This window comes from Neobacillus niacini (assembly GCF_031456445.1).
Taxonomy (GTDB): domain Bacteria; phylum Bacillota; class Bacilli; order Bacillales; family Cytobacillaceae; genus Neobacillus; species Neobacillus niacini_I.
Map to the genome: position 1 here is coordinate 1 of NZ_JAVDUQ010000005.1, position 57,671 is coordinate 57,671.

A 57,671-nucleotide genomic window follows, 5' to 3' on the forward strand; every position below is an offset into this window, starting at 1 on the left:
AGCAGAATATTTACTTCTCTTTGACATAAAAAATCCCCCTAAAGTAACGACAGATTTTTGTTTTTTCATCTGTCCACTTTAGAGGGAGCATATCACATTATGCTTCGGTTTTTTCCTTTTGATCCAGCTGCTGAACCTGAAATAATTTATAATAATTCCCTTGTTTCGCCATTAATTCTTCATGGCTCCCTATTTCGACGATTTCGCCATGTTCGATAAGAACAATCCGACTCGCATGAGTAATCGTTGATAATCGGTGAGCAACAATAAAGGTAGTCCGGTCCCTTGCAAGCTCCTCAAGGGATTCTTGAATTAAATGTTCACTCTCTAAATCAAGAGCTGATGTTGCTTCATCCAAAATTAAGATAGGCGGATTTTTTAAAAACACACGGGCAATGGCAATTCGTTGTTTCTGCCCACCGGAAAGCTTCACGCCTCTTTCCCCTACCCTTGTGTTATAGCCTTCTGCAAGATTTAAAATAAATTCATGAGCATTAGCCGCTTTTGCCGCTTGGGTTACTTCTTCATCGGAAGCATCCGGTTTCCCTAATAAAATATTTTCTTTAACCGATTCACTAAAGAGAATATTATCCTGAAAAACCACTCCAATTTTGTCTCTTAAGGATTGAACGTTAAAGTGGCGGATATCAACCCCATCCAGTGTGATTCTTCCTTCTGTTACATCATAAAATCTCGGAATTAAGCTTACGAATGTTGATTTTCCACCGCCGCTCATTCCAACTAAGGCGATCGTTTCTCCCTTTTTTACTTCTAAGGAAACATTTTTCAATACCTTCTCTTCTGTTTCTCCATAAGAAAAATTAACCTTTTCGAATGAAATATCGCCATTGACAGTTGTACACTGGGTGGCATTCGGTGCATCCACAATATCATATTGTTCATCCATAAATTCAAACACACGGTCCATAGATGCGAAGGATTGAGTGATGGTCGTAGAGGAGTTAACCATTCTTCTTAAGGGATTATAGAGCTTATCAATATAAGCGAAAAAGGCAACCATCTTTCCTAAAGAAAGATCGTGCTGAATAACCAAATACGCAGAGTACCCAATAACAATTAATGGTGCAATGTCTGTAATGGTATTGACTGCTGCGAATGCTTTCGCGTTCCAGCTTGTATGCTGCAGTGCTTTTTCCAGAAAGTTTTTATTCTGCTTATCAAATTGAGTTTGTTCATATTCCTCAATCGCAAAACTCTTTATGACTGGCATTCCTTGCACCCGTTCGTGTAAATAACTTTGGACCTCCGCTAGCGCCTGTGAACGGATTCTAGTAAACCTTCGTAAATTTCCAAAAAAGTACCTTACAGAAATAGCGTAAAGAGGAAATAGCAGGATGGATACAATGGTCAGTTTAACATTCATCGAAAACATAATAATAATCGCAATGATAATGGTTGCAACATCCAGCCACAGATTCATTAATCCGGAAATGACAAAGGTCTTCGTTTGCTCCACGTCGTTAATCACACGGGAAATAATTTCGCCGGCACGTGTATTCGCGTAATATCGAAAGCTCAATTTCTGAATATGTGTATAAAGCTTATCGCGGATATCATAAAGGATTTTACTAGAAGTCCATTGGGCAAAGTATTGACGATAATATTCGACTGGCGGTCTAAGGATGACAAATATAACAATCATTACTCCCATCATGATCATTAATTTCTGGATTTTTGCTTCATTAGGCAACGAGTGATTGGTAATAATATCATCGATCACATATTGAATCAGCATTGGAATGATTAACGGGATTCCAAACTTTATAACCCCGATTATAATGGTTCCAATAATTTGCACCCTGTATGGCTTAACAAACTGTAGATACCTGCGTATACTGTTCAAATAATTCTCCCCTTTTGAACAAATTAAAAAACCTGTTGAGAAGTGCATCAACAGGCCTTAATGCCGTTTTTTCTAGCGTCGATAGGTTAAATAACGTTCATACCAGATATCAATAAAGTCTGGAGCAAAAGGACCCTTCCGCTGGCGAATCCAGCGAATGAGCTTATCCACATTTTTCTTAAGAATTTGGTCAATCACTTCAGGATATTTCATCTCTCGGCGATGACGCTCATATTCATCTTCATCCAATAAATTGAAGGTCATATCAGGATAAACTTTTATATCCAAATCATAATCAATATATTTCAAAGCTTCCCCGTCAAAAATAAACGGTGAGCTAAGGTTACAATAGTAATATATCCCGTCTTCCCGAATCATTCCAATCACATTGAACCAGCATTGGGAATGAAAGTAACAAATAGCCGGCTCCCTTGTAATCCATGTTCTTCCATCTGATTCTGTTACAATCGTCCGATCGTTTCCGCCAATCACCAAATTTTGCGAACCTTTTAAAACGGTTGTTTCTTCCCAAACCCGATGGATGTGCCCATTGTGTTTATAGCTATGTATTTGTATTGGTTCTCCTTCGATGGGTACGCCCATATTCTCCCCTACCTTCATTCCTGAACGCTTTGCAACCTATTCTAAAATATTTTAAAAACACAAAAGGCAACAAAGTACAATTCCTCTTTTATATTATTATAACGGTTAAACAAGGATTTTAAAACAAAAGAGCCATTGAATTCAATGACTCTTAAGGAAAAATTTACGTATTTTTTAATGTTTAGCCATTATTTTATTATCTTGAATGGGTTAAATTTGATACTTGGTAGGACTGAATAACCTCTTCTGTTTGTTTCTCAAAAATCATTTGAATCTCTTTCAATTCATTTTTCATTTGTTGAATATCGGACTGGATACTCTCAAGCTCCGTTTCATTTTGCAGCTTATGCAATTCTGCTTCAATCTCAAGACAGCGCTCCAGTTCGGCTTGAAGGTATAATAATTTTTCCATTGTGATCATTTGTTCGGAAACTAAACGGTTAAATTGATCCATTTCCCTCACCGCCTTATATTTTGTACCTTATAAGTATTCTTGAACAAATGCTATTCTCCTTTGACTTTTTATGTAAACTTTAGAGAACTTTTGTCGAATTAGAGAAATGGAAGTTTTAGAAAAGAAATCAGGATGGAAAAAAAATAAAAAGAAGGCACTCTTCCGATTGAGAGCGCCTTCTATCCTTTTTAACTTATCTTAGCTTTGACCAAATTGACCAGCATTTTGGTTTTTACGAGCTTCTGCAGATTGGTTTTGTTTTCTAACCTCTGCTGCATTTGTTTCACTCGCAAATTCAGTACCAAATGCTCCTGCTGCACCTGCACCAGCATTGGCACGAGCCGCTTTAGCATTTTGTTGTCTTACTTCTTGAGCATTTGTTTCACTCGCGAATTCAGTACCGAATGCTCCTGCTGCACCTGCACCTTGAGATTGAGCGTTTTGTTGTCTTACTTCCTGGATGTTTGTTCCAGCTGAAGTTTTGTTGGCTTGTTGGTTGAATTTTGCCACCTGTAATCACCTCCACGAAAATTAATTTACCCTCGTGGTGTGAAGAATATCCATTTTTTTTATAAATTTTTAAACCAGCAAGGAAATCCCGCCATCAACGATAATCGTTTGCCCTCTAATCATGCTTGATGCATCTGATAATAAGAACATAACCGTATTAACCATATCATCAATTTCGACCATTCTTCCTGCAGGCGTTTTATCTTTCGCTTCCTGAAGGAGTTCTTCACGGTTTGGAAAATGCTTCAGCGCCTCAGTATCAACAGCACCGCCGGAAACAGCATTCACGACAATATTTTTTGAAGCAAGCTCAACAGCTAAATACCTTGTTAAAGCTTCAAGCGCCGCTTTAGACACACCAACTACCGTGTAATTTTTTAGATAGCGAATGGAACCTAGTGAACTTATGCTGACAATTTTTCCGCCGCCGTTCTTCTCCATCAGTTTCGCTGCTTCCTGAGCGCAAAATAAGAGGGCTTTGCTGTTAATATTTAACGTCCAATCCCAATGCGATTCCTCCAGCTCCATTAACGGACGCTGTACACCTGAGGCAGCATTGTTAACAAAAATATCTAAGCGTCCAAACTCTTGCTCAATTTGGGCAAACATATCTTTTATTTTATTTACATCACCGACATTGGCTTTCACAACCAGTACTTTTCTGCCAAGAGCTTCGATTTGTTCAGCAGTCTCAAGCGCTCCACTTTTACTTCTGGCATAATTAATAACAATATCGTATCCATCTTTGGCTAATCTAAGAGCCGTTGCTTTCCCAATTCCCCTGCTGCTTCCTGTAATTAATGCTACTTTTTGTGTCATATGTATAGATCCCTTCTTATTTTATGGTTTCATATTATTTTAGCTAATCCATGAATAGAAGACAATTCATAACAAAACACTAAATTGAATAACGTGGTTGAAAGGAAGAGGTAAAATGTATAACGGGCGGGATATGACAGAACTTTCAATGATGTCGATTAAAGAGTGGGAGACCCAAGAATTAGCCTTTTTTCATCATTCATTGCAACAAATGGTCCCATACTTAAATAGTGAAGGGCAGACGATTCATCGAGAAATTGTCGAAGAAATTATAAGTCGCGGTGGTTTGAAATAATAAAAAAGAATGAACGCCGAAGGTTCAGCGTTCATTCTTTTTCATATTCCTGATAAAGCTTTAGAATTTTTTGAGTAAAAACGGGAAAGGCATAATCCTCGATATTTTCTAGTGAAACAAATTTCCACTCTTGATTCTCTTTAAAATCAGCGGAAATACTTCCAGTATAAACTTTTATTTTCCAGATCAAATGGGAAAAAACATGTTCGACTTGACCGATCATCTTATCAAAATGAATATTTAGATTTAAATCTTGTTCAAAAAGGCGAGAAATTTCATCACGGTTATTTTGAATGGGATGGTTAATTTCTAAATTTGGAAATTCCCATAGGCTTGCAAGTAAACCTGTTTCGGGTCGTTTATGAATAAGTTGGTTTCCCTTTTCATTTGTAAGAACCACAGCCGCGAGTTGCACCTCCCGCTGTTTATTTTTCTGAGATTTGATTGGAAGTTCTGATTGCACACCTTCATGAAAGGCTTGGCAATGTTCACGAACAGGACATAGCAAACAGGATGGCGAGGTTGGCGTACAGATTAGAGCACCTAATTCCATTAATGCCTGATTAAATTCTGATGGTTCCTCATGCGAAATTAGCTCCCTAACGGCTTGTTCAAAAACCTTACGGGAAGAAGGCTTGGCGATATCTTCCCAAATGGAAAGAATCCTTGATAAAACTCTCATCACATTGCCATCAACAGCCGGTTCGGGAATTCCATAAGCAATGCTTAAAATTGCTCCCGCCGTATAAGGGCCAACCCCTTTCAGATTGGATATTTCCTTTGTTGTATTGGGTACAACTCCATTATATTTTTCTTTGACTTCCTTAACCGCAGAATGTAAATTTCTGACTCTTGAATAATATCCCAGTCCTTCCCAAGCCTTAAGAACCTTATCTTCATTTGCCTCAGCAAGGGTCTCAATACTTGGAAACCAATCAATAAAACGGTTAAAATAAGGTATAACCGTATCTACTCTCGTTTGCTGCAGCATGATCTCTGAAACCCAAACTTTATACGGGTCTTGGTCCTTTCGCCATGGCAAATCACGCTGTTCATTTTTAAACCATGTGATTAGATCAACTTGAAAATCTTGTATATTTACTTTCATTAAATTATTTAGAACATTTTTCATTACATTTAGGCCTCCAACTTGTTAAACACTACAAAATGAGGGAATATAATAGTATGCATTGTATTACGATAATCCATATTGAGTGTTTTGACAAGAATGGATTAATTTAAAGGAGGAACTTCCTTTTGGATACAGGAACTCATGTTGTTATGGGGATTGCTCTTGGAGGTCTGGCAACACTTGACCCCGTCGTTGCCAGCAGTCATGCTGCAACATCCAGTGTTTTAATTGCCACTATCGCGGGGTCACAAATACCCGATATTGATACAGTATTAAAACTAAGAAATAATGCGATTTACATTCGCAACCATCGGGGTGTTACCCATTCCATCCCGGCAGTGATTCTTTGGCCGCTTGTCCTTTTAGCTGTGATTTACCCATTTTTCCCAACCGTCAATTTACTGCATTTGTGGGCATGGACATTTTTTGCTGTATTTCTTCACGTATTTGTTGATATCTTTAACGCTTACGGAACTCAAGCCCTTCGGCCATTTTCAAATAAATGGGTCGCTTTAGGTGTCATTAATACATTTGATCCATATATTTTTGGGATTCATGTTGTCGGTATTTTTATTTGGATTTTTGGAGCAAATCCCGGATATACCTTTTTGATGATGTATTTTGTTATTATTGGTTACTACTTATTAAGGTTCCGGGTCCGACATAAGGTTTTATCGGAGATCAGAAGAATCGTTCCAGATGCAACGGAAATTATCATTGCACCCACCATGAAGTTCCACCAATGGCGGATTGCTGCAATGAATGAAAAACAATTTTTCGTTGGGAAAGCTGTAAAGGATAGGGTTGAGATTTTAGATTTATTTAATCGGATTCCCGTACCTGAAACATCGGTCATTCAGGCAGCTAAAAAAGATAAAAACCTTTCTGCGTTTTTATCCTTCTCTCCTGTTTATCGCTGGGAAGTAGATGAATACGATGATTTTTATGAAGTAAGGTTTATTGATCTCAGATATCGAAGCAACGGTCATTACCCTTTTGTCGCAGTTGTCCAATTAGATTGTGACCTAAACCGAATCAGCTCCTATACCGGATGGGTCTTCAGCGAGAAGAAATTGCGGAAAAAGCTAAGTATTATACCAAGTTAAAAAAGCGGTGACTATAGTCACCGTTTTTTTTTTGCCATTTTCTTATAACATAACCGATTCTATATAAGCTAATAATATAGATACGTGGTTAGCATTGATCTTTTGGATGCTTTGCTTTTCACGATTTCTCATTCCTTTATATGGAGGTATAGCATGAGAAACAAAGCGAAAGATTTCCCAAACCAAAATAATAACAAGTTCGAGGGAGAACCAAGAGCAAAAGCAGAGTATGCTTCAAAAAGAGCAGATGGGACCACTAATACGCATCCACAAGAGCGTATGCGGGCTTCTGGTCAGCGCGAAAATGATACACCTGAATTTTAACTAGGGAGGTTTTATAATGGGAAACCAGAAATTTTTCCAAAATAAGCCATTTTCAACACCATGGGCTAGTGCAAAACACCAACATTCTCAGATAAATGGCGAAAGCAAACTTACCCAAGACCTCATCATTTTAAAGCGCCAAACCAGAAAGCAGTCTTAGAAAACAACCAAACCAGAGAATTGCTCTCTGGTTTGCGTTTTTGTCCAGCTTCAGGGCCTAGCCCCTCGAGGGAAAAAATGAACTGCCTTTTTCCTAGGTTGCTTCCACTTTTCTTATTTTAACCACTTTAACATAGAAATCGGCAATGCCTCTTCTTTTCCATCGCCCTTTAGCCGATATCCCCAGGCAAAAACTCCATTTATATAATCAATTTTAAAATATTGCCCCGGATCCCCTTCAAGCTCATAAATTTCACCCGGCGCAAAGGAATCGGGACTAATTAAATAGGCACGAGCCATCAGTACTTTCCTTTCAAGGACAGCAAACTCATTCACTCTTCCTAATTGCTCTGCTTTCCGTGCTTGCTCTTGAAGAGTCGCTATTTCTTGGCGTAATTCATATTCGCTCAATTCACTATATCGTTTCTCCTGGTGCATGTAATCCACTCCCAAAGTTTCGTTATCCACCAACATCAAGTATAATTATTTTTGTAAAATTAATAAAGTGAAACTTCAATCAGTGGGGGTTTTTTCCATCCCCCACTGATTATTAGTTGAACCAATCGGGCTTTTACGGGCAGTTGTTCCCACTTATTCTATTCTTTCACTCAAGGTCTTGAAGAAGGGGTCTTACTGCCCGTTAATGCGGGATAAAGGAGTTTGGCAAATGAAAACAATTATTGTAACCGGTGCTGGTTCAGGGTTAGGGAAAGAATTAGCCTTATTATTTTCTGGGCAAAATTATCATCTGCTTTTAACGGGGCGGAACAAAGAAAAATTAATGGAGACGAAAACGGAAATTGAAGCGATTGGCGGAAGTGCAGATTTTCTCCAATTAGATATCCGAAACAATCAAGAGGTACTAGAAAAAATCGCCGATATTAGTAAGTCAAATGAAATCTATGGACTAATCAACAACGCAGGAGTGGGACACTTCGGACCCTTTCTAGAGATGAAGCAGCAGGAAATAACGAAGATGCTCGACACAAATGTTCTTGGAACCATCATTATGACAAAATCCGTTTTACCCTACTTGATTCAACAAGGCGAAGGAAAAATTATCAATATTATCTCAACAGCCGGACTCCGCGGTAAGGTTAATGAAGCAGTTTATGCAGCAAGTAAATTTGCCATACGCGGCTTTACAGAAAGCCTTCAAAAAGAATATGAGGGCAGCAATATCCATTTTACTGCCGTTTATATGGGCGGCATGGATACTCCTTTCTGGAATGAAAGCAACCACGTGAAAGACCCATCCCGTTTTCGTTCCCCAAAAGAAGTAGCAGAAATAATTGTCAAACAAATCCATCAAGATTCTATTATTATTGAAAGTAAAAAATCATGACGTCCTGTCATGATTCTTCTTTTTCAGCTAAAAATTTTTCAATCAAATCCATTGCGAAGCCCTTTCGATACAAGGCTTGTTTCATCTTTTGTTTATACTCATAACCATGAAGATGACTATATTTCCGATAAATCTTTTCCCCTTGATACCTGATTGCATCCATTTCCGCATTTGAATCCTTGTCAAGTTCACTCACATTAACAGCCATTTGGATGATCTCAAAAGGATACCCTTTTCGAAGCAATAATCCTTCAAGCTTTTGTTTTACAATCCGCTCAGAATCCTTTGTATTCTTTTCAAAAAACTTTTTGGCAAGTATGGAGGCTTTTTCAACCTGCAGGTCATAAGAAAAGCCTTGAAGAGCTTGTCTTGCAAGTTCCTCTTTTATTCCCCTATCTTTTAATTCTAACCAAATTAAATCAGGCCCTTTATCTGTTGTATTTACTTGGGTTCTAACAAATGCATGAGCATATTCTTCGTCATCAATATATTTTTGGGCTGCTAATTTATGGAGAACCTCGTTAATGATGGGCTCATCATTTTCTTTTTTGGTTAAATAATCCCTTATTTCTTTTTCGGACCGCATTCTTTTGGCTAAATATTGGATAGCTTGATGATAGGCTTTGCGAATATCGTCCTGAAACTGGATTTCCAGAAAGGAAAAATCATCAAGATCCATCCCTTTTTTTAATTGAAATTTTATTAAGACATCACTATCAACACTGAAAGCAAATTCTTCACCTTTACCATAATCCATAAAAACATTATAACGATCCTGATTTTTCTGCTGCGTGGTGATTTTCGTAATTATAGCCATTTCCCTCACCTCAACACTACTCTACCATGTTTTTCATGAAATATCGCAAAGAAATGAAAATTAACAGTATCATTCCTTTCTTAAAAGGTAAAAATGGAAATAAGTACATATCGTGCTTAATCATATCCACTACGCTTAATGACGAGCAGCAAATTATGTTGAAAGGAATGAGCAAAATGGCGGAAAAAAAGAAAAAAGATAAGGATCGGGGAAAATATTCCTTAACCAGTATGCAGGAGGTCAGTTATCAAAGAGAATTTAAAATGGCAGATCGTGCTGGAGGATTTTCAGACAGAAAAACAAAGCTATAAGCCTTTGAAGCATTTTCCATTCATGGACCTTTTCTAATTGTTAAAACTAATAAAGGAGCCAAGTTGGTTCTGATCGTTAACAATGAAAGGGGTTTTAGTAATGGGTCGTTCGCGTGGTCATGGGTCTCGTGATAAAAATAAAGCATCACTTCCACAGGTGCCGAAAAATCTTAAATCAGATGGAATCGATGAAGAGTATTCTGCTGAATTAGCCGATCAGGCAGATTTAGAGGCACAAGCACGAGCAAACGCAGCTAACCAGCGTGTAAATACGAAAAGAAATAGATAACCTCTTATAATTTGAAAAAGAAGCAGGTGCCCTGCTTCTTTTTCAATCTATTTTGTGGATAATGTGAATAATGTGGATTCTTTGCCAAAACCTTTTAAAATATAGCTTAAAAGCTTTTCATATTTTGTTAACAATTTTTGTGGGTAACCCTGTGGATAGTGTGTATAAGTTTGTGGAATACTTAATATAATAGGACCTTTGATGTGGATATTCTGGTGTATAATTGAATTTTCATTCACTTTTCACAATTTAAAATAAACAGGCAACCCAAATAACTTATTTTCTCTACTATCAAATTTTAATTTGAGACAATAGGATAAAAATCATTGGTATAGGCTACGATGTCCCCCCACCCCATAAAATCTTCATCCGATACCTTCCACGTATGTTTCTCTGTATCATGACGTACTACGGCAAAATGAAACCGATTCGTTGAATAAACATTGAAGCCGGCTTTTTTACATTGATCAATAAAAAAGTAATCCTCCGCACGATTTACTTTTTCAAATTGAACTTTTTCAAAAACCGCCTTTCGAAACATTAATGTGGCTCCGGCAACCGTGTCAGAGAATGAATTTTCTTCACCAGGCACTAAGACCAAGGCTTTTTTATTTTTAAAATAAATGAAGTATGAACCTTTACCGAGAATCGAAACCTGTTCGTCTTTAAATGCCCCCATCGAACTGGTAATATATTCAGGACCATAATAGTCATCATCATCAAATTTAGCAATAATATCATGGTTAGCCTTTAGAACGCCAAAATTTAAGCAATCCCCCAATGCTGCTTTCTCATGAAGCTGAAAAACACGTACGTTAGGGTAATTCTTCGCTTTCTCCATCCATTTGTCTATACTCATAGAATCTTTATTAAGGATAATAATTAACTCTTTATCCTTCCATGTTTGCTGTTGATAATTGTTAAAAACATTATTGATAAATTCATCTCTAATGGTGCAAGTGATAATGGAAACCATTTTTCCGCTCCTTTCGCTCCATTCGTTTTATGAAGCAATAACTTTTTCAATAAAATTGGCCAGGTTTTTATATTTTCCTAGTTTATTTAGTCTCCGCAGGTCTGACTTCAGCTCGTTTATTTGCTCTATTCCAAAACCGGCGGCACCTAAAATATTAAAATGGCGAATATCCACTTTCAATAAGAGGGCCATGGTGTCAAGGATTGAGATGAATCTATTTTGAAAATCTTTTGTTTTTTTGCCGTATTTTTCAACCAAATTCTTATATTCTTGTAGGATATCGTTCATGGTTGTTAAATCCATCATCCTTGATAGTTCTAAACTAAGAATAAGGACATCCACTTCATGATGCTTTTTAATAAATAAATGATAATTCCCTATTGCCTCTTTCCACTTGCTTTCTTCGACAGGATGTTCTTGATGATAGGAAACCAAATCCTTCGCATTAAGATATTTTGCCCCTGCTTTATATAAACGGTATCCTAACTCCCAGTCTTCATATCCGTATTTCACAAAGTCCTCATCAAATATCCCGGCTTTGCTTAATAGCTCTTTTCTCAAAGAAACATTGCCTGTCAGAAGGGCCATCCACGGAAATTCAAAACCTTCTAGGCCCGCTCCATATTTGCTGGTAATTTTTCGAAACCAGGAGTTCGCATTCTTAATTAAATCGCCATATGTCTGATTCGTAATATCACTTTTGTTAATGAGGGGATAAGGCTTTGAAGCTGTTTTTTCATATTTACTGAATTTACTGTTAAGGTTTTGATTATCTTTTACAATCTCCGCAATTTGGGCAAGTTTCTCGCGATCATATTTAGGAAAAATACAGGAAATAATATTTTGGGAATACATGACTCCTGACATAATAAGATTGCTTTTTGCTTGGTGATATTTAACATGATTGGTTACAAAATTAGGGTCAACAAGCATTTCAGCATCTAAAAATATCAGGATACTTCCGCTCGATGCTTGAATTCCGATATTGCGCACCTTTGCCCTTCCAAGATTTTCATTGTTTCGGATATATTTAAATTGGTAGGGCGGATGATAGTTTTGAAGGGTTTCTTCCGTTTGATCCGTAGAGCCATCATCAATGATGATGACCTCCATTTTTTCCAAATTGAATGTTTGATTTTCAAGAGAATAAAGGGTAAATAGATTGAGTGGATATTTATTGTAGGATGGAATAATAATACTTACCTCTATTTTTTGATTTTGATTATTAGTCAAATCTCTATACTTTTCCATATTTTTTTCATCATTAAAGCTCTGATTCATTTGCTTGTTATTAGCCAGTAATGGTTGCCTGTTGATTTTTCCAGTAGTTTTTTCGGGCCAAATTGCATATAAGCCGTTCCGCTGTGCTTTCAATCTGGCATTCATATTTACTTTAAGCTGATTTGCAGTTCTGCTATGATCCCAGATTCTAATTTCTTTAATATCCCCGATAAAGAACACACCCGGCGGATAACATACAGAACCTGATGGTGAGACATACTTTTTTGAACTTTTTTCGCCTTCCTTTACGAAAGTACCATTTATGAAAAGAAAGGGTCTTTTCTCCTTATAAACCACTGCCACATGTACCCACTCATGAATGGATGTCTCATAAACTAAAGTGGCGTAGATATTATTATTTGTATATTCATAAACAGATACTCCATTCATTCCAATGGAAACGCAGATTCCGGAGCCATTTTGGTCTACTCCTCTCGCAGGGCCAATGATATAATTTTTCCCATTGCTGTTTACTGGAATTTCCCTTGACTGCTTATCAATTTGATGAATATTTTCAGGCTTAACCATAAACTCATAGGTAAACGAATTTTTTATATTGCCGATCAATCGGTCAGTTATGTTTCCTTCCATGGTGCACCCCTTTTTCCTTCTTATTGCTAAACCTCGTCCGTTTTAGTAGAGCTTTTACACAATATGTACAAGGGGTGAAATTGGACTAGACTAACTCCCATTTGTGTGATGGGTTTTTAAATTATTTTTGATTCAAAAAAAAGACAGCAATCAGAGGGATTGTTGTCTAGAACAAAATTTATATGGACACGGTTATGCACTCTTTCTTATTTTGAAAGGTTTGGGTTCCATCTAAGATTGGATAATAACTTAACGATGAATACTCTTTAGCCTTCCGTAAAATCTCTTCCTTAGTTGTCTCAACAATAAATGTTTGATCAGACAATTGTTCCACAAGGGGGATGGATGGACTTAATTCCGTTTTACTTAACCCGCTAATTAGCCAGAAATCATTGAAAGAACCGTTAGAAGAAGGGATAGCTTCTGTTACAGAGTAAGCCTCCAGCTTTTTATCGTGATTACTTTGGCTTACATAAACTAAATCCTCAATGACTGCACTTGCCGTAGGAAACATTCCGGCACCAGGACCTTGTAAGGTTATTCTTCCCACGATGTCAGAATATACATTTAGCGCATTTTCTACCCCTTCCACATGGTAGAATGGATGGGACTTCCTGATGAGCACCGGCCTTACACTACCAATAAGCTTATCCCCTTCCTTTTGAATACTCACAACATGCTTGAACCTAAAACCAAACTGGTCTGCCGCTTCAATCAATTCACTTGTAATAGAAGTGATCCCGACTCGTTCAACATCCTTCCAATCAGGCTCATTCCCAAAAGCCACCCTGCTTAAAACCATTAATTTATAAAAAGCATCAAAGCCTTCTACATCATTGGTTGGGTCAGCTTCCGCAAATCCCCTTTCCTGCGCTAATTTTAAAGCATCTGCGAATGACTGCTTTTTCTCACGCATTTCTGTCAAAATGAAATTAGATGTTCCATTTACAATTCCTTGAATTTGCCCTACACGGTTAACCTTTAGCAATTGTCTTAGGGTTTGAATGATGGGAATTCCACCCGCAACTGTTGCCTCAAATCCAACCGATACTTGGTGTTCCCCGGCAAGAGCCAGTAGCTCTTTTCCGTGGTGTGCAAACATTTCTTTGTTTGCGGTAATAATATGGCAGCCTCTTTCAATCGCTTGTTTTAAATAGTTAAAGGCGGGGTCTTTGCCCACAATCGCATCTACCACAATATCAAGCTGTGAAAGATTGATTAGTTCGTTGAAATCTGTTGTGATGAGAACTTCCTTTGCGATGTTTCTTTCTTTTTGCTTGTTTTGGATTAGAACGGCTGCAACCTCTACTTTCTTTCCCAAAAGAGCCTCGAGTTCTCTTTCATGGGATTGAATCGTTCGATAAACTCCCTCGCCAACTGTTCCAAATCCTAATATGGCTACTTTTACTGTCATCATGGATCCCCCCGCTATTAAAAATGGAAATAAGAAAACCCTCTTCATAAGAAGAGGGCTGATATCCTCCTCTTATCTTTCAGGTTAAAAATAACCTGCAGGAATTAGCACCTTTTCAAGGATTACCTTGAAGGTTGCCGGGCTTCATCGGGCCTAGTCCCTCCGCCGCTCTGGATAAGAGTATTTATGAAATTGTTACTTTAATTTTCCATGGTATGAATGAAATTGTAGTTGATTCCTGCAAAGCTGTCAATGTTTTTTGAAAATTCTTTTTGAAAGAAAAATCTTAATAATGGCACCCTTCATTTTTATTTTTCCCAATCCGTATATATATCTGTTCTCCGGTCACGCCATGTGGTGACCGAACCGCGATCTCTGACTTCATAAACTTCATAAACTTCATAAAACACTACACTACATTTAAGTGCATTAACGCACAATCTCCAACACCAAAATCCTTGCTTTTTTATATCTTACCTCGCCCATGCAGAAATGGTCGTTATGTTCTCCGGTTTTGTCCTGCAGCAGCCACCAATCAATCGGGCACCGCATTCATACCAGTGATGGGTACTGTCGCCGTAAGTTTCTTCAGATGATGCCCCATTCCAAGTTTTAGTGACTGCATCGTACTGCTCGCTTAAATTTGGATATACGATGATAGGTTTAACTGTGTGACTGTGCACTTTATTTATCAGCGAAGAAATGTACTGGGGCCGCGTGCAGTTTATGCCGACGGCAGCAACTTGATCATATTTATCCAGCCATTCTGCACACTCAGCAACCAGGGTTCCATCACTAATATGAAGCCCGTCTTTTGCACTGAAGCTAATCCATGCATAGGTTTTGGGAAACTCTTCTAATAACCTGACGATAGCTCTAGCCTCCATCAGACATGGAATAGTTTCGCAGGCCAGGATATCGGCACCAGCTTCAATCAGGGCTTTCATACGGGGCCTATGGAAATTCATAAGTTCTTCTTCGGTCAACGTATATTCTCCTCGATATTCAGATCCATCAGCAAGGAATGCGCCATATGGCCCTACTGAACCGGCTACTAAAGGCTTTGGCCGGTTTGACTGGTTCTCGGGTATTCCCCAGAATTCATCGCGTGCTTTTAAGGCTATCTGGACGGATTTCTGGATAAGAATGAGCGCTTCAGCCTCGCTTAAACCGCGTCGGGAGAATCCTTCGACAGTTGCCTGGTAACTGGCGGTGATAGCACAGTCAGCGCCCGCTTTAAAATAATCCGTATGTACCTGTTTGATAAGCTCAGGATTTTCGATAAGTATGGTTGCCGACCAAAGACTGTCGTTCAAATCACAGCCATGACGTTCAAGTTCAGTTGCCATTGCACCGTCTAGTATAACTAACGGGAATTTCTCTAATATGTTTTCAATAGGATTCATTATAGTTCCTCCGCTACAGTTAATTTTCTGTGATCCCGTAGAAATGATGAAAAGACGAGGACTTTCTATTTCTTATTTCATCAGTGTTCATTGAGTTCATCAATATAGACCAAAGTTGGAAAAATGTCTTAGCCGTACTTAAGTTAAACAGATTTTAGGTAGAGTCGAGGCGATGAATTTGGTTAAAGAGGACAGATCCTCCTGCGAAAGAGGTCTGTCCAAAGGCAGGTGAAATTTATTCAGCAATGGATTGGATTAATAGAATAACAGTCTGACAACCGCAAGATATATGCAGTATTTTTATTGATAGTTTTTTACAACATTACCAATAGTATCAGTAGTATATTCCAGTTTAATAAATCTCTTATACCAAGCCCTCTCTACTTAATATTATCTATATACTGATTGTGTTCATCATGAGAATCATATAGATTCTTTTTTCCGCGATGTTTAATATAGTAGAAAAAATAGCAAAAAGCAATGAAGGGTACTCCGCTATATAGAGCAATTCGTTGGCTTTGATCGAAAGCAAGTCCTACACAAGAAGCAAAACATAAAACAAAAGCAGTGATGGGCACAAAGGGATACAGAGGTGTACGAAATTTCAAATGTGTAATATCCCCTCCCTCTTTAATAAAACGCTTTCGAAACATATACTGCGATAACACAATTCCCATCCACACAGTAACCACGGCAAATCCCGAAATAGCTACAAGCACTAAATAAACTGTATCTGGTGCAACTACACTAGAGAATAACGACAAACAGGCTACTGCCATACTTAAAATTAACGCATTAAGCGGCACTCCTTTTGAGGTTACCTTTCCTAAGAGGGGGCTTATTGTTTTTTGGTTGGAAAGAGACCATAACATACGAGTAGATGCATAGAGACCGGAATTTGCTACGGATAATAAAGCTGTAAGAATAACGAAGTTCATAATATCAGCTGCATAAGGAATTCCTATATTATCAAAGACCATAACGAACGGACTTTCAATGACTCCGGCTTCTTTCCAAGAGATTAATCCAGATAATACAAATATAGCACCGATAAAGAAAAAAACGGTTCTCCAAATTACATTTCTGACGGACCGGGGAATGTCTCTTTCCGGATTTTCGCTCTCACCGGCGGCAATTCCAATGAGCTCTGTTCCTGAAAAGGCAAAGTTTACGGAAATCATAGCCATTAAAACTGGAAGCAGCCCATTAGGAAAAAGACCTCCTTCACCGGTAAAATGTGAGAGCATGGGGGCAGATGTATGGCCTTTCATTGGTATGAAACCAAACATCGCAGCTCCCCCCAATATGATAAATAAAATAATGGTAATTACTTTAATTCCGGCAAACCAAAATTCTGCCTCCGCAAAAAATTTTACTGAAAAGGCATTTAGTAGAAAAAGGGCAATCGCAAAGATGGCACTCCATATCCAAACGGAAGTATCAGGGAACCATCTCTTCATTAATAGACCGGAGGCGGTAAATTCCGATCCTACTGTTACCACCCAGGTAAGCCAGTACATAACACCAATAGTAAATCCGGTAGCAGGACCGACATACTTTGTAGCATAGGTTTGAAATGAACCGGTTACCGGCATGGCTACAGTTAATTCACCAAGACAAAGCATAACAAGATACATAATGAGTGCCCCAACCAAATAAGCGAGAATCGTCCCTCCTGGTCCAGCTTGATTAATGGTATAGCCCGTGCTTAGAAAAAGGCCTGTTCCAATTACCCCTCCTAGCGAAATCATAAACAAATGTCTGCTTTTCATTGTACGTTTTAACTGATTTTGATCAGAATTATTTACCTGTAGCATCCAGTTTCCTCCTTTGGTATAGGTAACCACGTGGCCAAAACCTATTAGGTCAATTCCTATTAAACTAGCATTTACCACTCCATTGCTTTATTATCTTTTAACGGCAACCTTAAAACAAACAACTTTTGGTTCTGTCATTTCTTGAAGTGCAAATTTAATTCCTTCACGACCTATACCAGATCCTTTTACCCCCCCAAAAGGCATCGCATCTATTCGATAATCGGAGCTGTCATTTACGATAACCCCGCCTACATCCAGCTTACGTACAGCCCCCAAAGCATAATCTAAATTTTGAGTGAAAATACCTGCTTGTAAGCCGAAAGCCACGTTGTTAGATTGAAAAATAGCTGTATCAAGATCAGGAACATTATAAAGGGTAACAACTGGTCCGAACACTTCTTCCGTTGCCAGCTTGCAATCAGTTGGTACATTCTCTAAAACAGTTGGATAATAAAAAGATCCCTTTCGTTTGCCGCCACAAAGCAATTTTGCACCTCTTTCAACGGCTTCATTAACCCAACTCTCCACCCGCTTTGCTTCCTTTTCTGATATCATAGGCCCCATATCGGTTTCCTCTGAAAATTTATTACCCACTCGATATTTTAAAGTACGAGCAAGGAACCTTCCGACAAAGTTTTGATAAATCCCTTCTTGAACATAGACTCTTTGCACTCCGAGGCAATTTTGACCTGCAGCCCAAAAGGCTCCGGAAACAGTTGACTCAACGGCTTCTTCTAAATCAGCGTCTTCCAGAACGATAACCGGTGAGTTCGATCCTAACTCCATACTGAACTTTTTCATGCCCGCCTTTTGCATAATCTCTTGGCCAGTGGAAAGTCCCCCTGTAAAAGATATCATTCTTATCGCTGGATGGGTAATCAGTCTTTCTCCCATATCACCTGGATAGCCAGTAATGACGGATAAAACTTTAGAAGGCAAACCTGCTTTTTCAAATGCTTCTGCCAATAATAGAGCGCTTAATGGTGTAGCTGGTGCTGGTTTAACGATGATCGCATTTCCAGCAGCAATAGCTGGCCCCACTTTATGTGCAACAAGGTTTAATGGATCGTTAAAAGGCGTGATCGCCACAATGATTCCAATAGGAAAACGATAATAATATCCCATGCGATCTTCACTTCCCGGCATTTGGTCAAATAAAATCGTTTCTCCATTTATTCTCCTTGCCTCTTCAGCACTAATACGAAGAGTCTCAATACAGCGCAATACTTCTTTCCTTGCCTCTTTAATTGTTTTACTTCCCTCACATGCAATGGTGGTTGCGAATTTTTCTTTATGCTCATAAATCCAGTCAGCAGCACGATTTAAAATCGTGATTCTTTCGTGCGTCGACATGTCAGCAGCAATTTTTGCCCCCTTTTTTGCCTCCTCTATAGTATGAAGTACATCTTCCTCATTAGCGGCAGGGACAGTTGCGATTAAACGATTATCTTGGGGGTCGAAGACTTTAATGCTTTTGGATCGGGATACCCACTTTCCAGCTAAAAACATCTTATTTTCTATTGTCTGTGTCTCTATAAATGTCATTGTGTAACCACCTCATATAACTAATTTTTCATTTTGTAAATTAATAGTGTAAAAGATTACAATTGACCGCGGCTAATATTAATTAAATCAATAAGAATAGAGAATCCGGTTTCCTTTCGGCCGGCTCCGGCACCAATAAGCGTGATTGGACCGGCTAAATCGCAATCATATGTAATGGCATTTTGTGCACCCGAGACTCCAGCTAAGGGATCTGTAATCGGTATCGCTTCGGGACCTACCTTTGCGATGACTTTATCACCATCTTTTATACATTTAGCAATAAGTTTCCACTTTTTACCCTCAGATTTTGCCCATTGGATATCTTGTAGTGTAAGATGACTAATTCCTTCACATTCTACTTCTTCTCGTTTCATCGGAACGTTCATGACAATATTAGCTAGAATAGTAGCTTTATATTGGGCATCATACCCCTCGACATCACTTGTAGGATCTGCCTCTGCATAGCCAAGAGTTTGTGCCTCAGCCAATGCTGCCTCATAACTCAAGCCTTCTTCCATTTTGGTTAAAATATAATTGGTCGTTCCATTTAAAATCCCACGTATTTCTGAAATATTATTTCCTGCCAATGCCACGAGGGGCATTCTCAATGCAGGTGTTCCGCTCATAACGGTTCCTTCAAAGCCCCATCGAACATGATTCTTTCTGGCTAACTCAACCAGCTCTTGGTAAGCTAAAGAAACTGGACCTTTATTACTCATAACTACATTCTTTCTGCTTTCAAATGCTGCTTTACAATGATCGATGGCAGGTTGGCCGGTTTTTACATCTGTAAAAGTAATTTCTACAACGGTGTCCGCATTACTTTCACGGATGGTCTGAAAACTATCCCATCCTCTTACCAAACCAGGGCTTTCCGGGTAGCAATCAAGTTTCCCTGTCTCCTTTACAGCTTGTAATGCTTTAGCAATATCTAAGCCTTCTGGATGATAAAGAGATCCCTTAACAAAATCGGAAATCGCAACAATTTTTGTTTCAAAGCCAAGTCCGCTGCGTAACCATTCACCTTTTTCTTCTAAAATTTCTGCAAATCCTTGACCAACTACACCAAAACCAAGTAACGCAATTTTATGTGTCATACTCAATACCTCTTCCATTGTTATATTTTCACCTGCTGCTATTAACAGGCAATTCCGATTCTAAATGGGAAAATGCTTGTTCTAAATCCGCAATAAGATCTTCTGTATCTTCAATCCCTACGGAGATACGAACCAAACCTTCCGGAATACCAAGGGCTTTCCGTTCTTCAAGAGTACATTCGACATGACTGGTCGTTCTTGCCGGTCCGTATATCGTTTCGACAGCTCCAAGATTTCCAGCTTTGTTTGCATATTGTAATTTTGGCAATAAAATTTTGATCGCCTCCATTTCATCTTTCAATACAAAACTTAATATTCCACCGAAACCCTTCATCTGTTTCTTTGCAATTTGGTGGTGTGGGTGTGTTTCTAATCCAGGATAATAAACTGCTTCCACATGTTTTTGCTTTTGCAGATACTTTGCAATCGCCATTGCACTCTGTTCTTGTTGCCTGACACGAAGTTTTAACGTTTTCATCCCTCTTAAAATCAGATAAGCTGACCACGGGTCCATGGTTGCCCCATTAATTTCGCGATAGTGATAAACTCTTTTCATCAGTTCTTTGGAGCCGCACACCACACCCCCTAACGCATCGGCATGCCCGCTCAAAAATTTAGTGGCACTATGGATGACGATATCAACTCCTAATTGAATTGGATTTTGATTAATAGGAGTAGCAAAAGTATTGTCTATTATCACCAATGCCCCCGCCGATTTTGCAGCTCTCACCATTCTTTCAATATTCGTAATTTTCATGGTAGGGTTGGTAGGAGACTCCAAATATAAAACCTTACATCCTTTGGCCACTTCAGCTTCAATTTCTTCATGATTTCCAGTGTTGCATAACGTTACATCTACATCGATATTCGGTAAGAATTCAGTAAAGATTTTATTGGTTCCTCCATATGTATCTTTCACGGATATTACCCGGTCGCCTGGTCTTAAAAAGGTATATAAGGTGCTGCTAATAGCGGCCATTCCTGATGAGAAACCAATCGCTTCCTCCGCTCCCTCAAGAATTCGTACTTTTTCTTCAAAAGCTTGCACAGTTGGATTTGTCATTCGATTGTAAATATGTCCAGGTTTATTTCCGATAGCAACTTCTTGCCACTCATCCACGTCATCGTAATTGTAGGCTACACTAAGCACCACAGGAACTTGGGTTGCATTATAAGCAAGAAATTCCTTTTCTCCTGCCCATACAGCTTTTGTACCGTCTTGTATTTCTTTAAAGTTTCTTTTGCTCATGTTTCTACCACCTCTCATTTTTATAAAATTAAAAATATGTACTTTTGAATCCCAACTAAATTTCGTTAAAAAAAGTACCCCCTTTATGCTAAATTTTGTACTTCTTTTTTTAATGCAGTGCGTTCTTTGGACACCTTCTTACTAAGATACTTCGTATTATACAATATATTGTATAATACGCTGAATTATCTGAAAACTATCCGTATGAAAATTATATAATGGACCTTTTCTATTTTCAATGTTAAATTTTAAAAAAATATTTTAAAATTTAACTGTCTAGTTTTCATAATTAAGATATATTTGTATTGACCAGTCTAAAAAAAACACCGCTCCGCTTCTTCTGCTATTCTTTTAACTTTCCTAAAATAGGAATCTAATATGGCATCTATTTAAAACATATTAGACTTGGAGACAATAGATTTAAAAGAATAATGAGTTACTTTGGGGACGATTTTGAAGAGATATTGAAGAATTTGGATGCTCATGCTAATATAAAAAGCGAGAATTTCCACTTTTTTTACTTAGGGGGAATAACTATCAAAAAGAGGTACCGATCACTAAAAGACCATGTATATGATTATATAGCCACAGAAATTCAGAATGGAACATTGCTTCCCAATCAAAAGATAAATGAAATAGCACTAAGCGAGAAATTAGAAGTAAGCAGGACCCCTGTAAGGGAAGCCTTAATCCAACTAGCTTCTGAAAATTTACTAGAGTTCTTTCCCCGAAGAGGATTTATCGTTAAAGAAATTGATACCAAGAAAAAGCTCGATGTTTTTAGTGTTGTTGGTGTACTAGATGCCTTTGCAGCAACTTTAGCTCTGGAGAATTTGACCGAGGATGACATGGAACTAATGGAAGAGTTGGTTAGGAAAATCGACCTTTCCATTTCTCAGAAAAATTATTCAGATTATCAAAAATACCAAAACCAATTCCATAAAGTATACATTGATAAGTGTTGCAACCCTACATTAATTGAGCTTCTTGATTCTTTACAGAATAGTTTTGTCAGGCAGATTTATTTAAGTAAAGACGAAGAAAAACTCTTTATAGCATTAGAACAAATGAATGAACAGCATAGACAAATTATTGATTACTTTAAGAATAAAGACAAAGAAAGCTTGGAGCACCTGATCAAGAATGAACATTGGAAAATAACTCATATCGATATGATATAAAATATGGAGCCCGTTAAATGATTTACTAGAAAAATAATTTAAGTCAAATGATTTTCCTGGGTAAATTTCGATTCCCGTAAAGACATGGAAATGGCGCTCTTATCAGCGCCCCCAGCCTTCTTCCACAGTATGAAACACCTGCTTTATGCTCCATTTCAAAAAAATTCCCCCCAAGAAAAAACAGCGATTAGCATATGCCATCGCTGATCTATATTCCCTAATTAACCTGTAACGTTTGAATAAATCTTTTCCACATTTCAGTAAAAAATACATAACAAAGACCGGCAGCCCCTGGCTGCCGGCTTATTACCACTATTCCGTTCTCAAATCTATTATTTCTGCAGTTTTCCTTCAGCTAGCTTAATTTGCCCCAGTACCTGTTCTGGGGAGGTGCCGCCAAAGCTATTGCGGACGGCAACTACATTCTCTGGAGCCAAAACTTCAAAAATGTCCTCTTCAAATAATGGACTAAATTCTTGATATTCTTCCATCGTTAAATCGAGCAAAAACTTTCCATGCTGAATCGCATATAATACCGTCTTCCCTATCACCTCATGCGCCTCACGGAACGGCAAACCTTTACGCACTAAATAATCGGCAATATCGGTAGCATTGGAAAAATCATTGTTAATGGCTTTTCTCATGACCTCTTTATTGACCGTCATGGTTTCAATCATTGGAGCCAATAATTTTAATGAACCTTCAAGGGTTTCAACCGTATCAAACATACCCTCTTTGTCTTCCTGAAGATCCTTATTGTAAGCGAGCGGCAGCCCTTTTAAAACGGTTAACAGCCCAATTAAATTACCATACGTACGGCCAGTTTTTCCTCTAAGTAATTCTGGAACATCCGGGTTTTTCTTTTGTGGCATGATGCTTGAGCCTGTACAGAATGAATCGTCGAGTTCAATGAATTGAAACTCCTGGCTTGACCAAATCACAAGCTCTTCAGAAAAACGAGAAATATGAGTCATAACAATCGAGCCAATCGATAAAAACTCCAGGATAAAATCGCGGTCGCTTACAGCATCCATACTGTTCGGATAAATCGTTTCAAACCCTAATAGATCGGCAACTTTCTCACGGTTAATCGGAAACGTTGTTCCGGCCAACGCTCCTGAACCAAGCGGCAGCCAATTGATTCTTTTTAGACTATCAATCAATCTTTCTTTGTCGCGCTCAAACATCCAAAAATAAGCCATTAAATGATGGGCAAACGATACAGGCTGCGCGCGCTGCAGATGCGTATACCCTGGAATCAATGTTTCAACATGCACTTTCGCCTGCTCTACTAAGGCTTGTTGAACATTTTCAACCAATGTAATCAATTCAGTCGTCTTTGTCCGCAAATAAAGATGCATATCAGTGGCCACTTGGTCATTCCGGCTCCGGCCTGTATGCAACTTGCCACCGACAGGTCCGATTTTTTCAATTAATAATTTCTCGATATTCATATGAATATCTTCATCTTCTACTAAAAATTCCACTTCCCCATTTTCGACCATTTGTTTAATGGAAAGAAGTCCCTGTTTAATGGTCTCAGCATCTTCTACAGGAATAATGCCGCATTCCCCGAGCATTTGCACATGCGCCATGCTTCCTGCAATATCCTCTAATGCTAATTTTTGATCAAATGAAATAGAGGCTGTGAATTCCTCGACAAGCTTATTTGTTTCCTTTGTAAAACGACCGCCCCAAAGCTTAGACATTGCTGCTCCTCCTTAAATCTGAACAAGATTGCCCCCGAAAAATTTCGAGGGCTCAAGTTTATTTTCACCTTTAGAATAAACCTTTTATAACAAAATTCAAAATTATTTTACTACCGGATCTTTCTGGTTCACCTCAGAGAATACCTTTGTTGGCAGACCCCAAAGTTTGATAAAGCCAACAGCTGCATTATGGTCAAATGCATCGCCTTTTGCATAGGTTGCCAATTCTTCATTATAAAGACTGTGCACAGACTTACGGCCGACAACCGTATGATTGCCTTTATGAAGCTTAACGCGGATTGTTCCTGAAACTACTTTCTGAGTCTCATCAATAAACGCATCAAGAGCATTTTTTAATGGTGAATACCAGAGACCTTCATAAACAATTTTTGCCATGTGCTGGTCAACTTGTGTTTTAAATTGGGTTACTTCACGAGGCAATGTTAAAAATTCTAATTCTTTATGAGCATTTATTAAAATTAAGGCAGCCGGATTTTCATAGACCTCTCTTGATTTAATTCCTACTAATCTATTTTCAATATGATCAATACGTCCGACACCATGCTTGCCTCCAAGCAGATTCAAAGCTTCAATCAATTGAACCAATGGAAGTTTTTCACCGTTTATAGCAACTGGAACACCTTGTTCGAATTCAATTTCAATGTACTCAGCTTCATCCGGAGTCATTTCGATTGGATTCGTCCAATCATAAGCTGCTTCTGGTGCTTCGTTCCAAGGGTTTTCTAAAACACCCGCTTCGCAAGCGCGGCCCCAGATATTTGCATCAATTGAGAATGGGTTATCTAAACTAACTGGAATAGGAATCCCATTTTTTTCAGCATATTCGATTTCTTCATCACGAGTCATGCCCCATTCACGAACCGGAGCTACGACTTTTAAGCTTGGATTTAATGCTTGAATCGATACCTCGAAACGAACCTGATCGTTTCCTTTACCCGTACAACCATGTGCAACTGCTGTTGCCCCTTCTTGTTCCGCCACTTCAACCAATAATTTAGAAATTAGTGGTCTAGAAATTGCAGAAGACAGTGGATATTTTCCTTCATATAAACAATTAGCCTTTAAAGCTGGTAAAATATATTCTTTTGCCAATAATTCTTTTGCGTCAATCATAATCGCTTTAATTGCGCCAACATTTAATGCTTTATTTTTAATTGCTTCAAGATCTTTACCTTCACCCACATCAAGACCTAAAGCAATGACATCATAACCATATTTTTCTTGAATCCATTTAACTGAAACTGATGTATCTAAACCGCCTGAATAGGCTAAAACGATTTTTTCCTTTGCCATTTCTATTTCTCCTCGCATCATCTTTGTATTTAAATTCATTCGATAGTATTATTATACATCAATATTCAAAAAAATAAAGACTATTTTTGCAAGAATTCTTTTAAAATCGCTTTTTGTGCATGAAGACGATTTTCTGCTTCATCAAAAACAACTGAATGAAGACCATCAATAATATCGGCTGTGACTTCTTCACCGCGGTGTGCCGGCAGACAATGTAAAAAGATAAAATCGCTCTTTGCATGTTTACAGAGTTCATCGTTAACTTGAAAAGATTGAAATGCCTGTAGACGCTTTTCTGTTTCTGCTTCCTGACCCATGCTGGTCCATACATCCGTTACAATAACATCAGCGTCCTGAATCGCCTCAATTGGGTCGTTGGTAATGGTCAATATAATTCCTGATTGATTCGCGATTTTCTGTGCATTGTTGATAATGTCCTGATTTGGCATATATCCGGAAGGGCTGGCCACGCTAATATCCATCCCTACCTTGATCGCACCTTCAATCAAGGAATGAGCCATATTGTTGTTGCCATCACCAATATAGCACATCTTTAAGCCCGCTAATTTGCCTTTATGTTCAAGAATGGTCAGTAAGTCCGCTAACACTTGAGTAGGATGCTGCAAGTCTGTTAAGCCATTTATGATCGGTACGTCTGCATGATGGGCAAATTCCTCAATGGACTCATGTGAAAAGGTTCGAATCATTAAACCGTCCACATAACGAGAAAGCACTTTTGCCGTATCTGAAATACTTTCCCCTCTTCCTAACTGAATGTCCCTCGAGCTTAAGAAGATTGCCTGTCCGCCCAGCTGCATCATGCCTACCTCAAAGGAAACCCTTGTACGAGTAGAGGATTTTTCAAAAATCATTCCTAATACTTTTCCACTTAAATAAGGATGCGGTTTCCCTTGCTTTTGCATCGCTTTTAGTTCCACGGCAACATCTAGTAAATACAGAATTTCCTCAGTAGTGAAATCTGATAGTTGTAAAAAGTTTTTTCCTTTAAAGTCGAACGGTTTCGATTCGTTCCATTTCATTGTTTCTAGCATGAATCACACCTCAATCCCAATTTTGTAATATTCGCTGACAGTAAGAACTTTGAAATCTGACAGTAATGGTTCATCAAGCACCATCATCGCTTCCACCGTATCTAAATGTGTAAATACTTTTACATTGTAGCGGGTTGCTTGTTCACGGATATAAAAACCAAATTTCAGTTTGTTACGTCCCTGATTTGGAATATTAATGACCGCACTTACTTTTTGGTGACGGAAAAGTTCCGTTACATCTTTTTCATCTTTTATGATATTTGCAACGGCAACGCCATTTTTTTCGAAAAATAATGCTGTTCCTTCGGTTGCTGCAATTTTATATTGATTGTTCACCAACCCTTGGATAATTGGCAAGCTGGCTGGTTTTTCCCGGTCCGAAATCGAACAGAAAATATATTTCTCCTCATCTTGAGTTTTGAAAGGGACAGCCTTTGCTAACGCTTCTTGGAAGGTTGCACCTAAACCAAGTATTTCACCCGTTGATTTCATTTCCGGTCCGAGTACATGATCGACACCTTTTAATTTAGTCGAAGAAAACACTGGTGATTTTACTGAAAAATAATTTGGCTCCGGCAGCAGTCCACATGTGGCACTGATATCAGTAAGGGAAACCCCAAGTTGAACCTTGACTGCCCATTCGATCATCGGTACTCCTGTCACTTTGCTGATAATTGGCACCGTTCTCGATGAACGTGGGTTTACTTCAAGCACAAATACTTGATTTTCATAGATGACAAATTGGATGTTCATCATCCCAATAACCGGAGCAGACTTAGCAATTCGGTTCGCATAATCGATGAGCGTTTCTTTCACCATATTAGACATGGTAATCGGCGGGAAAATCGAGATACTATCCCCGGAGTGAACCCCAGCTTTTTCAATATGTTCAAAGATTCCTGGAACGACAATATTCATGCCATCGCTGATGACATCAATCTCACATTCTAATCCCGGCAAATAGCGGTCAACCAATAAAGGCCACATACTCGCCTGCGAATTTTCCTGCAATTGCTCGATATAGCTCTTAAGTTCCTCTTTTGAAAAAATAGTAAACATCGATTGACCGCCAATGACATAGGATGGACGAACCAAAACAGGATAGCCTAATTTTTCTGCAGCCTCCACCAGCTCATCTGCATGAGCAACCGTTTCACCTTCAATATGAGGAATATTCAAGTCTTCAAGAAGTTGATAAAACTCCTTCCGGTCCTCCAAGCGATCGACATTTTCAACAGGTGTTCCAAGGATCTTTATTCCTTCTTCTTGCAAGGTATGCGCCAAGTTAATCGCCGTTTGCCCGCCAAATTGGATTAGAACCCCTTCAATATTCTCTTTTTCAATTACATGAAGAACGTCCTCTGCTGCCAGCGGTTCAAAATAAAGGCGGTCGGCAACCGAATAATCTGTACTGACAGTCTCTGGATTATTATTAATAACAACCGCTTCATAGCCCATTTTCTTAATGGCCTTAGCAGCATGAACGGAGCAGTAATCAAACTCAATTCCCTGGCCAATTCGAATCGGACCAGAGCCGATCACGAGAATCTTTCTATTGTTTGACACCTCTACCTCGTCATAGCCCATCCAAGTAGAATAATAGTAGGGTGTTACAGCATCGAATTCTGCTGAGCAGGTATCGACCATTTTATAGCCGGGTTTCCAGTTAAGAACTTTCCATTTTAGTCTGATCTGTCTTTCCGGAACATCGTAAATTTGTGACAGCAATTTATCAGAAATATTTTTCCGTTTCGCCTCTTTTAGGAGTGAGACTGGAACATCATCCCAGGTATAGGAAGCTAACTCCTTTTCTAAATCAACAATTACGCAAATTTTATATAAAAACCAAGGGTCAATTTGAGTCAACTCCTGGATTTTTTCAAAAGAAATATTCCTTCTAAACGCCTCAGCAATAACGAAAAGACGCTGGTCATTTGCTGTCTTCAATTTTTCAAAAAGAGCTGCCTCATCTAATTTTTGGTAGGTGCTTGTGCAAAGCCCGTAAATATTCATTTCCATGGAGCGAATTGCTTTATTCAAAGCTCCTTCAAATGTACGGTCTATCGCCATTACTTCCCCGGTTGCCTTCATTTGCGTACCTAACGAGCGATCTGCTTCCGGGAATTTATCAAATGGAAAACGCGGCAGTTTGACTACGATATAATCAATTGCTGGTTCGAAGGAAGCAAATGTATTTCCTGTAATCGGATTGACAATCTCATCTAAATGGTAACCGATCGAGCATTTTGCTGCCATCCGGGCAATCGGATAACCAGTTGCTTTGGATGCCAATGCAGAAGAACGGCTAACCCGTGGATTTACTTCGATAATATAATATTGATCCGATTCCGGATGAAGCGCGAACTGGATATTACAGCCACCGATAATCCCTAATTCTCGAATCACTTTGACCGAAGAATCACGGAGCATCTGGTATTGTACATCTGTCAAGGTTTGCGATGGAGCGACAACAATCGAATCGCCTGTATGAACACCAACCGGGTCCATATTTTCCATATTGCAGACAATGATACAGGTATCATTCGCGTCACGCATAACCTCGTATTCAATTTCTTTCCAGCCTTTGATGCTTCTCTCTACCAGCACTTGATGAATGGGACTGGCCGCCAAACCTTTTTTAAGAACGATTTCGAGTTCTTCCTCATTATGGGCAAAACCGCCGCCATCCCCTCCAAGCGTGTAGGCTGGACGGATAATGACAGGATAGCCAATTTCTTTTACAAATTGCACGCCCTCTTCAAAGCTCGTGATAATCGCCGATTCAGGAATAGGCTCCCCAATTTCAATCATTAAATTACGAAATTTTTCACGATCCTCACCATTTTTAATGGATTCAACGGAGGTCCCTAAAAGAGCAACACCATATTTTTGTAGAATCCCTTGTTCATATAATTCCACAGTCAGGTTTAAACCTGTTTGCCCGCCAAGTGTGCCGATAATGCCATCCGGCTTCTCTTTCATGATAATTTTTTCAATGGCAATTACATTCAGCGGTTCAATATATACCTTGTCGGCAACCGTTTCATCGGTCATGATGGTAGCCGGATTATTATTAATTAAAACAACCTCAATTCCCTCTTCTTTAAGGGCAATACATGCTTGTGTTCCCGCATAATCGAATTCTGCAGCCTGGCCGATCACGATGGGGCCGGAACCAATGACGAGAACCTTTTTAAGATTTTTATTTAACGGCATATCGTGTCTCTCCCAAGGAAGTAATTTCTTTTACAAACTCTGTAAGGATATGTGCTGTATCGCTTGGCCCCGGATGTGCTTCGGGATGAAATTGAACGGTTTGAATTGGGAAGCAATGATGTTTAAGTCCTTCTATGGACTTGTCATTCACATTGCGGTACGTTACGGCAAATTCATCTGTGTTTATACTGTTATCCACGACAACATAACCATGGTTTTGAGCAGTAATTTTTACTTTTCCTGTCATGATTTCTTTTACAGGATGGTTACCGCCGCGATGTCCGTACGGCAATTTTTCCGTTTTTGCACCGAAAGCAAGGGCTATGAGCTGATGCCCTAAACAAATGCCAAGTGTCGGGTAATTCTGGCAAATCTTTTTGATTTCCGGGTACCATTTATTTAACTCCATTGGATCCCCAGGTCCATTACTTAAAAGTACACCGTCCGGGTTTAAAGCTTTTATTTTTTCGTAAGGAGTATTGTAAGGAACGATGGTCACCGAGCAATTCTCCGCTAACAATGCAGTTAAAATCGATTTTTTAAACCCAAAGTCCATTAACACTACGTGTGGACCATTGTTTTTGAAATATTGAATTTTTTTCGTTGATACTTTTTCTACCCAAAGGGGAGAATTCACTGTTGAAGTAATGGTTTCCACCTTTTTAGAGCTTAAAAAGCCTTTTACTGTTCCGCGGCTGCGAATCGTTTTGACTAATCGTCTTGTATCTACCCCTGCAATCCCGGGAACGGCTGCGTCCTTAAGCTTTTCTGAGAATTTACTGATAGACTGATAGTGACTTGGAGTTTCACATAAATCTCCAATAACGACTCCTGATAAGGATGGATGGACACTTTCATCATCTTTCGCGTTAATCCCGTAATTTCCGATGATTGGATAACAAAAGGTAATGATTTGCCCAGCATACGATGGATCAGTAATGATTTCTTGATACCCGGTCATACTTGTATTAAAAACGACTTCTCCAAGAGAGTCCTTGTTTGCACCAATTAAAATTCCTTCAAAAACTTCTCCAGTTTCCAAAGTAAGATATCCTTGCTCCATAATACTCACTCGCCTCTCTAATTACTTTGGAATGCCTTTTCCAACTTAGTAATAAATTCATTGATTTCTTCTATAGTTGCGGTTAATGGTGGGAGAACCCTAACCACATTAGGTCCTGCTGTAAGAATAAGCAGCTGCTGGTCAATTGCTTTTTGAACAATTTCTGCCGCATTTATTTCGACGACGATTCCTTTCAGCAACCCTTTTCCGCGAACATCTTTGATAAAAGAATACTTTTCTTTTAAGGTTTGAAGCTGTTCATCTAAATAAGTGGATATTTCTCCAACCTGTTTCAGTAAATTGCTTTTTACTATATGTGTGATGGTTGCCACTCCTGCAGCGGTTGCCAAAGGATTTCCTCCAAACGTACTGCCATGGCTTCCCGGGTCAAACCCTTTGGCGGCCTTGTTTTTTGCGATAATCGCACCGATTGGAAAACCGGAACCAAGACCTTTGGCAACACTGATGACATCTGGTTCGATTGAGTATTGCTCATAGGCAAACAATGTACCGGTCCGTCCAATGCCTGTTTGGATTTCATCAACCATCAATAAAATATCGTTCTCTTCACAAATTTGCGCGAGTGATTCCACCCATTCCTTATTGGCCGGAATCACTCCGCCTTCCCCTTGCACAAGTTCTAGTAAAACGGCTGCAGGTTTGATTTCTGCAATCTGTTCAATCGCTGCATCATCATTGTAGGGAAGATAGCGGAAGCCCTGTACTAACGGCAAGAAACCTTGCTGAATTTTTTCCTGCCCCGTGGCAGAAAGAGTCGCTAATGTCCTGCCATGAAAGGACTGCTGAAAGGTGACGATTTCGTAAGCATCTGTCCCTTTTACCTTTTGCGCATATCTCCGTGCTAGTTTGATAGCTGCCTCATTTGCTTCCGCTCCGCTGTTGCAAAAGAAAACCTGGTCACCGCAGCTGTTTTCTGTTAAAAGGGCCGCAAGCTCCTGTTGGTTCGGTATGTGATAGAGATTAGAGCAATGCCAAAGATTTTGTACCTGTTCCTCAAGCTTTTCTTTAACCGCATCCGGAACATGCCCAAGGTTGCATGTGGCAATGCCGGAAGTGAAATCTAAAAATTGAGTTCCATTGTCATCCCACACATAGCTTCCTTTCCCTTTTACCAATGTAACCGGGAAACGAGTGTATGTAGACATTAGTGGTGATTCAAGGGAAACGGAAGTGTTATTCACCATTACGCAATCTCCTCTTCTAGAACAATTTTCGTGCCAATTTTTTTACCATTTATATAATCGATTAGGCTATTTTTCTCAAAGCCGTTAAGGATTGCAACCTCAGGTATATTGTGAACAAGTCCGTCGATCGCAGCTGTAACCTTTGGAATCATTCCGCCGTAGATGGTCTTATTTTCAATTAGGTTTTCAACGGCCGCCTTCGATACAAGATCAAGTTTCTTTTTTTCACCATTCATTTCAATTAAGATTCCTGGAATATCACTAATAAAGCAAAGGTTTGCTTCTAACGCTTTCGCGACAGCACTTGCAGCAATATCTCCATTTATGTTGTAACGCTGTCCATTGTCATCAATCCCAATGGGGGAAATGACTGGAATATATCCTTGTTGAATAATGTTTTCTATTAGAGGTTTATTCACTTCAACCACTTCACCGACAAAACCGATAACCTCTGAATTTTCGGCAGGCTTTGCTTTTAACAGACAGCCGTCTACGCCACTGATGCCATAAGCATTGCCGCCAGCCTCAATTAGGTTTCTTACTACTTGCTTATTAACCGATCCGCTTAAGACCATTTCCACTACATCCAGAACCTGGAGACTTGTAACTCTTAGGCCGTTCACAAAAGTGGTCTCGACATTCAGGTTTTTAAGTAAGCCAGTGATTAGAGGTCCTCCGCCATGGACGATAATCGGGGTCCATTCGCCTGCTTGATGGATTTTTACGATGTCTTCATAAAATGATCTTGGCAGATTTTCTAACACACTTCCGCCACACTTAATGACTAAATACTTCACTTCTATGCCCCTCCTCTATGTGCGGTAGGATCCATTGATTTTGACATAATCATAGGTTAAATCGCATCCCCAGGCCGTAGCAGTTTGGTCTCCTTGATTTAATTCAACATAAATTTGAATCGTTTCTTGCTCTAAATAGTTTTTAACTTCCGCTTCATTAAATGGACAAGGCAAACCGTTTTCAAATACTTGGTACGGCCCAATCGCAACTTTTATGGCATTGGGTTGCACCTGGACACCGCTATAACCAATTGCGGTAACAATTCTTCCCCAGTTTGCGTCCGTCCCAAAGATGGCGGTTTTAACTAGGCTTGAAGAAATAATCGATTTTCCGACGATGCTAGCGTCCTCTTGCGTTTTGGCACTATCAACCGTTACTTCAATTAGCTTTGTAGCCCCTTCTCCATCACGGGCAATCTTTTTCGCGAGTTCTTCGGAAACCTTTTTTAAACCATTTACAAACAAATCCCAATCAGGATGATTTTTTGTTAATGGATCGTTTTCGGCAAGTCCGTTGGCCAAAACCAACACCATATCGTTTGTACTTGTATCTCCGTCAACCGTAATCATATTAAAGGTTTGATTTGTTACATCTTTAAGGGCAAAAAGCAGATCCTCGTGAGCAATATTTGCATCCGTTGTGATAAAGCCAAGCATGGTTGCCATATTTGGATGTATCATTCCGGAGCCCTTGGCAGCGCCGCCAATACTCACGGTTTTCCCATCAATTTTCATTTGGACACCGATATGTTTAACGGAAGTATCCGTAGTGAGAATGGCTTGCATGAAGTTTGCTTCTGCCGCATTTTCTTCATTTAGGATTTGGTCGATTCCTGTATGGATTTTTTCCATTGGCAGCAATTCTCCAATCACCCCTGTGGAAGTTACCGCAACGAGATGTTCAGGGATTCCTAATTGGCCAGCGAAAGCCTTCTGCATTTCAGCAGCATCTTTTATTCCCTGTTCACCCGTGCACGAATTGGCATTTCCTGAATTGACAAGGACAGCCTTGATTTTATACTCTTTCGCAATGCTTTCTTGTGTAACGACTAATGGCGCTGCTTGAAAAACATTTGTTGTATATACCCCGGCCGCTGTTGCGGGTACTTCCGAAACGATATAGCCTAAGTCCAGTTTTTCTTTTTTAATTCCGCAATACATTCCGCCAGCTTTAAATCCCTTTGGAAAAGTAATGCCCTCTTCTTTTAAGACAACCGCTTTATGATTAGAAATGGCTTGCATCAAGTACTCCCCCTCCTGCGCTTCCCAAAATTTATAACGTTCTATGGATACATCGCTATATCCTTAAGTCCTGTACCTTCATCCCATCCGTTCATTATGTTTACATTTTGAATGGCTTGCCCAGCAGCACCTTTTACCAAGTTATCAATCACCGATACAATCGTTAAACGTCCTGTCCGTTGATCAACGTGTAAGCCAATATCACAATAATTGGTGCCTAAAACCTCTTTTGTAGAAGGAATGTTGACGATAGGTCTTACCCTTACAAACGGCTTATTTTTATAAAATTCACTATATAATTCATGCACTTCTTCGGTTGATATATTATCCTTTAAGTTTATATAAGTCGTACACATGATTCCTCTTGTCATGGGTACTAAGTGAGTGGTAAAGGAAATCGTGATTGGAGTTTGTGCTTCATCACTGAGAGTTTGCTCGATTTCCGGAATATGTTGATGGGCTCCAAGTTTATATGCCCTAATATTTTCATTTATTTCAGCATAATGAGAGGTTAACGACAGCCCTCTTCCCGCACCGGATACCCCTGATTTCGCGTCAACAATAATAGACTTGTAATCTGCTAAATTCGTTTTCACAATGGGCAGAAGCCCAAGTGTTGCTGCAGTCGGATAACATCCCGGATTGGAAAGTAATTTAGCATTCTTTATATTTTCGCTGTAAATTTCACTAAGTCCATAGATTGCCTGCTTTAAATACGCTTCGTTTGCAGGTGAATGTTTATACCAAGATTCATATTCTTGAGTAGACCTGAGCCGAAAATCCCCGGATAAGTCTACACATTTGATTCCATTTTCCAAAAGCTGCGGAACAAGGTCTTTGCTTATACCTGACGGAGTTGCAAGAAAAACCATTTCATTATTTTTGCTTAATTCACTTGGGTTAAATGTTTCGAGCGATAAATCTACTATATTCAACAAGTGCGGATAGGCTTCACTAAATTGGGTACCGGCTTGCGAGTTTGATACAACGGTACCAATTTCTAAATATGGATGTTTATTAATTAACCTGATTAATTCAATTGCCCCGTATCCCGTCCCACCGATAATCGCGACTTTCAATTTTTTCATCTCCCGAATTCGTCTTCTTGTTGTATTATTATACTTAGAAATTAATAAATATTCAATATCAAAAGTGCTAAATTATTAGTTTTTATTGAAATTTTAATAAAAGAACACTGAAACCGCTTACATTTTTCCTTGTTCGAATATACATTTTTTATACAAAACTATTTGTTTTGATGGAAGGTACAAAAAAATCGTTAAAGCATAGATCTTTAACGAATTTTTTCATTTTTATTCTTCTTTCCGATTTAAATAGTCATTCACTTGGAGGAACTCAGGCGATGTATGGGTTGCCATGATTCCATGGTAACTTATATCCAGACCAAGATCTTCTTCATCATTTGAGGCGCGAATGGGAACCCATTTATTTATAAGTTTTAACCCCGCCCATGTAAGCAGGAATCCCCATCCACATAAAATGAATAATCCTAACAACTGAACCGCTAATAAATGCCAGCCTCCACCTTCTAAAAGACCTCCTTCGGTTGCGAAAAGACCAACAGCGATTGTTCCCCATACTCCAGAAACAGCATGTACTGGAAATGCGCCAACCGGGTCATCAATCCGTTTTGCTTCCAACCAATTCGTCGCCCCCATCATCAACAAACCAGAAATGGCTCCAATTAGGATGGATGACTGGTCGCTTACAAAGGCACAACCTGCTGTTATCCCCACAAGTCCTGCAAGGGAGGCATTAATGACAGATGGGGCATCTGACCGGCCGTATCGAAATAAAGTATAGATTAATGCAGTAGCCCCACCTGCAGCTGCTGATAGCATTGTTACAATAGCAATGTGACCTATTCTAACATCCGTTGCAGTCAGCGTACTTCCAGCATTAAAACCAAACCAGCCGAACCATAATAAAAACGCTCCTACCGAAGCAAGCGGCAGATTACTAGGTAAAGCAATCGAAGAGGCGTCCTTTGAAGTAAATTTACCTTTTCTTGGTCCGATTAGGATGGCTGCGGCTAATGCCGAGAATCCTCCTAACGCATGGATAACTGCTGATCCCGCAAAGTCTTCCATTCCTAATTTCCCTAACCATCCGCCCCCCCATACCCAATGACCGGCAATGGGATAGATGAACATCGTCATCAATATGACATATAAAAGATACGCTCGAAAATTAACTCGTTCCGCTACAGCACCTGAAACGATCGAAATAACCGCGATGACAAAGGCACCTTGGAAAAGCCAAAAGGTATCCGTCGAAATAGATAATTTCAAATGGGAAAAGTCGCCTTTTAACATGAATCCATCCGTCCCTATTATTCCAAACAGATCCGCCCCATACATAAGGGCAAATCCAACTAAATAATAACAAAGTGTCCCAATCGTAATATCAGCAAACACCTTCATAATAATATTCACGCTGTTTTTTGAACGCACAAACCCTGCTTCAAGCAGGGCAAATCCGCCTTCCATTAATAAAATCATGGCTGCAGTCAGCACTACCCAGATTGTATCAAGACCTGATTGGATTGCATGGATTGTCATTGCTATTGTCCCCCCATTTCTTTATAGTTTTTAAGTTCCTCTATAACACTATGAGAAAGCACAATAGCTTGTTTCTCTTCATTTTTCACTAAATTTATGATTCTCTCTAATTCTGCCATTTTTTTCTTAATTTCTTCTATTTGACTTAAACGTTGTTTCACATTTACAAGATACTCCACTGCTTGATGATGGCTGGGTGGCCGCCCTGTAAAAAATTTCTTAAAAGCAGGTAATGATTGATACCAAGCCTCATACGTTCTCCTTTTTTCTTCGAATTTTATGATTTTTTCCTTTAATAGTGCCATTTCTTTTTCTTTATAAATCTTTATTTCTAATAAAGCATTTATAAGATCATTAGGAGCAATTTGAAATTCTAAGGTACGATATAATTCATCCATTACGTCCATGTCATATCTCCTCACATGAATTGTTACTTTTTCTGATTATATTGATAATTTCAATTTTAGTCAATACAAAATTCTTCCTGTTTTATGACGATAAAAAAAGAACCCCATTATTTATGAGGTCCCCACCATTTATCTTTTAAAAAGCAATCGATACATATTTTACTTCGAGATATTCATCAATCCCGTAATGCCCGCCTTCTCTTCCTAATCCACTTTCCTTAAATCCTCCGAACGGCGCCTGCGCCACAGTAGGCAGGGCATCATTCAGCCCGACGATTCCATATTCAAGTTTTTCACTAATTCGAATGGCTCTGCTTAGGCTTTCAGTATAGACGTAAGAAGCCAATCCATAGATTGAATTATTGGCACGTTCAATTACTTCCTCTTCTGTTTTAAACGTTGCAACCGGTGCCAGTGGTCCAAACGTTTCCTCCTTCATACAAAGCATTTCATCAGAAGCATTTGTGATAATTGTCGGCTCAAAAAAGTAACCATCTGCAATATTTGCTCTGCTGCCGCCTTGAAGGAGTTCTCCACCCTTGCTAAGAGCATCATCAATTTGTTCTTTCACCTTATCAATCCCATTTAAATCAATCATTGGCCCAATATCGGTTCCTTGATCTAATCCATTTCCAATCTTTAATTTTGCAACGGCTTCTCGGAACTTCTCATTAAATTCAGCTTCAATCGATTCGTGAACATAGATTCGATTCGTACAAATACAAGTTTGGCCGGCATTCCTGAACTTCGAGCCCACAACCCCTTCAACCGCCTTATCAATATTTGCATCATCCATCACGATAAACGGAGCATGACCGCCTAATTCCAAGGAAATTTTCTTGACGGTGTCTGCCGCACCCTTCATGAGCATTTTCCCAACCTCGGTTGAACCGGTAAACGTCAGTTTACGAACACGCTCATCTTGCAGCCAAGCGTCGCCAATTGCTCGGGAATCTCCTGTTACAACATTTAACACACCTTTTGGGATCCCGGCTAAATGTCCAAGCTCAACCAGTTTTAAGGCCGTTAACGGAGTTTGGGTTGCCGGCTTAATTACGGCTGTACAACCGGCTGCAAGCGCAGGGGCCACTTTCCTGGTAATCATCGAGGCAGGGAAATTCCATGGTGTAATGGCCGCAACTACACCCACCGGTTGTTTCTGAATAAGAATTCGTTTATTTGGATGGGAGGATGGGATGGTTTCGCCATAAATCCGTTTTCCTTCTTCCGCATACCATGAAACATAACTGTTCGCATTAATAATTTCACCTAATGCCTCTTTCAATGGCTTCCCTTGTTCTTCTGTCATAATCCGCGCGAGTCCTTCTTTATTTTCATCAATTAATTGAAACCATTTCATTAATAATTGACTGCGTTCTTCAGCCGTTTTAACAGACCATTCCTTAAAAGCAGCATAAGCAGCATCCACTGCTTTTTTCGCTTCCACTGTTCCCCCTTTCGGAACTTCTGCGATCACTTGATTATTCGCAGGATTGATTACCTTGATGAATTCTTTACTTTCACTTTCTACGCTTTCTCCGTTGATCTGCATTAAATGTGTAGTCATACGTTTTCTCCCATTCTATTATTTTTACAAAAATTGCACGTTTATACTAAACTAACAGCACCAGAAGAAACGATTGCTGCCTCAATTGAGTGTTCTAAAATCGTTAACCCTTCCTCTAATTGTTCATTTGTAATAACTAATGGCATAAGCAGACGAATAACATTGCTGTAAATACCTGCACTAAAGATTAATAATCCACGTTTATTCGCTTCTTTAATGATTTGATTGGTCAAGTCTTTGGCCGGCTCTTTTGTTTGTCTGTCCTTCACAATTTCCATTGCACACATGGCTCCAAGTCCTCTTATATCCCCAATGCAATCGAATTTTTTGGAAAGATCCTTAAATTTATCCATAACGATTTTTCCAACCTCTTCTCCGCGCTGATTCAGACATTCTTCTTCAATAATCTCCAAGACAGCTAAGGCAGCTTTACATCCTAATGGGCTGCCGCTGTAGGTTCCGCCAAGTTCCCCTGGGTCTGCTGCATCCATCATTTCTTTACGTCCAATCACGCCGCTAATAGGCACGCCTGCTCCCATGGATTTTGATACGGTAATCAGGTCTGGAATCACATCGAAATGCTCGATTGCAAAGTAACGGCCGGTGCGGGCAAACCCAGTTTGGATTTCATCTGCAATAAAGAGGATTCCATTCTCTTTACAGAGTTGATAGACTCCCTGCACAAAACGTTTGCCAGGAACAATAAACCCGCCTTCACCTTGAATTGGTTCCATCACAACTGCCGCAATTGACTCCGGAGCCACATCAGTGACAAAGAAGTTACGAAACTCTTGAAGGATAAAATCTTCATACTGTTCTTCTGTTAATCCTTCCGGGCGTCTGTACATATACGGATAGGGTGCTCTGTAAACCTCAGGGGCAAACGGGCCAAATTCAAATTTGTACGGCTTTACCTTACTTGTCATCGTCATGGTCATTAAAGTCCGGCCATGGTACCCTCTTGAAAACGAAATAACCCCTTGTCTTTTCGTATATTTACGTGCAATTTTCACCGCATTTTCGACAGCTTCTGCACCACTGTTTTGTAACAGCACTTTCTTCTCATGATTTCCCGGGGCAAGCTCCGCAAGCTTTTCCGCAAGCTCAATATAAGATTCATACATCATGACATTGAATCCTGTATGGATAAATTGATCCACTTGTTCATGCAGTGCTTGTTTCACTTTCGGATGGCCATGTCCTACATTTTGAACTCCAATCGCTCCTACAAAATCAATAAAAATGTTACCGTCAACATCTTTGATTAGCGCCCCATCAGCTGATTCTGCAAAAGCTGGGACTCCATTGCTTACTCCCTTCGGTACAATATTTTCACGTCTTTCTACTAAACTTTTTGATTTTTCACCTGGTAAATTCATTTGGATTTTTGCAAAACTCATGATAATCTTCCTTTCGTAAATAAAATAATTTTAATCATTTACTATTTTTTCAGAATTAAATTCAATTTCTGGCTGGTTCTTGACATTCCCCTTTTTTCGGTAAAAAAGAAAATAAGAACCGATCACGAGGATCGTAAGGAGTGAAGTTAGATAGAATTGTTCACGCATTGAATCGATAAAAGCTTGGGCAACAAAAATAATAAATAGGATGACAATGGTAGCATAGGTTAAATGGGGAAATAACCACATTTTCACTTTAAGTTTCTTCGGATCTTCCTTTTCTGCTCTTAATCGCAGGCGTATATGGGAGAAGGCTATAAAAATATACATCACGATGGTTACACCACCGGAAGCATTAGCCAAAAATACAAACAATCCATTCGGCGAGACAAATTTAAACGTGGCGAATACATAGGTAAAGATAACGCTTACAGCTAAAGCCCAAAGCGGAATCCCCCTTTTGCTGACTCGCGATAGGAATTTTGGAGCCGTTCCCTTTTTTGATAGAGAGTACAGCATCCGCGAACTTGTATAGAGCCCGGAATTTAAAACAGAAAGAAGCGAAATAAAAATGATTCCATTCATGACTTGAGCAGCAGCGGGAAGACCAACCATATCGAAGACACTGGCGTAAGGGGACTGCAGCAAATCCTTGGCATCTTGCGGAATAATCATCACTAAAATCGCTACAGATCCAACAAAGAAAAGAAGAAGCCGCCAAACTACAGCATTGATCGCCTTTATAATGTTCTTTTCCGGATTTTCGGACTCACCCGCTGCAATGGCTGCCACCTCACTCCCTGAAAGTGAGAAGGTAATAAAGATTACACTAAGGAGTACTGGCATCCATCCATGCGGGAAAAAGCCAGCACCTGACATTATACTGGTTATTCCTGTCGCTTTAATTCCTGGAAAAAAACCAAAAACAATGACTGTGCCTACGCATAGAAAAATAACAATGGCAGAAACCTTAATAAACGCTAACCAGTATTCAAATTCCCCGTAGGCTTTAACCGAGAAGACATTCGTAGCTGTCATTAAAATAGGAAAGACTAAACTCGCCACCCATGCAGGGATGGAAGGAATCCAATTGTGAACAAATGTTCCCAATAACGTTGCTTCAATCGCTACGATAATCACCCAATTGAACCAGTACAACCAGCCAATCGTATACCCGGCCCATGGACCAAAAGCCTGCTGTGCGTAAGTGGCAAAGGAACCGCTATCAGGGTTCACAACTGCCATCTCCCCCAGCATCCGCATGATTAGAACAATCATTAATCCAGCAATGATATACGATATCAATGCCCCAGGTCCTGCCGACATGATCATGGTACCGCTTCCAATAAAGAGGCCTGCACCAATTACACCGCCTATTGATATCATGGTTATATGCCTTGTCTTCAGATCCTGTTTCAATTCATGATTTTGAAACCCCACTAAACATCCCCCCTATTTTATCGATATACATCTATATTTAATGCAATAATCGTGCCAATAGGAATTTCCCTTAATTTAGACAAAAAAATCAAATTTTTTAAAATAATCGATTCATTTTCGAATTAAAATTAGATTATTTCGATTCATTTATTGATTATTGATTCGATTCTGAATTATATTTAAAGTAGATTACGAGATATAAAAGGAGAGCCCATGTCTATAGCAGAAATTATTTTAGAAACTATCGTAAAGACTTCCAATAACAATATCACTATCACGGATGAAAAAGGGGTTATTTTGTATACCAATAGCGAGCATTGGACGGTTTATGAAGATGGACCAAAAGAATACATTGGGAAATCCATTTTTGAACTTCAGGAACTAGGGATATTAACGCCCTCGATTACGGCAAAAGTACTCACAGAACAAAAACCCATTCAAATTATGCAAAACACAAAAAAAGGAAAAGTAATCATGTCCACAGCCTATCCCATTTACAATGATAAGGGGGAAATTATCCGCATAATTAGTTACGCCCTTGACCGAACGGAAATTAGCAGTCTTCAGGCTCAATACGAAAAATTAGAAAAAAAGTTAAAAGAATATCAAATAGAGATGGAGGAATTAAAGGGCAGAGAGGGCATCCTCTATCGTAGTAAGGAAATGCAGCAAATCGCTAAAACCATCCAACGAGTAGCCCCTACCGACGCTACAGTGTTGATGTTAGGAGAGTCTGGAGTTGGAAAAAGTATGCTAGCCAGAAAACTACATACCTATAGTAACCGGCATAAAAAACATTTTATTGAAGTAAATTGCACCACCATCCCATCAAGTTTATTTGAATCAGAAATGTTCGGTTATGAATCCGGGTCCTTTACAGGCGCCCAAAAAAAAGGGAAACCGGGATTGATCGAACAAGCCCATGAAGGTACGCTATTTTTAGATGAAATTGGCGAACTGCCCTTGTCCATCCAAGCAAAATTATTAAAGGTTTTACAAGAAAAAAAGTTTATCCGAGTGGGCGGGACAAATGAGCGGCATGTTGATTTTAGGTTAGTAACAGCTACGAATAAAAATTTAGAAGAAATGGTCCAAAAAGGTGAATTCCGTCTTGATTTATTTTATAGACTCCATGTAATTCCCCTATCTATTCCTGCTTTACGAGATCGAAAGGAAGATATTTCTCTTTTGATTAATCATTATATTGAGTTAATGAACAAGAAATATAAAACAGCCAAAAAAATACACCCTTTAGTATACGAAAAACTGCTAAATTATAGATGGCCTGGTAATGTCCGTGAATTAGAGAACCTGCTTGAACGGCTCGTTTTAACAACCGAAGAAACCATTATCCGGCAAAATTCACTGCCTCCCTCTATTATGGGCGAAGCACCAGCACATGAAGAGGATGTCTCCCTCATTGAACACTTAATAACTGAAGAAACCAATCTAAATACCGTAATAGACCGAGTAGAAAAATGGATGCTTTTAAAAGCCCAAAAGCAATGTAAATCAACGTATGAAATGGCCAAATACCTTGGGATTAGTCAGCCTTCTGTTATTCGAAAACTAAAAAAACACAAAGAAAAGCAGGGTCATTTAGACTAAATCAAGTCATGAAAAACACCTCTTTCTTAGGTACGAAATCTCTTCGTCCTGAAAGAGGTGTCTTTAAAAATGAACGTTTATACGTTTATCCAATATACTTGATCATAGCTACTTCATCACAGCCATTAAACTTCGGGCAATTCATACAATCCACCCAAACTTTTTCAGGTAATGTTTCTTTTGCAACAATCTCAAAACCGCATTTTTTGAAAAACTCTGTTTCATAAGTAAAGGACATAACACGACTAATTCCAAGTTCAGGCGCTTCCTCTATGAGACGTTTCACTAATTTACGCCCTATCCCCTTCCCGGCATGCTCAGGAGATACAACCAAAGACCGTATCTCTGCAAGGTCCTGACCTAAAACATGTAATCCCGCAACACCTAGTATTTTATTATTCTCTTTCATAACATACAAACATTGTAAATGTTGATAGAGTGATAAGTATGTTCGTGGCAGCACAATTTCTTTTTTCGCATAAATTTGAATTAAATTATAAATATCTTTCACATCAGCAGTCACTGCATGATAAATATCCATTTGCTTTCTCCTTTTGAAATAATATTATAAATATACAACGATATGCATTTTTACTCAATAGGATTTTATAAAAAATAAAATATATTAGTTGATTATTTTAAATGTACAAAGTAAAAAGACAAATCCACTTTCTGAACAAAAGCCCAAGAAAATGTATTTGTCTTGTATATTTACCCAAAGGGGTTGGGTACATAATAATTGAATTTTTTATTGATTAAATCGCCCGCGCTGGCGGAGTAATTCCCTGTTTAAGTTTGGATTCTTTTCAAACGCTGCACGGCCATGAAGCCAGAAAATATTATTTATGACGACAAGATCTCCAACTGGAAGTTTCAACTCTGTTACACTCTCGTCATTTTCCATTGAGTCAGACAAGTCACGAAGATATTTTGCTTGTTCAATTGTTTCAGGATAGACAAATTGATCGATAAAACACATACCAGGTTTGTTATTATAATTGAAAAAGGTTAAGCGCTCAATCTCTTGATCGACATTTTTACTTTTTGGTGCTTTATAGGTAAATTTGTAGTTTGCTAACGGATGGCTGGTAAAATGGTCAAGCTCCTTCCAGTCATCAAGATGTAATAATCGTGATTCCCCACCAACTGCATTTTCTTCCACCATCTTCATCATCAATAACCAGTCGGTAGGTTCATCAACAAATGTCCCATCCGTATGGAGGGTAAATAAACGATACGCCTGGCGAAGATAGGAGTCACTGCTATCTGTATCCTTTACACTAAATCGCGCATAATATTTTCCGGACATGGAATCGTGGTTAGGAGTTCCTAACAAGTGAGAGATGGCTGTTGCAAAAATAACATATTCGTCTGTATTTTCGGTGACACCTTCTAAACCAAGGGTAAATCCACCTGACTCCCTGTCATGAACAATGCTGCGAAGGAGTTCACCAAACTCTCCTCCTACTTGGTCTAATAAATAGGAAGCTACAAGAATACGGGCATATGGCGTGTATTCCAAGTGTTGAACAGAATAACCTTCTTGTGCTACACGATCAAGAAATTGAACAATGCTTTCTTTTGATAACTGAATGTGGTATAAACGGTTCGTCTGTGGATGAATCTTTACTTCATAGTTTTCCGTTACTCTTTCAAATTTCGCGTAAGTTTTTTCTGCAATACTCATGTTTCATTCCTCCAATTTTAAATGAATTTAGTATTTTAAAAACAGGAATATAAAAAAGCCAGTTGCAAAAGGATTCCTAGTTCATTAGGAATTTACTTTTTTGCAACTGGCTTGGGTTCACTTCATCGTTCTACGGAAATAGAATCGTAGTGAATAGGCAGTCTATTATGATTTTCCTGTTTTCGATTATTTATAATTGTTCCCGATTTTGAAATGGTAGCTTTCAAAAGGAGAGCATACTATAAATATAAGTTAATTATAGTATAAAACTTATAAACTAACTTGTCAAACTTTTTTTAATATTTAAATGATTATAGCAGATTTTATTATTTTTGTTTCTGCAGGAATCCGCCTTACAATCTCTTTCCCAATCTCTATCGATGCAGTTGCTGCCGGTGATGGGGCATTACACACGTGGATCGAGCGTTTTCCCATAATAATATTGAAGTCGTCTACCATATTCCCATCATACTTTAAAGCCTGGGCACGAACACCCGCCGGTGCCGGAATCAGATCATCTTCCTGAATTTCCGGTATTAATTCTTGAAGGCTTTTGGTAAATTGCTTTTTACTGAAGGAACGGACATATTCTTCTATTCCTTCTTTCATAAATTTACCGGCAAGTTTCCAAAACCCTCCGTAACTTAAAACTTCAGCAAGGTCTTTCGCATTAAAATCCGTTTTTTTATAACCTTCCCGTTTAAAGCTTAATACAGCATTAGGACCTGCATCGACTTCACCGGAAATCATCCTGGTAAAATGAACACCCAAGAATGGAAATTTAGGATTTGGAACAGGATAAATAAGGTGCTTTACTAGATAACGTTTTTCCGGTTTTAATTTAAAATATTCACCACGGAACGGGACAATTTTCATATCAGTTTTATACCCTGCAGCTTCAGCGACACGGTCGCTGTGCAGCCCGGCACAATTGATGACCATATTTGCTTTGATCGTCCCCCGTGAGGTTTCAATGGTAACTTGATCTGATTCCTCGTGGATTTTTTCTACTTTAGTATTTAACTGGACCTCACCGCCATTAGCAACAATGATCTCAGCAAATTTCTCACTGACTTGGCGATAATTCACGATTCCCGCCATAGGGACACGGATAGCACCAACTCCATTTACATGGGGTTCAATTTCTTTTAACTCATCGGATTCAATACGATGGATATTTAAACCATTTTCTAGTCCTCGTTTATGTAAATTCTCAAGAAGCGGAATTTCTTCCTGTTTGGTTGCGACAATCACTTTTCCGCATATATCATGTTCGATCCCGTGTACTTCACAGAATTCCCTCATGGACTGGCTTCCTTGACGCGCAAAGCGAGCTTTAAAGCTGCCCGGTTTATAATAAATACCTGAATGAATGACTCCGCTATTATGACCGGTTTGATGTTTCGCAACAGCTGACTCTTTTTCAATTACAACTACTTTCGCATCGGGAAAACGTTGATAGATTGCCATACCTGTTGATAGTCCTACAATTCCCCCTCCAATGATTGCAAAATCAAACATTTGCAAAATCCCCCTTTTTTTAGTTATTCAGTTCTTCCATATACTGAATTAAATTATTTTTTGTTCGTAAAATATGATATTCCACCGCAGCTCGGAGTTCTGCCGCATCCCCCCGTAAAACGGCTTCGTAAATCATTCGATGCTCCCGCTGTGTTTGGTGATGATAATGTACAAGTAGATTGGGTGCAATCGGTGAGATTCCAAGTGTTTCTACCATTTTTTGAACCCTCGGCCATGGACAGCCTTTCCTCAATGTTTCATGGAAAGCAGTATTCAATTGGATATATTGATCATTTGTTGCGTCCGATATTTCCAGTTCTTCCATTTGAATGAGGATCTCTTTTAGTTGTTTTTTATCTTCATCTGTTAAATAAGGGAGAGATTTTTCTACAGCCAGCCCTTCTAATAATGCCCGAGTCTGATAGATTTCCTCGATGTTTTCCCTTGTGATTGGTGTGACAATGGCACCTTTATGCGGGACAAGCTCGACAAGACCTTCCATTTGGAGCTGCGTTAATGCTTCGCGAATCGGCATACGGCTTACTTGGAGACGTTCGGCCCATTCTTCTTGGATCAGCCTCTCCCCTTTTTTCAATGTTCCATTTAAAATCGCTCGCCGAAGTCTTTTCGTTACAAATTTTACGACGGTTGACTTATCTTCATTTACTTTACTCAATTTTATCCACCTCGTTATAGATTGGATACAATATAATTAATATATCAGCTAAAACGGGAATTTTCAATATATTTTCGATAAAATTGGATACAATTATTTCGAATTGTATCCAAAACTTGATCTATTGAAAGCCAAAGCATCTTTCTTATTTAAATACCTTTTCAGGGCAGGAATCACATTTTTAGTAAATCTCCTTTTGGAATTTGACCCTCATTTCGTTTACCCACCGGTTTTGTCTCTTTACCTTCCACTTTAGAGCATTTACATTCCGATTCTCTCCTTTTACCCACCGCTTTTGGTAAAATACCTTCCACTTATCCTTTCATCTATTGAAAACCAAGGTATCTTTCTTATTTAAATACCTTTTTTAATAGAAAATTACCATTTTTAGTAAATATCAGTTTTGAATTTGACCCTCATTTCGTTTACCCACCGGTTTTGTCTCTTTACCTTCCACTTTAGAGCATTTACATTCCGATTCTCTCCTTTTACCCACCGCTTTTGGTAAAATACCTTCCACTTATCCTTTCATCTATTGAAAACCAAGGTATCTTTCTTATTTAAATACCTTTTTTAATAGAAAATTACCATTTTTAGTAAATATCAGTTTTGAATTTGACCCTCATTTCGTTCACCCACCAGTTTTATCTCTTTACCTTCCACTTTAGAGCATTTACATCCGGTTCTTTCCTTTTTCCCACCGCTTTTTGCAATTTACCCTCCACTTTTGGCAATTTACCTTCCGCTTCTCTCCTATTGCGCGGAAAACCCTAATGACCAAATAAAAAAGAGACTCTCATCGAGTCTCTTTTTCTATTGCTTCATCTTTGGATCCAATACATCTCTCAATCCATCACCCATTAAATTGAAGCCCAAAACTGTTAGCATGATGGCGATACCTGGGAAAAACAATGTCCATGGCGCCTGTACGAGATACTGCTTCGAATCCGAAAGCATTTTCCCCCATTCAGGTGTCGGTGCCTGGGCACCCATACCAAGGAAACCTAAAGCTGCAGCTTCGATAATGGCCGTTGCAATCGCAAGAGTTGCCTGGACAATTACCGGCGAGATACTATTCGGGAGAATATGACGAAACAGAATTCTTGTATCCTTCATCCCAACAGCACGGGCAGCCATAATATATTCTTCCTGCTTTACACTCAAAACCTTTGAACGGACAAGCCGTCCGAAGTTCGGGATATTAATAACCGCAATCGCAATCAGTGCATTTTGTAATGAAGGACCTAAAATTGCCACAACGGCAATCGCTAATAGAATACTAGGAAAAGCAAGCATGATATCAAAGATACGAGAAATAATCGTATCCACCCAGCGGCCATAATAACCCGCTACAATTCCAAGTAATGTCCCAAGGACAACAGATCCTAATACAGAGAAAAAACCTACCCATAAAGATATTCTTGCTCCATATACAATCCTCGAGAAGATATCCCGTCCAAAATCATCCGTTCCAAACCAATGTTTTCCGGAAGGAGCTTGCAATCTCTCTGCTAACACCTGCTCCTTATAACTATAAGGTGCGATCAAAGGCGCTATAATAGCTAACACAATAAAAAATAAGACGATTGCCAATCCTATTACAGCTAATTTATTTTTGTAAAACGCTTGTACCGCTTCCTTCCACGGAGGTGTAAGTTTATCTTCTTCAACGGCTGCCGAATTAATCTCGACTGTATTATTTGCAAGTTCAGCCACTTAAATCCCCCCTATTTCGTATATTTGATTCGCGGATCGACAACCACATACAATAGATCCACAATCAAGTTAATCAATACAAAGATTGCTGCGATAATCAGAATTCCGGACTGGATTACCGGATAGTCACGGTAGGAGATGGCATCATACAAATATCGTCCAATTCCAGGCCAGCCGAAGATGGTTTCTGTTAAGATGGCCCCTCCTAATAAAAGACCCATTTGCAAACCGATTACTGTTAAAACAGGAATAACAGCATTTTTAAGTGAATGCTTGTACACTACCCAAAACATTCTTAATCCTTTTGCACGCGCTGTTCGGATATAATCGGACCTCATAACTTCCATCATCGTAGCCCTTGTCATCCTTGCAATTATCGCCATTGGAATGGTTGCTAGCGCAAAGCTCGGTAAAACTAAATGCTTTAATACTGTGCCAAATTGGTCAAATCTTCCTTGTAACAGGGTATCAACCAGATATAAATTCGTAATGGCTGAAATCGGATCCCGGACATCCTCACGTCCAGTGGTTGGAAACCATCCCAAATGGATGGAAAAAGCCCATTGCTCCATAAGACCAAGCCAGAAAATCGGAAGGGAAACTCCTACTAACGCAAGGACCATTGCCACATAATCAAACCATGATTTTGAAAACCATGCACTGACAATTCCTGCATTTACCCCAATAACAACAGCGATAATCATTGCCACAACGGCAAGTTCCATCGTTGCTGCTAAGTAGGGCCATATTTCTTCATTGATTGGACCTCTTGTCCGCAATGAAGTCCCTAAGTCACCATGAAGAAGTGCTTTAATATAGTCAAAATATTGTATGTACCAAGGATTATTCAAGCCTAATTGTTCGGTAAGTGTTGCAATCGCTTCCTTTGTTGCTCTTTGGCCAAGAATTACCTGTGCAGGGTTTCCAGGAATAGCATGAATAATCGAAAAAACGACGAGTGTCATTCCAAACAATACCGGAATTAACGAAAAAACACGGCGGACCGTATATGTAAACAACATTCTCACCTCTTTTGAAAATGATGGGTGATGCTATTAGTTAACAAAAGGGGAGGCAAAGCTCCCCTTTCTTCAAATCTTATTTAAAATATACATTTGTCAATGCTTCAGATCCTGTTGGGTGCGGCAGATAACCTGCAACATCTTTACCCGCTGCTAATAACGGTGTTGAGTGTACAAGCGGAATCCATGGTGCATCGTCATGGATAATTTCCTGTGCTTGTTTATAAAGGTCATTACGTTTATTTTGATCTGGCTCTGTTTGAGCTTTAATTAAAATATCATGTAATTTGTCATTGCTGTAGAACGAATAGTTGTTAGCTCCAATGCTGTCTTTATCAAGCAAGGTGTACAAGAAGTTATCGGCATCTCCATTATCACCTGTCCATCCAAGCATGAAGGAATCAAACTTACCTTTAGCAGCATCAGCCAAATAAGTAGCCCAGTCCTCTGTTTTAATATTGGCTTTTACACCAATCTTGTTGAAGCTTTCTTGAATAACCTCTGCTACTTTTTGAGCTTCAGGCATATACGGACGTGCTACAGGCATTGCCCATAAATCCATTTTGAATCCATTTGGATATCCAGCTTCAGCCAATAGCTTCTTGGCTTTTTCTAAATCATACGGATATTCTTGAACGGAATCATTATAGCCTTCAACGGATGGCGGCATTGCGTTTTTAGCTGCAACTGCTTTACCGCCGTAGAACGCATCAATAATCGCTTTCTTATCAACGGCCATGTTCAACGCTTGACGTACAAGCTTATTATCAAATGGTTTACGATTTACAGTAAAACCGATATAGCCGATATTCATGGAAGGACGCTCAACTACTTGCAAATTGGCATTTGATGTAACAGTGGCTTCATCCGAGTTATTAAGACCATCCATAATATCGACTTCACCGTTTGTTAAAGCATTAAGTCGTGCTGTATTTTCAGGAATGACACGGAAAATGACTTTATTTAACTTAGGCAGGCCTTTTTTCCAATAGTCAGGATTCTTTTCAAGAGTAATACTGTCGTTTTGTTTCCACTCCACAAATTTGAATGGTCCAGTACCAACAGGATTTTTTCTGAAATCATCACCGTATTTCTTTACAGCTGTTGGGCTGGCAATTCCGAATGGTGACATCGCCAAGTTCTTTAAGAATGGAGCTTGAGGTCTTTTAAGAACAAATTGAACCGTATTGGCATCAAGTGCTTTTACATCTTTAATTACATGCCCTTTATCTTTTTTATAGCCGCCAAACATCGTATAGTACGGGAATTTATCAGCATCCCCGTTCATCCAGCGATCGAAGTTAAATACAACGGCATCAGCATTGAAATCTGTTCCATCTTGGAATTTAACTCCTTCTTGCAGCTTGAAGGTATAAGTTAATCCATCCTTGCTGACTGTCCAGCTTTTCGCGAGACCAGGATGAATCGTTGTATCCTGCGGACCATATTCAAGTAATGTTTCAAAAATATTTTCTGTTACCTTAAAGGTTTCCCCTTCAGTTGTCGTAATTGGATCCAATGAAGTGGAGTCACCGCCGCGTGCAAAAACAAGTGTATCTTTTTTCGACCCGCTAGATGCAGTGTCTTTTTTGCCATCAGTATTATTACTTGTTTTGCTGCTGCAGCCAACAAGGAACATGCTGATGGCCAAAATTGAAATCACTAACAATTTCATTGTTTTTTTCATGCGTTCTTTTACCCCCATATTCTTTTTAAAAATTTTTTATCATAAACGCATCATGCTTTACTCGTTAAACAAGTGACATGCTACGAAATGACCATTAAGATTTCGATCTTCTGGTCTGGCTGTTTTGCAAATGTCCATGCATTCCGAACATCTTGTGTGAAAAGCACAGCCTGAAGGCGGATTAGCCGGACTTGGCAGCTCTCCCTCAATTAAAATCATTTCCCTCTTAATATCAGGATCCGGAATGGGTACGGCTGACAGAAGTGCTTTTGTATAAGGATGTAATGGATTTTCGTATAGTTCTTCACTATCGGCTAATTCTATTAATCTACCTAAATACATGACGCCAACCCGGTCACTAATATGCCGGACGACTCCTAAGTCGTGAGCGATAAATATGTATGTGAGGCCAAATTCCTGTTGGATATCTTTCATCAGGTTCAGTACCTGAGCCTGGATGGATACATCGAGTGCGGAAACAGGTTCATCAGCTATTATCAGCTTCGGTTTCGTCATTAATGCTTTGGCAATCCCGATACGCTGACGCTGCCCGCCGCTAAATTGATGGGGATACCGCTTCGCATGATAACTGCTCAGGCCCACCACTTCAAGCATTTCTTTTACTCGTTTTTGTCTTTCTTCCTTTGTTCCGATGCCATGGACAATCAATGGCTCCTCAAGAATCTGTTCAACAGAATGGCGGGGATTCAAAGAAGCATATGGATCCTGGAACACCATTTGGATATCCCTGCGCGTTCTTCGTAATTCAGATTTCGACATGCTGGTAATCTCTTTATCTTCAAAAATAATTTTCCCGTCACTCGCCTCAATCAGCCGCATTAGCAGCCTTCCGGTTGTGGATTTTCCGCAACCGCTTTCGCCAACGATTCCCAGCGTTTCTCCTTTTTTAACATAAAAAGAAACATCATCGACTGCTTTAACCTCACCTTTTTTCCTGCCGAGGAGGCCGCCCGTTATTGGGAAGTATTTTTTCAAACCATTAACTTCAAGAAGTAACTCCGACATGTTTATCACTCCTCTCCCCCAATTTATGTAATAAACATCTCACTTCATGTCCGTCTTTTTCCATTTTGTATAAATCAGGTGATTCTTCGAAGCATCGTGAAAACGCTTCCGAACATCTTGCCGCAAATCGGCATCCCTGGTTAATTGTTCCCGGTGCTGGAACATTTCCTGGAATGCTGTATAATCGATCTTTTTTTCCTCTAAGGTCTGGTACTGATTTAAGTAATCCCTTTGTATAGGGATGCTGCGGATTTTTAAGGATGGTTCGTACATCGCCTTGTTCAACGATTTGACCGGAATACATAACAATGACTCGTTCACAAATTTCGGCTACTACTCCTAAATCGTGGGTAATGAGAATGATAGATGTATTTGTTTTTTCATTTAAATTCTTCATCAATGCTAGGATTTGTGCCTGAATCGTTACATCCAGAGCCGTTGTCGGTTCGTCTGCAATCAGCATTCTTGGGTTACAAGCCATTGCCATCGCAATCATAACCCGCTGTCTCATTCCCCCCGAAAGCTGGTGTGGATATTCTTTAAGAATTCCCTCAGCTCGTGGAATCCCCACTAGCTTCAATAATTCAATGCATCTTATATTTGCTTCTTTCTTTGAAAGGTCAGTATGTAATTGGATGGCTTCTATGAGTTGATTTCCAATTGTAAAAAGTGGATTTAATGATGTCATTGGTTCTTGGAAAATCATTGAAATCTGATTCCCGCGGATTTTTCTCCATTCTTTTTCAGATAAGGAAATTAAATCCTTTCCTTCAAAGGAAATTTCTTCAGCTTCAATTTTTCCTGGTGGGATTGGAATTAATCCCATGGTGGTTAAGGAGGTTACACTTTTTCCACTGCCTGACTCCCCGACAATTCCAAGAATTTCTCCCTCTTTTAACTCAAAGCTGATTCCATCCACTGCAGGAACGTATTTCTTTCCTGATAGAAAGGAAACTTTAAGGTCTTTAATTTTTAGAATAGGGTCTTTGCTCACATTTACACCTACCTGTTAGTTAAATTATTTTATGTATTTCTGAGCTTCGAAAATATTATAATATAATAAATATTTCGGAAATTGTAACATAATTTATTATATCGACAATTTCTGAATATAGCAATAATTTTAAAAATATTATTATTATTGATTGTATAAGATAAAAAAGACCCGTTCCAATGCGTTTTCGCTTTAAAGCACTGGAGTCGGGTCGAACTGTTTTTTTCTACTATTTTTTGGTTGATTGATATTTAATCTGATTCTAATATAACGTTAGAAAAAGGAGCTTTTTTCTTTAAAACATGGGTTACAAATTATTGTGTAAAAGTGATAATACTTTTCTTAATTCATTCACATCCATTTGCCCGGGAGCAGAAGATTTCTTTGCGGCACCAAATGTTAAGGCGGAACCGAACAGTTCTCCTGCCAAGCGGCTGATTACCCCTTTACCCGCCATAGACATGGTAATGATGGGGCGATCTGCATACTGTTCGTTCATGGTGTTGGTTGCTTCTAATAGAGTTAATACATCTGCAGCACTTTTAGGCATTACGGCAATTTTCGGTAAATCGCCGCCTAATTCCTGGGCTTTCCGCAGCCTTGCTATGATTTCTTCTTTTGGCGGTGTTTTTTCAAAATCATGATTCGATAAAATGACCAACACTTTTTGAGCGTGGGCAAATTCAATTAAGCTTTTAACTGTTGATTCCTCATTAAATAGCTCAACATCAATCATATCAACTAGACCTGTTTCAGCGATTCTTTTGTTTAATTTTATGTAATCTGCCGGGCTGATTTCCTTTTCTCCGCCTTCTTTGGCACTGCGAAACGTAAAAATAAGCAGTGTGTTCTCTAGAATTCCACGGATTTCCCTGAGTGCTTCCACCACTTTTTCAATCTGCTCAACATGATTGAAAAAATCAACACGCCATTCTACTAAATCTGCGCTAATCGTATTTATATAGGCAGCCTCTTCCATTAGATCCGATAATGTATTCCCTACTAATGGAACACAAATCTTTGGAATTCCTTCTCCAATTGTAACTCCTCGAACCGTCATTGTTTTTCTCATTACAAACCATTCCTTTTTTCGACCATCTTTAATCTGTCAATCATTTCATCGGCAATTTCTTCTGGTCCCTTATCATCCGTTTCGATTTTTAAATGATGCTGTCCGTAAACTTCCTGCCTTTTATAAAATAATTCCTCTATTTCCTCCATGGACTTCCCTTGCAATACAGGGCGGCTATCAAGAATAAGGCTAATGCGGTCTTTCCAGCATTCCCAAGATATATTAAGAAAAATAACCGTACAAGTGGATAAACAAATCTTTCGGATATCCTCTTGCAGAAATGCCCCGCCGCCAACAGAAATAACTTGCCGCCCTTGATTACATTTTTCTGTTATAAGACTTTTTTCCCTATCTCGAAAGGTTTTCTCTCCATATTGCTTGAAAATTTGTGATACTGGCTGATTGAATTCTTTTTCAATTCCTTCATCTATATCAATAAATTCCTGATTTAATTTTTCTGCAAGAATTTTTCCAATCGTGGTTTTTCCTGCACCCATAAACCCGATCAGGACCAAGCTTTTTTCCTCTTTTTGCAAATTGTTTCACTCCTTGAAAGTCTAAAATAGCAACTTGTTTAAAGTATAAGCCTTGGATGCTGCTAAAAACAATTGATAATTCTGAAAAAGTGAAGAATGTTGACCGGGAGATTAAGGGCAATGAAGGACAAATCTCGTTGAAGGGACCTTAGAAATGTCTTTCATTAGGTCGTTGAAGGACAAAACCCGTTGAAGGGACCTTAGAAATGTCCTTCATTAGGTCGTTGAAGGACAAAACCCGTTGAAGGGACCTTAGAAATGTCCTTCATTAGGTCGTTGAAGGACATTTCTCGTTGAAAAATCTTTGAATTGTCCTTCATTAGGTCGTTGAAAGACAATTCTCGTTGAAAAATCTTAGAAATGTCCTTCATTAGGTCGTTGAAGGACAAATCTCGTTGAAAAATCTTAGAATTGTCCTTCATTAGGTCGTTGAAGGACAAAACCCGTTGAAAAATCTTAGAAATGTCCTTCAACCGTTAACCAAACTATAGTTTCCTGGTATTAATAAAAATCCGATAAAGAATGAAACTAAGCAAAAAGGTTAGAAGTGAAAGGAATACAGCAATGCTTGAAAATGCAATCACATAGGCATTGTATTCTGTAATTCTGCTAATCATTCTAAGGGTGTCCAATTGAAAAATTCCAGCGGCAATATTAAATAAGACTAGCACAAAAAATATCATCAGAAGCCCTTTGGTGGAATTTTGGATATCTGCTTTGCTTAGGCCAATATGCGCTGAAATGCAGACAGCAAGCACTAGAAATATCCAAAACAATGGATTCAATAAATTTTCAGGAGTCAATATGCTTTTGATGATCGCAATTCCAGAATCCCCAACAGTTTTTAAAACATTTACATCTAATTTTTCAAAAGATACATGAAGACGTATTTCTGATTTTAATGTATCAAAGGATTGGGGCAGCAAAAGATACATTCCTAAAAGCAAGGAGCCAATACCGCTAAAAATAGGCCCTAAGCCGATAAAAAAGTTTCCAATCTGTTGATACGTACTATTACGATTATAAAAATGTTCTACGTAACCTAGAACTCCGTCGGGACTATTAAACTGCAGGAATTTTACTCTGGATACTTTGTGCCCCCATAGAAAGCACATGATTAGATGACCGAGTTCATGAATCGGTGTGCCAATCCAGGCTGTCCAAAGCACACCTCTTGCTCCAAACGTCCGAATCAAATATTTGTTCGAGTACTTCTCCAAAATCCCAAGGATTAGACCAATCACAATAATAGCCCCAACAAGATATAACAGTTCTATAAAACTAATGAATAAGGTATATATTAAATAAGACAGAATATTCATCCTGCTCTTTAGTCCTTTCAATCAAATTATTTTCCTATTCCTCAGGCTAAATTTAACCAAATATTTACATTACTTTGATTATTAATTTGTATTTTCTGGTTAAAATGAAACTATAAAAGTATTATGCTTTATTATTTCGAAGGAGGGATAGGAGTTTGCATCAATTCATGAATTTTCTGTTCCTAATGTATGTTGCCTCATGTTTTTTTAAAATCTTTTATTATTCCTTTGTTAATATCAAAAAATAACCCATTTCTTCTCATACTTCAACTTTTTTACTCCACGATCAATCAAAGAATTTTCTCATAACATTTTTCTGTAATGGTTTGTCCTCCCTGTTGCATACAGTTTTATATAGGGGGGATTGCCATTTTTCGTTCATTTACAACCTTTAAACTCATTCGTTATGCTGTCGCTTATGTTTTTATTACTTCCGGTTTTATGAAATTACTGAATACGGATTTAGCCAATCATTTTATCGGTTTGGGTTTGCCATATTCTTATACTCTCCTGAACACCGTCATCCTTCTTGAGATTGTCTGCGGGATTCTCATCATGCTTAACAAGAGCGTGAGGAATGCAGTGATTCCTTTAATTGCTATCATGATTTCTGCTATCATTCTAACCAAAGTTCCAACTATCCACACCAGTATTTTGCAGTTTGCCTTCAATGCGCGGTTAGACATTGTCATGCTAATCCTGCTCCTTGTTCTTTATAACCGGAATCCAAATTGAAAAATCCCCCTTTGACCAAGGGGGATTTTTTCCGCATAAATCTAAAAATTCCGAGTGCTGACAGGCAACGTTTTTTCAAGAATCGGCTCATATGTATCCGTCCGCCTGTCTCTCTTAAAAATTGTAAAAGGTTTCTGGCAAACTCGATTTCTTTCAAGTCGATATCTTGCAGTAAAATTCCTTCTTCTTCCTCCAATGATTGAATAATTTCACCCATTGGGTTACTGACAAAACTGCCGCCATAAAAACGCATTTCATCTTCCTGACCAACTCGATTAACTGCAGCAACAAAGACACCATTGTGAATTCCATGTGCAGAAATTGCCTTTGTCCAGGCTGCCTTTGTGGAAAGCTCCGGATGATCCGGCTCAGATCCGATGGCAGAAGGATAGAATAGAATATCCGCCCCCTTTAATGTCAAGATTCGGGCCACTTCAGGAAACCACTCATCCCAACAGATGCCAATCCCGATTTTTCCAAATTTCGTATC

General features: G+C 39.0%; 53 protein-coding genes and 1 riboswitch (1 of these 54 running past the window's edge). Of the genes, 10 read left to right on the forward strand and 43 right to left on the reverse strand.

From position 1 onward, the window contains the following. Positions 1-97: 97 nt before the first annotated feature. The 5 genes from J2Y67_RS06975 to fabL form a co-directional block, all read right to left on the reverse strand. Positions 98-1,864: an ABC transporter ATP-binding protein gene (locus tag J2Y67_RS06975; RefSeq protein WP_310172143.1), complete on the reverse strand. Its 1,767-nt coding sequence runs from the start codon at positions 1,862-1,864 to the stop codon at positions 98-100. A gap of 72 nt (positions 1,865-1,936) precedes the next feature. Next, positions 1,937-2,467, reverse strand: a complete 531-nt coding sequence (gene ntdP, locus J2Y67_RS06980; protein ID WP_310172495.1) for a nucleoside tri-diphosphate phosphatase — start codon at positions 2,465-2,467, stop codon at positions 1,937-1,939. Between the two features lie 196 nt (positions 2,468-2,663). Beyond that, on the reverse strand, positions 2,664-2,921 hold the full coding sequence (locus tag J2Y67_RS06985; protein WP_310172145.1) for a YgaB family protein: 258 nt from the start codon (positions 2,919-2,921) through the stop codon (positions 2,664-2,666). Positions 2,922-3,119: 198 nt separating this feature from the next. Then, positions 3,120-3,431 (reverse strand): gamma-type small acid-soluble spore protein, encoded by a 312-nt coding sequence (locus tag J2Y67_RS06990; RefSeq protein ID WP_310172148.1) that lies wholly within the window; start codon positions 3,429-3,431, stop codon positions 3,120-3,122. Positions 3,432-3,500: 69 nt separating this feature from the next. After that, positions 3,501-4,250: an enoyl-[acyl-carrier-protein] reductase FabL gene (gene fabL, locus J2Y67_RS06995; RefSeq protein WP_310172151.1), complete on the reverse strand. Its 750-nt coding sequence runs from the start codon at positions 4,248-4,250 to the stop codon at positions 3,501-3,503. Positions 4,251-4,365: 115 nt separating this feature from the next. On the opposite strand from fabL, the gene J2Y67_RS07000 reads away from it, so the two are divergent. Next, complete coding sequence (locus tag J2Y67_RS07000) at positions 4,366-4,545, forward strand: hypothetical protein (RefSeq protein WP_310172154.1); 180 nt, start codon at positions 4,366-4,368, stop codon at positions 4,543-4,545. A 31-nt stretch (positions 4,546-4,576) separates the two neighbouring features. On the opposite strand, the gene mutY is transcribed toward J2Y67_RS07000, so the two are convergent. Next, the gene (mutY, locus tag J2Y67_RS07005) at positions 4,577-5,677 is read right to left on the reverse strand and encodes an A/G-specific adenine glycosylase (RefSeq protein WP_310172157.1); all 1,101 of its coding nucleotides are present in this window, start codon (positions 5,675-5,677) and stop codon (positions 4,577-4,579) included. Between the two features lie 125 nt (positions 5,678-5,802). Between mutY and J2Y67_RS07010 the strand changes: the two genes are divergently transcribed. The 3 genes from J2Y67_RS07010 (at position 5,803) to J2Y67_RS07020 (ending at position 7,267) form a co-directional block, all read left to right on the forward strand. After that, positions 5,803-6,783, forward strand: a complete 981-nt coding sequence (locus tag J2Y67_RS07010; RefSeq protein ID WP_310172160.1) for a metal-dependent hydrolase — start codon at positions 5,803-5,805, stop codon at positions 6,781-6,783. A 153-nt stretch (positions 6,784-6,936) separates the two neighbouring features. After that, positions 6,937-7,107, forward strand: coding sequence for a small, acid-soluble spore protein K (locus J2Y67_RS07015; protein ID WP_310172162.1), 171 nt, complete (start codon positions 6,937-6,939; stop codon positions 7,105-7,107). Between the two features lie 16 nt (positions 7,108-7,123). Next, the gene (locus J2Y67_RS07020; protein WP_083402212.1) at positions 7,124-7,267 is read left to right on the forward strand and encodes a YpzG family protein; all 144 of its coding nucleotides are present in this window, start codon (positions 7,124-7,126) and stop codon (positions 7,265-7,267) included. 113 nt (positions 7,268-7,380) lie between these two features. On the opposite strand, the gene J2Y67_RS07025 is transcribed toward J2Y67_RS07020, so the two are convergent. Next, a complete protein-coding gene (locus J2Y67_RS07025; RefSeq protein WP_310172168.1) occupies positions 7,381-7,704 on the reverse strand; it encodes a YfhH family protein in 324 nt (107 codons plus the stop codon). Between the two features lie 229 nt (positions 7,705-7,933). On the opposite strand from J2Y67_RS07025, the gene J2Y67_RS07030 reads away from it, so the two are divergent. Further along, the gene (locus J2Y67_RS07030) at positions 7,934-8,611 is read left to right on the forward strand and encodes an SDR family NAD(P)-dependent oxidoreductase (protein WP_310172171.1); all 678 of its coding nucleotides are present in this window, start codon (positions 7,934-7,936) and stop codon (positions 8,609-8,611) included. 7 nt (positions 8,612-8,618) lie between these two features. Here J2Y67_RS07030 and recX read toward each other — a convergent pair whose 3' ends face one another. Beyond that, positions 8,619-9,428 carry a recombination regulator RecX gene (gene recX, locus J2Y67_RS07035; RefSeq protein WP_310172174.1) on the reverse strand — a complete coding sequence of 270 codons (810 nt, stop codon included), beginning with the start codon at positions 9,426-9,428 and terminating at the stop codon, positions 8,619-8,621. 176 nt (positions 9,429-9,604) lie between these two features. Here recX and J2Y67_RS07040 point away from each other — a divergent pair, with 176 nt between their 5' ends. Both J2Y67_RS07040 and J2Y67_RS07045 read left to right on the forward strand, forming a co-directional pair. Beyond that, positions 9,605-9,739, forward strand: coding sequence for a YfhE family protein (locus J2Y67_RS07040; RefSeq protein ID WP_310172496.1), 135 nt, complete (start codon positions 9,605-9,607; stop codon positions 9,737-9,739). Between the two features lie 100 nt (positions 9,740-9,839). After that, complete coding sequence (locus J2Y67_RS07045) at positions 9,840-10,028, forward strand: YfhD family protein (protein WP_310172180.1); 189 nt, start codon at positions 9,840-9,842, stop codon at positions 10,026-10,028. A 298-nt stretch (positions 10,029-10,326) separates the two neighbouring features. Here the strand turns inward: J2Y67_RS07045 and J2Y67_RS07050 are convergent, their stop codons facing one another. From J2Y67_RS07050 to J2Y67_RS07085, 8 genes are all read right to left on the reverse strand, one after another. Beyond that, entirely contained in the window at positions 10,327-11,004 is a 678-nt protein-coding gene (locus J2Y67_RS07050; RefSeq protein ID WP_310172183.1) for a glycosyltransferase family 2 protein, read from the reverse strand. 27 nt (positions 11,005-11,031) lie between these two features. After that, the gene (locus J2Y67_RS07055; RefSeq protein WP_310172185.1) at positions 11,032-12,876 is read right to left on the reverse strand and encodes a glycosyltransferase; all 1,845 of its coding nucleotides are present in this window, start codon (positions 12,874-12,876) and stop codon (positions 11,032-11,034) included. 178 nt (positions 12,877-13,054) lie between these two features. Next, positions 13,055-14,290, reverse strand: coding sequence for a homoserine dehydrogenase (locus J2Y67_RS07060; protein WP_310172186.1), 1,236 nt, complete (start codon positions 14,288-14,290; stop codon positions 13,055-13,057). 69 nt (positions 14,291-14,359) lie between these two features. Then, a riboswitch (SAM riboswitch) is annotated at positions 14,360-14,471 on the reverse strand. A gap of 292 nt (positions 14,472-14,763) precedes the next feature. After that, a complete protein-coding gene (gene mmuM / locus J2Y67_RS07065) occupies positions 14,764-15,696 on the reverse strand; it encodes a homocysteine S-methyltransferase (protein WP_310172189.1) in 933 nt (310 codons plus the stop codon). 380 nt (positions 15,697-16,076) lie between these two features. Continuing rightward, on the reverse strand, positions 16,077-17,513 hold the full coding sequence (locus J2Y67_RS07070; RefSeq protein WP_310172192.1) for an amino acid permease: 1,437 nt from the start codon (positions 17,511-17,513) through the stop codon (positions 16,077-16,079). A gap of 90 nt (positions 17,514-17,603) precedes the next feature. Continuing rightward, on the reverse strand, positions 17,604-19,058 hold the full coding sequence (locus J2Y67_RS07075) for an aldehyde dehydrogenase family protein (RefSeq protein WP_310172195.1): 1,455 nt from the start codon (positions 19,056-19,058) through the stop codon (positions 17,604-17,606). A 56-nt stretch (positions 19,059-19,114) separates the two neighbouring features. Further along, positions 19,115-20,155: a homoserine dehydrogenase gene (locus tag J2Y67_RS07080; RefSeq protein WP_310172198.1), complete on the reverse strand. Its 1,041-nt coding sequence runs from the start codon at positions 20,153-20,155 to the stop codon at positions 19,115-19,117. A gap of 28 nt (positions 20,156-20,183) precedes the next feature. Next, positions 20,184-21,404 carry a cystathionine gamma-synthase family protein gene (locus J2Y67_RS07085; protein WP_310172200.1) on the reverse strand — a complete coding sequence of 407 codons (1,221 nt, stop codon included), beginning with the start codon at positions 21,402-21,404 and terminating at the stop codon, positions 20,184-20,186. A 431-nt stretch (positions 21,405-21,835) separates the two neighbouring features. Here J2Y67_RS07085 and J2Y67_RS07090 point away from each other — a divergent pair, with 431 nt between their 5' ends. After that, positions 21,836-22,585, forward strand: coding sequence for a GntR family transcriptional regulator (locus tag J2Y67_RS07090; RefSeq protein WP_310172202.1), 750 nt, complete (start codon positions 21,836-21,838; stop codon positions 22,583-22,585). 332 nt (positions 22,586-22,917) lie between these two features. Here J2Y67_RS07090 and argH read toward each other — a convergent pair whose 3' ends face one another. The 14 genes from argH to J2Y67_RS07160 form a co-directional block, all read right to left on the reverse strand. Continuing rightward, on the reverse strand, positions 22,918-24,294 hold the full coding sequence (gene argH, locus J2Y67_RS07095; RefSeq protein ID WP_310172204.1) for an argininosuccinate lyase: 1,377 nt from the start codon (positions 24,292-24,294) through the stop codon (positions 22,918-22,920). Between the two features lie 102 nt (positions 24,295-24,396). Continuing rightward, positions 24,397-25,608 (reverse strand): argininosuccinate synthase, encoded by a 1,212-nt coding sequence (locus J2Y67_RS07100; RefSeq protein ID WP_310172208.1) that lies wholly within the window; start codon positions 25,606-25,608, stop codon positions 24,397-24,399. An 80-nt stretch (positions 25,609-25,688) separates the two neighbouring features. After that, positions 25,689-26,660, reverse strand: a complete 972-nt coding sequence (gene argF / locus J2Y67_RS07105) for an ornithine carbamoyltransferase (RefSeq protein WP_310172211.1) — start codon at positions 26,658-26,660, stop codon at positions 25,689-25,691. A gap of 3 nt (positions 26,661-26,663) precedes the next feature. After that, positions 26,664-29,876 (reverse strand): carbamoyl-phosphate synthase (glutamine-hydrolyzing) large subunit, encoded by a 3,213-nt coding sequence (gene carB, locus J2Y67_RS07110; protein ID WP_310172213.1) that lies wholly within the window; start codon positions 29,874-29,876, stop codon positions 26,664-26,666. Continuing rightward, positions 29,863-30,939, reverse strand: a complete 1,077-nt coding sequence (locus J2Y67_RS07115) for a carbamoyl phosphate synthase small subunit (RefSeq protein ID WP_310172215.1) — start codon at positions 30,937-30,939, stop codon at positions 29,863-29,865. Before J2Y67_RS07115 ends, carB begins: the two co-directional genes overlap by 14 nt. Positions 30,940-30,956: 17 nt before the next feature. Further along, the gene (locus J2Y67_RS07120) at positions 30,957-32,144 is read right to left on the reverse strand and encodes an acetylornithine transaminase (protein ID WP_310172218.1); all 1,188 of its coding nucleotides are present in this window, start codon (positions 32,142-32,144) and stop codon (positions 30,957-30,959) included. Beyond that, positions 32,144-32,941, reverse strand: coding sequence for an acetylglutamate kinase (gene argB / locus J2Y67_RS07125; RefSeq protein WP_310172221.1), 798 nt, complete (start codon positions 32,939-32,941; stop codon positions 32,144-32,146). Before argB ends, J2Y67_RS07120 begins: the two co-directional genes overlap by 1 nt. A gap of 15 nt (positions 32,942-32,956) precedes the next feature. Next, the gene (gene argJ, locus J2Y67_RS07130) at positions 32,957-34,183 is read right to left on the reverse strand and encodes a bifunctional ornithine acetyltransferase/N-acetylglutamate synthase (RefSeq protein ID WP_310172224.1); all 1,227 of its coding nucleotides are present in this window, start codon (positions 34,181-34,183) and stop codon (positions 32,957-32,959) included. 41 nt (positions 34,184-34,224) lie between these two features. Continuing rightward, the gene (argC, locus tag J2Y67_RS07135) at positions 34,225-35,271 is read right to left on the reverse strand and encodes an N-acetyl-gamma-glutamyl-phosphate reductase (RefSeq protein ID WP_310172226.1); all 1,047 of its coding nucleotides are present in this window, start codon (positions 35,269-35,271) and stop codon (positions 34,225-34,227) included. 225 nt (positions 35,272-35,496) lie between these two features. After that, the gene (locus tag J2Y67_RS07140) at positions 35,497-36,765 is read right to left on the reverse strand and encodes an ammonium transporter (RefSeq protein ID WP_310172229.1); all 1,269 of its coding nucleotides are present in this window, start codon (positions 36,763-36,765) and stop codon (positions 35,497-35,499) included. A gap of 2 nt (positions 36,766-36,767) precedes the next feature. After that, complete coding sequence (locus J2Y67_RS07145) at positions 36,768-37,172, reverse strand: hypothetical protein (RefSeq protein WP_310172231.1); 405 nt, start codon at positions 37,170-37,172, stop codon at positions 36,768-36,770. A gap of 136 nt (positions 37,173-37,308) precedes the next feature. After that, a complete protein-coding gene (locus tag J2Y67_RS07150) occupies positions 37,309-38,724 on the reverse strand; it encodes an NAD-dependent succinate-semialdehyde dehydrogenase (RefSeq protein ID WP_310172498.1) in 1,416 nt (471 codons plus the stop codon). Positions 38,725-38,780: 56 nt separating this feature from the next. After that, positions 38,781-40,139, reverse strand: coding sequence for a 4-aminobutyrate--2-oxoglutarate transaminase (gabT, locus tag J2Y67_RS07155; protein WP_310172234.1), 1,359 nt, complete (start codon positions 40,137-40,139; stop codon positions 38,781-38,783). A 30-nt stretch (positions 40,140-40,169) separates the two neighbouring features. Next, on the reverse strand, positions 40,170-41,579 hold the full coding sequence (locus tag J2Y67_RS07160) for an amino acid permease (protein ID WP_310172238.1): 1,410 nt from the start codon (positions 41,577-41,579) through the stop codon (positions 40,170-40,172). 213 nt (positions 41,580-41,792) lie between these two features. Between J2Y67_RS07160 and J2Y67_RS07165 the strand changes: the two genes are divergently transcribed. After that, complete coding sequence (locus tag J2Y67_RS07165; protein WP_310172241.1) at positions 41,793-43,187, forward strand: sigma-54 interaction domain-containing protein; 1,395 nt, start codon at positions 41,793-41,795, stop codon at positions 43,185-43,187. 85 nt (positions 43,188-43,272) lie between these two features. Here J2Y67_RS07165 and J2Y67_RS07170 read toward each other — a convergent pair whose 3' ends face one another. The 12 genes from J2Y67_RS07170 to J2Y67_RS07225 all read right to left on the reverse strand — a co-directional run bounded on the left by J2Y67_RS07170 (position 43,273) and on the right by J2Y67_RS07225 (position 56,368). After that, on the reverse strand, positions 43,273-43,728 hold the full coding sequence (locus tag J2Y67_RS07170) for an N-acetyltransferase (protein ID WP_310172244.1): 456 nt from the start codon (positions 43,726-43,728) through the stop codon (positions 43,273-43,275). A gap of 207 nt (positions 43,729-43,935) precedes the next feature. After that, positions 43,936-44,874 (reverse strand): glutarate dioxygenase GlaH, encoded by a 939-nt coding sequence (gene glaH / locus J2Y67_RS07175; RefSeq protein WP_310172247.1) that lies wholly within the window; start codon positions 44,872-44,874, stop codon positions 43,936-43,938. 303 nt (positions 44,875-45,177) lie between these two features. Continuing rightward, a complete protein-coding gene (gene lhgO / locus J2Y67_RS07180) occupies positions 45,178-46,395 on the reverse strand; it encodes an L-2-hydroxyglutarate oxidase (RefSeq protein WP_310172248.1) in 1,218 nt (405 codons plus the stop codon). 19 nt (positions 46,396-46,414) lie between these two features. Beyond that, entirely contained in the window at positions 46,415-47,071 is a 657-nt protein-coding gene (locus J2Y67_RS07185; protein ID WP_310172251.1) for a GntR family transcriptional regulator, read from the reverse strand. An 813-nt stretch (positions 47,072-47,884) separates the two neighbouring features. Further along, positions 47,885-48,787, reverse strand: a complete 903-nt coding sequence (gene nikC, locus J2Y67_RS07190) for a nickel transporter permease (RefSeq protein WP_396954055.1) — start codon at positions 48,785-48,787, stop codon at positions 47,885-47,887. 11 nt (positions 48,788-48,798) lie between these two features. Further along, the gene (locus J2Y67_RS07195; protein ID WP_310172253.1) at positions 48,799-49,806 is read right to left on the reverse strand and encodes an ABC transporter permease; all 1,008 of its coding nucleotides are present in this window, start codon (positions 49,804-49,806) and stop codon (positions 48,799-48,801) included. A gap of 79 nt (positions 49,807-49,885) precedes the next feature. Continuing rightward, the gene (locus J2Y67_RS07200) at positions 49,886-51,496 is read right to left on the reverse strand and encodes an ABC transporter substrate-binding protein (RefSeq protein ID WP_310172256.1); all 1,611 of its coding nucleotides are present in this window, start codon (positions 51,494-51,496) and stop codon (positions 49,886-49,888) included. A 57-nt stretch (positions 51,497-51,553) separates the two neighbouring features. Next, positions 51,554-52,522: an ABC transporter ATP-binding protein gene (locus J2Y67_RS07205; RefSeq protein ID WP_310172260.1), complete on the reverse strand. Its 969-nt coding sequence runs from the start codon at positions 52,520-52,522 to the stop codon at positions 51,554-51,556. Beyond that, positions 52,503-53,516 carry an ABC transporter ATP-binding protein gene (locus tag J2Y67_RS07210; RefSeq protein WP_310172264.1) on the reverse strand — a complete coding sequence of 338 codons (1,014 nt, stop codon included), beginning with the start codon at positions 53,514-53,516 and terminating at the stop codon, positions 52,503-52,505. The genes J2Y67_RS07205 and J2Y67_RS07210 overlap by 20 nt, the downstream gene beginning before the upstream one ends. Positions 53,517-53,823: 307 nt before the next feature. Next, positions 53,824-54,588, reverse strand: a complete 765-nt coding sequence (gene aroD, locus J2Y67_RS07215; RefSeq protein ID WP_310172267.1) for a type I 3-dehydroquinate dehydratase — start codon at positions 54,586-54,588, stop codon at positions 53,824-53,826. Then, a complete protein-coding gene (locus J2Y67_RS07220) occupies positions 54,588-55,085 on the reverse strand; it encodes a shikimate kinase (RefSeq protein WP_310172504.1) in 498 nt (165 codons plus the stop codon). Before J2Y67_RS07220 ends, aroD begins: the two co-directional genes overlap by 1 nt. 524 nt (positions 55,086-55,609) lie before the next feature. Next, a complete protein-coding gene (locus J2Y67_RS07225) occupies positions 55,610-56,368 on the reverse strand; it encodes a hypothetical protein (RefSeq protein ID WP_310172270.1) in 759 nt (252 codons plus the stop codon). 399 nt (positions 56,369-56,767) lie between these two features. On the opposite strand from J2Y67_RS07225, the gene J2Y67_RS07230 reads away from it, so the two are divergent. Beyond that, on the forward strand, positions 56,768-57,181 hold the full coding sequence (locus J2Y67_RS07230) for a DoxX family protein (protein WP_310172273.1): 414 nt from the start codon (positions 56,768-56,770) through the stop codon (positions 57,179-57,181). On the opposite strand, the gene J2Y67_RS07235 is transcribed toward J2Y67_RS07230, so the two are convergent. Next, positions 57,135-57,671 carry the 3' portion of a carbon-nitrogen hydrolase gene (locus tag J2Y67_RS07235; protein ID WP_310172276.1) on the reverse strand. It continues 423 nt past the right edge of the window, so only the last 537 of its 960 coding nucleotides appear in the window; its start codon lies off the right edge, out of view; the stop codon is at positions 57,135-57,137. The genes J2Y67_RS07230 and J2Y67_RS07235 overlap by 47 nt on opposite strands.

What these genes read in the sequence shown, in the direction of transcription:
- J2Y67_RS07200 (WP_310172256.1), bottom strand. Translation starts at nt 51,496, where the DNA reads ATGAAAAAAACAATGAAATTGTTAGTGATTTCAATTTTGGCCATCAGC.
- recX (WP_310172174.1), bottom strand. Translation starts at nt 9,428, where the DNA reads ATGGCTATAATTACGAAAATCACCACGCAGCAGAAAAATCAGGATCGT.
- J2Y67_RS07030 (WP_310172171.1), top strand. Translation starts at nt 7,934, where the DNA reads ATGAAAACAATTATTGTAACCGGTGCTGGTTCAGGGTTAGGGAAAGAA.
- J2Y67_RS07120 (WP_310172218.1), bottom strand. Translation starts at nt 32,144, where the DNA reads ATGGTGAATAACACTTCCGTTTCCCTTGAATCACCACTAATGTCTACA.
- J2Y67_RS07045 (WP_310172180.1), top strand. Translation starts at nt 9,840, where the DNA reads ATGGGTCGTTCGCGTGGTCATGGGTCTCGTGATAAAAATAAAGCATCA.
- J2Y67_RS07090 (WP_310172202.1), top strand. Translation starts at nt 21,836, where the DNA reads ATGAGTTACTTTGGGGACGATTTTGAAGAGATATTGAAGAATTTGGAT.
- J2Y67_RS07230 (WP_310172273.1), top strand. Translation starts at nt 56,768, where the DNA reads ATGGTTTGTCCTCCCTGTTGCATACAGTTTTATATAGGGGGGATTGCC.
- glaH (WP_310172247.1), bottom strand. Translation starts at nt 44,874, where the DNA reads ATGAGTATTGCAGAAAAAACTTACGCGAAATTTGAAAGAGTAACGGAA.
- J2Y67_RS07025 (WP_310172168.1), bottom strand. Translation starts at nt 7,704, where the DNA reads ATGCACCAGGAGAAACGATATAGTGAATTGAGCGAATATGAATTACGC.
- J2Y67_RS07220 (WP_310172504.1), bottom strand. Translation starts at nt 55,085, where the DNA reads ATGGGTGCAGGAAAAACCACGATTGGAAAAATTCTTGCAGAAAAATTA.
- lhgO (WP_310172248.1), bottom strand. Translation starts at nt 46,395, where the DNA reads ATGTTTGATTTTGCAATCATTGGAGGGGGAATTGTAGGACTATCAACA.
- J2Y67_RS07115 (WP_310172215.1), bottom strand. Translation starts at nt 30,939, where the DNA reads ATGGAGCAAGGATATCTTACTTTGGAAACTGGAGAAGTTTTTGAAGGA.
- mmuM (WP_310172189.1), bottom strand. Translation starts at nt 15,696, where the DNA reads ATGAATCCTATTGAAAACATATTAGAGAAATTCCCGTTAGTTATACTA.
- J2Y67_RS07020 (WP_083402212.1), top strand. Translation starts at nt 7,124, where the DNA reads ATGGGAAACCAGAAATTTTTCCAAAATAAGCCATTTTCAACACCATGG.
- J2Y67_RS07100 (WP_310172208.1), bottom strand. Translation starts at nt 25,608, where the DNA reads ATGGCAAAGGAAAAAATCGTTTTAGCCTATTCAGGCGGTTTAGATACA.
- J2Y67_RS07075 (WP_310172195.1), bottom strand. Translation starts at nt 19,058, where the DNA reads ATGACATTTATAGAGACACAGACAATAGAAAATAAGATGTTTTTAGCT.
- J2Y67_RS07085 (WP_310172200.1), bottom strand. Translation starts at nt 21,404, where the DNA reads ATGAGCAAAAGAAACTTTAAAGAAATACAAGACGGTACAAAAGCTGTA.
- ntdP (WP_310172495.1), bottom strand. Translation starts at nt 2,467, where the DNA reads ATGGGCGTACCCATCGAAGGAGAACCAATACAAATACATAGCTATAAA.
- J2Y67_RS07165 (WP_310172241.1), top strand. Translation starts at nt 41,793, where the DNA reads ATGTCTATAGCAGAAATTATTTTAGAAACTATCGTAAAGACTTCCAAT.
- mutY (WP_310172157.1), bottom strand. Translation starts at nt 5,677, where the DNA reads ATGAAAAATGTTCTAAATAATTTAATGAAAGTAAATATACAAGATTTT.
- carB (WP_310172213.1), bottom strand. Translation starts at nt 29,876, where the DNA reads ATGCCGTTAAATAAAAATCTTAAAAAGGTTCTCGTCATTGGTTCCGGC.
- J2Y67_RS07140 (WP_310172229.1), bottom strand. Translation starts at nt 36,765, where the DNA reads ATGACAATCCATGCAATCCAATCAGGTCTTGATACAATCTGGGTAGTG.
- J2Y67_RS06985 (WP_310172145.1), bottom strand. Translation starts at nt 2,921, where the DNA reads ATGGATCAATTTAACCGTTTAGTTTCCGAACAAATGATCACAATGGAA.
- argC (WP_310172226.1), bottom strand. Translation starts at nt 35,271, where the DNA reads ATGAAAAAATTGAAAGTCGCGATTATCGGTGGGACGGGATACGGGGCA.
- gabT (WP_310172234.1), bottom strand. Translation starts at nt 40,139, where the DNA reads ATGAGTTTTGCAAAAATCCAAATGAATTTACCAGGTGAAAAATCAAAA.
- J2Y67_RS07150 (WP_310172498.1), bottom strand. Translation starts at nt 38,724, where the DNA reads ATGCAGATCAACGGAGAAAGCGTAGAAAGTGAAAGTAAAGAATTCATC.
- J2Y67_RS07060 (WP_310172186.1), bottom strand. Translation starts at nt 14,290, where the DNA reads ATGACAGTAAAAGTAGCCATATTAGGATTTGGAACAGTTGGCGAGGGA.
- aroD (WP_310172267.1), bottom strand. Translation starts at nt 54,588, where the DNA reads ATGAGAAAAACAATGACGGTTCGAGGAGTTACAATTGGAGAAGGAATT.
- J2Y67_RS07055 (WP_310172185.1), bottom strand. Translation starts at nt 12,876, where the DNA reads ATGGAAGGAAACATAACTGACCGATTGATCGGCAATATAAAAAATTCG.
- J2Y67_RS07080 (WP_310172198.1), bottom strand. Translation starts at nt 20,155, where the DNA reads ATGACACATAAAATTGCGTTACTTGGTTTTGGTGTAGTTGGTCAAGGA.
- argF (WP_310172211.1), bottom strand. Translation starts at nt 26,660, where the DNA reads ATGCTAGAAACAATGAAATGGAACGAATCGAAACCGTTCGACTTTAAA.
- J2Y67_RS07170 (WP_310172244.1), bottom strand. Translation starts at nt 43,728, where the DNA reads ATGGATATTTATCATGCAGTGACTGCTGATGTGAAAGATATTTATAAT.
- J2Y67_RS07050 (WP_310172183.1), bottom strand. Translation starts at nt 11,004, where the DNA reads ATGGTTTCCATTATCACTTGCACCATTAGAGATGAATTTATCAATAAT.
- J2Y67_RS07145 (WP_310172231.1), bottom strand. Translation starts at nt 37,172, where the DNA reads ATGGACGTAATGGATGAATTATATCGTACCTTAGAATTTCAAATTGCT.
- fabL (WP_310172151.1), bottom strand. Translation starts at nt 4,250, where the DNA reads ATGACACAAAAAGTAGCATTAATTACAGGAAGCAGCAGGGGAATTGGG.
- argJ (WP_310172224.1), bottom strand. Translation starts at nt 34,183, where the DNA reads ATGCAAGCCATTTCTAATCATAAAGCGGTTGTCTTAAAAGAAGAGGGC.
- J2Y67_RS07000 (WP_310172154.1), top strand. Translation starts at nt 4,366, where the DNA reads ATGTATAACGGGCGGGATATGACAGAACTTTCAATGATGTCGATTAAA.
- J2Y67_RS07015 (WP_310172162.1), top strand. Translation starts at nt 6,937, where the DNA reads ATGAGAAACAAAGCGAAAGATTTCCCAAACCAAAATAATAACAAGTTC.
- J2Y67_RS07040 (WP_310172496.1), top strand. Translation starts at nt 9,605, where the DNA reads ATGGCGGAAAAAAAGAAAAAAGATAAGGATCGGGGAAAATATTCCTTA.
- argH (WP_310172204.1), bottom strand. Translation starts at nt 24,294, where the DNA reads ATGTCTAAGCTTTGGGGCGGTCGTTTTACAAAGGAAACAAATAAGCTT.
- J2Y67_RS07070 (WP_310172192.1), bottom strand. Translation starts at nt 17,513, where the DNA reads ATGCTACAGGTAAATAATTCTGATCAAAATCAGTTAAAACGTACAATG.
- J2Y67_RS07205 (WP_310172260.1), bottom strand. Translation starts at nt 52,522, where the DNA reads ATGTCGGAGTTACTTCTTGAAGTTAATGGTTTGAAAAAATACTTCCCA.